The 57,671-nt window shown below is 67.2% G+C and carries 48 protein-coding genes and 1 other RNA gene (2 of these 49 only partly in view); 32 read left to right on the top strand and 17 right to left on the bottom strand.

The genetic code is table 11. From position 1 onward, the window contains the following. The 7 genes from ODI_RS22345 to recR all read left to right on the top strand — a co-directional run. Nucleotides 1-152, top strand: partial view of a hypothetical protein gene (locus ODI_RS22345; RefSeq protein ID WP_157929781.1) — the 3' portion only. Its footprint begins 22 nt before the window's first position; 152 of the gene's 174 nt are visible here — the last part of the coding sequence; the start codon falls outside the window, past its left edge; it ends in the stop codon at nt 150-152. Then, a complete protein-coding gene (locus ODI_RS16280; RefSeq protein WP_067752135.1) occupies nt 152-2,836 on the top strand; it encodes a PD-(D/E)XK nuclease family protein in 2,685 nt (894 codons plus the stop codon). Before ODI_RS22345 ends, ODI_RS16280 begins: the two co-directional genes overlap by 1 nt. Beyond that, on the top strand, nt 2,829-6,164 hold the full coding sequence (locus tag ODI_RS16275; protein ID WP_067752132.1) for a UvrD-helicase domain-containing protein: 3,336 nt from the start codon (nt 2,829-2,831) through the stop codon (nt 6,162-6,164). Before ODI_RS16280 ends, ODI_RS16275 begins: the two co-directional genes overlap by 8 nt. A gap of 66 nt (nt 6,165-6,230) precedes the next feature. Then, an RNA gene (ffs, locus tag ODI_RS16270) (signal recognition particle sRNA small type) lies at nt 6,231-6,328 on the top strand. A gap of 72 nt (nt 6,329-6,400) precedes the next feature. Continuing rightward, on the top strand, nt 6,401-8,488 hold the full coding sequence (locus ODI_RS16265; protein ID WP_067752202.1) for a DNA polymerase III subunit gamma/tau: 2,088 nt from the start codon (nt 6,401-6,403) through the stop codon (nt 8,486-8,488). A gap of 50 nt (nt 8,489-8,538) precedes the next feature. Continuing rightward, entirely contained in the window at nt 8,539-8,865 is a 327-nt protein-coding gene (locus ODI_RS16260) for a YbaB/EbfC family nucleoid-associated protein (protein WP_067752129.1), read from the top strand. Nucleotides 8,866-8,880: 15 nt separating this feature from the next. Then, entirely contained in the window at nt 8,881-9,492 is a 612-nt protein-coding gene (gene recR / locus ODI_RS16255; protein WP_067752127.1) for a recombination mediator RecR, read from the top strand. A 110-nt stretch (nt 9,493-9,602) separates the two neighbouring features. On the opposite strand, the gene ODI_RS16250 is transcribed toward recR, so the two are convergent. The 5 genes from ODI_RS16250 to ODI_RS16230 all read right to left on the bottom strand — a co-directional run bounded on the left by ODI_RS16250 (nt 9,603) and on the right by ODI_RS16230 (nt 15,487). Next, entirely contained in the window at nt 9,603-10,571 is a 969-nt protein-coding gene (locus ODI_RS16250) for an ABC transporter substrate-binding protein (protein WP_067752124.1), read from the bottom strand. A 28-nt stretch (nt 10,572-10,599) separates the two neighbouring features. After that, on the bottom strand, nt 10,600-11,517 hold the full coding sequence (locus ODI_RS16245) for an ABC transporter permease (RefSeq protein WP_231968075.1): 918 nt from the start codon (nt 11,515-11,517) through the stop codon (nt 10,600-10,602). Then, a complete protein-coding gene (locus tag ODI_RS16240; protein WP_067752118.1) occupies nt 11,514-12,314 on the bottom strand; it encodes an ABC transporter ATP-binding protein in 801 nt (266 codons plus the stop codon). Before ODI_RS16240 ends, ODI_RS16245 begins: the two co-directional genes overlap by 4 nt. A gap of 14 nt (nt 12,315-12,328) precedes the next feature. Further along, nucleotides 12,329-12,886, bottom strand: coding sequence for a carboxymuconolactone decarboxylase family protein (locus ODI_RS16235; RefSeq protein WP_067752116.1), 558 nt, complete (start codon nt 12,884-12,886; stop codon nt 12,329-12,331). A gap of 312 nt (nt 12,887-13,198) precedes the next feature. Then, entirely contained in the window at nt 13,199-15,487 is a 2,289-nt protein-coding gene (locus ODI_RS16230; protein ID WP_082985251.1) for a phosphatase PAP2 family protein, read from the bottom strand. Between the two features lie 265 nt (nt 15,488-15,752). Here ODI_RS16230 and ODI_RS16225 point away from each other — a divergent pair, with 265 nt between their 5' ends. The 5 genes from ODI_RS16225 to ODI_RS16205 all read left to right on the top strand — a co-directional run bounded on the left by ODI_RS16225 (nt 15,753) and on the right by ODI_RS16205 (nt 20,373). Next, nucleotides 15,753-16,790, top strand: coding sequence for an ABC transporter substrate-binding protein (locus tag ODI_RS16225; protein ID WP_067752113.1), 1,038 nt, complete (start codon nt 15,753-15,755; stop codon nt 16,788-16,790). Next, the gene (locus ODI_RS16220; RefSeq protein ID WP_067752110.1) at nt 16,783-17,592 is read left to right on the top strand and encodes an ABC transporter ATP-binding protein; all 810 of its coding nucleotides are present in this window, start codon (nt 16,783-16,785) and stop codon (nt 17,590-17,592) included. The genes ODI_RS16225 and ODI_RS16220 overlap by 8 nt, the downstream gene beginning before the upstream one ends. 4 nt (nt 17,593-17,596) lie before the next feature. Next, nucleotides 17,597-18,391: an ABC transporter permease gene (locus ODI_RS16215; protein ID WP_067752107.1), complete on the top strand. Its 795-nt coding sequence runs from the start codon at nt 17,597-17,599 to the stop codon at nt 18,389-18,391. 28 nt (nt 18,392-18,419) lie between these two features. Then, nucleotides 18,420-18,956, top strand: coding sequence for a carboxymuconolactone decarboxylase family protein (locus tag ODI_RS16210; protein WP_067752104.1), 537 nt, complete (start codon nt 18,420-18,422; stop codon nt 18,954-18,956). 187 nt (nt 18,957-19,143) lie between these two features. Next, the gene (locus ODI_RS16205) at nt 19,144-20,373 is read left to right on the top strand and encodes a YeeE/YedE family protein (RefSeq protein ID WP_067752102.1); all 1,230 of its coding nucleotides are present in this window, start codon (nt 19,144-19,146) and stop codon (nt 20,371-20,373) included. Nucleotides 20,374-20,432: 59 nt separating this feature from the next. Here the strand turns inward: ODI_RS16205 and ODI_RS16200 are convergent, their stop codons facing one another. The 4 genes from ODI_RS16200 to ODI_RS16185 form a co-directional block, all read right to left on the bottom strand. After that, the gene (locus ODI_RS16200; protein WP_067752099.1) at nt 20,433-22,130 is read right to left on the bottom strand and encodes an L-lactate permease; all 1,698 of its coding nucleotides are present in this window, start codon (nt 22,128-22,130) and stop codon (nt 20,433-20,435) included. Between the two features lie 319 nt (nt 22,131-22,449). Next, on the bottom strand, nt 22,450-23,409 hold the full coding sequence (gene tal, locus ODI_RS16195; protein WP_067752096.1) for a transaldolase: 960 nt from the start codon (nt 23,407-23,409) through the stop codon (nt 22,450-22,452). A gap of 98 nt (nt 23,410-23,507) precedes the next feature. After that, the gene (locus ODI_RS16190; RefSeq protein WP_067752093.1) at nt 23,508-23,915 is read right to left on the bottom strand and encodes a type II toxin-antitoxin system VapC family toxin; all 408 of its coding nucleotides are present in this window, start codon (nt 23,913-23,915) and stop codon (nt 23,508-23,510) included. After that, nucleotides 23,915-24,202, bottom strand: a complete 288-nt coding sequence (locus ODI_RS16185) for an antitoxin (protein ID WP_067752091.1) — start codon at nt 24,200-24,202, stop codon at nt 23,915-23,917. The genes ODI_RS16190 and ODI_RS16185 overlap by 1 nt, the downstream gene beginning before the upstream one ends. A gap of 167 nt (nt 24,203-24,369) precedes the next feature. Here ODI_RS16185 and carA point away from each other — a divergent pair, with 167 nt between their 5' ends. The 4 genes from carA to ODI_RS16165 all read left to right on the top strand — a co-directional run bounded on the left by carA (nt 24,370) and on the right by ODI_RS16165 (nt 30,589). Beyond that, nucleotides 24,370-25,524, top strand: a complete 1,155-nt coding sequence (carA, locus tag ODI_RS16180) for a glutamine-hydrolyzing carbamoyl-phosphate synthase small subunit (protein ID WP_067752088.1) — start codon at nt 24,370-24,372, stop codon at nt 25,522-25,524. 9 nt (nt 25,525-25,533) lie between these two features. Beyond that, the gene (carB, locus tag ODI_RS16175) at nt 25,534-28,782 is read left to right on the top strand and encodes a carbamoyl-phosphate synthase large subunit (protein ID WP_067752085.1); all 3,249 of its coding nucleotides are present in this window, start codon (nt 25,534-25,536) and stop codon (nt 28,780-28,782) included. An 89-nt stretch (nt 28,783-28,871) separates the two neighbouring features. Continuing rightward, nucleotides 28,872-29,768 (top strand): lipid A hydroxylase LpxO, encoded by an 897-nt coding sequence (gene lpxO, locus ODI_RS16170; protein ID WP_067752079.1) that lies wholly within the window; start codon nt 28,872-28,874, stop codon nt 29,766-29,768. Nucleotides 29,769-29,818: 50 nt separating this feature from the next. Further along, entirely contained in the window at nt 29,819-30,589 is a 771-nt protein-coding gene (locus ODI_RS16165) for an SDR family oxidoreductase (protein WP_067752077.1), read from the top strand. Nucleotides 30,590-31,581: 992 nt separating this feature from the next. Here ODI_RS16165 and ODI_RS16160 read toward each other — a convergent pair. Next, nucleotides 31,582-32,241, bottom strand: a complete 660-nt coding sequence (locus ODI_RS16160) for a histidine phosphatase family protein (protein WP_067752072.1) — start codon at nt 32,239-32,241, stop codon at nt 31,582-31,584. Nucleotides 32,242-32,404: 163 nt separating this feature from the next. Here ODI_RS16160 and ODI_RS16155 point away from each other — a divergent pair, with 163 nt between their 5' ends. From ODI_RS16155 to ODI_RS16145, 3 genes are all read left to right on the top strand, one after another. Next, on the top strand, nt 32,405-33,724 hold the full coding sequence (locus ODI_RS16155) for a solute carrier family 23 protein (RefSeq protein WP_067752070.1): 1,320 nt from the start codon (nt 32,405-32,407) through the stop codon (nt 33,722-33,724). 318 nt (nt 33,725-34,042) lie between these two features. Further along, a complete protein-coding gene (greA, locus tag ODI_RS16150) occupies nt 34,043-34,519 on the top strand; it encodes a transcription elongation factor GreA (protein WP_067752068.1) in 477 nt (158 codons plus the stop codon). Nucleotides 34,520-34,562: 43 nt separating this feature from the next. Next, entirely contained in the window at nt 34,563-34,991 is a 429-nt protein-coding gene (locus ODI_RS16145; protein WP_067752066.1) for a DUF4149 domain-containing protein, read from the top strand. Here ODI_RS16145 and ODI_RS16140 read toward each other — a convergent pair. Next, the gene (locus ODI_RS16140; RefSeq protein ID WP_067752064.1) at nt 34,940-35,542 is read right to left on the bottom strand and encodes a YhbY family RNA-binding protein; all 603 of its coding nucleotides are present in this window, start codon (nt 35,540-35,542) and stop codon (nt 34,940-34,942) included. The two genes, ODI_RS16145 and ODI_RS16140, sit on opposite strands and share 52 nt — an antisense overlap. Nucleotides 35,543-35,559: 17 nt before the next feature. Here ODI_RS16140 and ODI_RS16135 point away from each other — a divergent pair, with 17 nt between their 5' ends. The 5 genes from ODI_RS16135 (at nt 35,560) to ODI_RS16115 (ending at nt 41,413) form a co-directional block, all read left to right on the top strand. Next, nucleotides 35,560-36,198, top strand: a complete 639-nt coding sequence (locus ODI_RS16135; RefSeq protein WP_067752062.1) for an RlmE family RNA methyltransferase — start codon at nt 35,560-35,562, stop codon at nt 36,196-36,198. A 145-nt stretch (nt 36,199-36,343) separates the two neighbouring features. Further along, nucleotides 36,344-38,236, top strand: a complete 1,893-nt coding sequence (ftsH, locus tag ODI_RS16130) for an ATP-dependent zinc metalloprotease FtsH (RefSeq protein ID WP_067752060.1) — start codon at nt 36,344-36,346, stop codon at nt 38,234-38,236. Nucleotides 38,237-38,253: 17 nt separating this feature from the next. Beyond that, nucleotides 38,254-39,096, top strand: a complete 843-nt coding sequence (gene folP / locus ODI_RS16125; protein WP_067752058.1) for a dihydropteroate synthase — start codon at nt 38,254-38,256, stop codon at nt 39,094-39,096. Nucleotides 39,097-39,106: 10 nt separating this feature from the next. Continuing rightward, nucleotides 39,107-40,456: a phosphoglucosamine mutase gene (gene glmM, locus ODI_RS16120; RefSeq protein ID WP_067752056.1), complete on the top strand. Its 1,350-nt coding sequence runs from the start codon at nt 39,107-39,109 to the stop codon at nt 40,454-40,456. A gap of 147 nt (nt 40,457-40,603) precedes the next feature. After that, nucleotides 40,604-41,413: a GNAT family N-acetyltransferase gene (locus tag ODI_RS16115; protein ID WP_067752054.1), complete on the top strand. Its 810-nt coding sequence runs from the start codon at nt 40,604-40,606 to the stop codon at nt 41,411-41,413. 78 nt (nt 41,414-41,491) lie between these two features. Here the strand turns inward: ODI_RS16115 and ppx are convergent, their stop codons facing one another. Next, entirely contained in the window at nt 41,492-42,982 is a 1,491-nt protein-coding gene (gene ppx, locus ODI_RS16110; protein ID WP_067752051.1) for an exopolyphosphatase, read from the bottom strand. A gap of 162 nt (nt 42,983-43,144) precedes the next feature. Here ppx and ppk1 point away from each other — a divergent pair, with 162 nt between their 5' ends. The 4 genes from ppk1 (at nt 43,145) to pstB (ending at nt 48,214) form a co-directional block, all read left to right on the top strand. Beyond that, entirely contained in the window at nt 43,145-45,226 is a 2,082-nt protein-coding gene (gene ppk1, locus ODI_RS16105) for a polyphosphate kinase 1 (RefSeq protein WP_067752048.1), read from the top strand. Between the two features lie 328 nt (nt 45,227-45,554). Then, on the top strand, nt 45,555-46,502 hold the full coding sequence (gene pstC / locus ODI_RS16100; protein WP_408635949.1) for a phosphate ABC transporter permease subunit PstC: 948 nt from the start codon (nt 45,555-45,557) through the stop codon (nt 46,500-46,502). Further along, nucleotides 46,502-47,386 carry a phosphate ABC transporter permease PstA gene (gene pstA, locus ODI_RS16095; protein ID WP_098020927.1) on the top strand — a complete coding sequence of 295 codons (885 nt, stop codon included), beginning with the start codon at nt 46,502-46,504 and terminating at the stop codon, nt 47,384-47,386. Before pstC ends, pstA begins: the two co-directional genes overlap by 1 nt. Before the next feature lie 42 nt (nt 47,387-47,428). After that, the gene (gene pstB / locus ODI_RS16090; RefSeq protein WP_067752044.1) at nt 47,429-48,214 is read left to right on the top strand and encodes a phosphate ABC transporter ATP-binding protein PstB; all 786 of its coding nucleotides are present in this window, start codon (nt 47,429-47,431) and stop codon (nt 48,212-48,214) included. A 90-nt stretch (nt 48,215-48,304) separates the two neighbouring features. On the opposite strand, the gene ODI_RS16085 is transcribed toward pstB, so the two are convergent. Further along, complete coding sequence (locus ODI_RS16085) at nt 48,305-49,327, bottom strand: ABC transporter substrate-binding protein (RefSeq protein ID WP_067752042.1); 1,023 nt, start codon at nt 49,325-49,327, stop codon at nt 48,305-48,307. Nucleotides 49,328-49,490: 163 nt separating this feature from the next. Further along, nucleotides 49,491-51,191, bottom strand: a complete 1,701-nt coding sequence (locus tag ODI_RS22640) for a methyl-accepting chemotaxis protein (RefSeq protein WP_067752040.1) — start codon at nt 51,189-51,191, stop codon at nt 49,491-49,493. A 240-nt stretch (nt 51,192-51,431) separates the two neighbouring features. Here ODI_RS22640 and ODI_RS22340 point away from each other — a divergent pair, with 240 nt between their 5' ends. Both ODI_RS22340 and ODI_RS16075 read left to right on the top strand, forming a co-directional pair. After that, nucleotides 51,432-51,596: a hypothetical protein gene (locus ODI_RS22340; RefSeq protein ID WP_157929780.1), complete on the top strand. Its 165-nt coding sequence runs from the start codon at nt 51,432-51,434 to the stop codon at nt 51,594-51,596. An 80-nt stretch (nt 51,597-51,676) separates the two neighbouring features. Then, on the top strand, nt 51,677-53,068 hold the full coding sequence (locus tag ODI_RS16075) for a GntP family permease (RefSeq protein WP_162292317.1): 1,392 nt from the start codon (nt 51,677-51,679) through the stop codon (nt 53,066-53,068). A gap of 71 nt (nt 53,069-53,139) precedes the next feature. Here ODI_RS16075 and ODI_RS16070 read toward each other — a convergent pair whose 3' ends face one another. Both ODI_RS16070 and trhA read right to left on the bottom strand, forming a co-directional pair. Continuing rightward, complete coding sequence (locus tag ODI_RS16070; protein ID WP_067752037.1) at nt 53,140-53,919, bottom strand: acetoin reductase; 780 nt, start codon at nt 53,917-53,919, stop codon at nt 53,140-53,142. A gap of 99 nt (nt 53,920-54,018) precedes the next feature. Continuing rightward, nucleotides 54,019-54,648 carry a PAQR family membrane homeostasis protein TrhA gene (trhA, locus tag ODI_RS16065; RefSeq protein WP_067752034.1) on the bottom strand — a complete coding sequence of 210 codons (630 nt, stop codon included), beginning with the start codon at nt 54,646-54,648 and terminating at the stop codon, nt 54,019-54,021. A 149-nt stretch (nt 54,649-54,797) separates the two neighbouring features. On the opposite strand from trhA, the gene ODI_RS16060 reads away from it, so the two are divergent. Then, nucleotides 54,798-56,165 (top strand): trypsin-like peptidase domain-containing protein, encoded by a 1,368-nt coding sequence (locus ODI_RS16060; protein WP_067752032.1) that lies wholly within the window; start codon nt 54,798-54,800, stop codon nt 56,163-56,165. Between the two features lie 157 nt (nt 56,166-56,322). On the opposite strand, the gene ODI_RS16055 is transcribed toward ODI_RS16060, so the two are convergent. Further along, on the bottom strand, nt 56,323-56,709 hold the full coding sequence (locus ODI_RS16055) for a hypothetical protein (protein WP_067752030.1): 387 nt from the start codon (nt 56,707-56,709) through the stop codon (nt 56,323-56,325). 505 nt (nt 56,710-57,214) lie between these two features. Between ODI_RS16055 and ODI_RS16050 the strand changes: the two genes are divergently transcribed. Continuing rightward, nucleotides 57,215-57,671, top strand: the start of a protein-coding gene (locus ODI_RS16050) for a ShlB/FhaC/HecB family hemolysin secretion/activation protein (RefSeq protein WP_067752027.1). 1,163 nt of this gene lie beyond the right edge of the window; only the first 457 of its 1,620 coding nucleotides appear in the window; its start codon is at nt 57,215-57,217; the stop codon falls past the right edge of the window.

Below are 57,671 nucleotides of genomic sequence, written 5' to 3'. Positions count from 1 at the left end.
CCTCTTCGCCACGCCCCGCCGCCCGCCGGCGCTGGCTGCTCGTGGCCGGCGGGCTGGCATTGGCCGCCGTGCTGGGTATCGGGTTCTGGGGCTACATGCAGCCCGGCATGATGCTGAACTGGGAAACCGTGGCCGCGTTCTGCGGCTTCTGATGCAGCCCGACATCACCGCCTGGGACCTGCTGGGCATTTCCCGCGACGGGCTGGCCGACCTGCCGCCCGCGTGCACGCTGGTGCTCACCGTCAACAACCGCCACGCCCGGCGCCTGGTGACCGAGTGGGTGCGCCACCTGAACGCGGAAAAGCGCGTGGCCGAGCTGCCGCGCATCGTGCCGCTGTCCGCCTGGCTGGAAGAAACCGCGCATGCCCTGACCTTCCTGCCGCAGCATGAGGTGCCCGCCTATCGCCTGTCATCGTTTGCGGCCCAGGCGCTGTGGACCGACGTGATCCGCCGCGCCGAGGCCGACCAGCCGCTGCTGGACGCCACGCAGGCCGCGCGCCTGGCCATGGACGCCGACACCCTGGCGGACGAATGGGCCGTGCGCGTGCCAGAGGGCATGGCCACCGACGAATACCGCAGTTTTCTGCGCTGGCGCGCCGCCTATCGCGCGCGCCTGGGCGAACTCGATGCCGAGGATGCCAACCAGGGCTATGCGGGCGTGCTGCAGGCCCTGGAGCAACGCGCCTTGCCCGCGCCCGGGCATGTGGTGATGGCGGGCTTCGCGACGCCGTCGCCGCGCCTGCGCCGCCTGGCGCTGGCCTTCGCCGAAGGCGGCGCGCAGGTGCTGCGCCTGGACGAAGAAGAGAATGCGCAGGCCGTGCCGCGCCGCTGCCAGCCCGCGGATCGCGGCGCCGAGTGGCGCCAGGCGGCGGCCTGGGCGGCGCGCCAGTTGTCGGCGTCGCCAGAGGGGCGCTATGCCATCGTGTCGCCCAAGCTGGAGGAAGACGCGCCGTTGGCACGCCGGGTGCTGGCGCGGGCGCTGGCCGATGGCGACGAGGGCGCGTCCAGGCCTTTCAACGTGGCGGTGGCGCCGCCACTGGTGGAGTGGCCCGCGGTGCGCGCCGCCCTGGCATGGCTGTCGGCACTGGCCGACATGACGCAATACGGCGCCTGCGAGACGCGCGTGCTGGGCGCTGCCCTGCTGGCGGGGCACTGCGCGGGCGCAGGCATCGAGCAGGGCGCGCGCGCCGCGCTGGACGTGCGCTGGCGCCGCCGGGGCATCGTGCGCCTGAATGCGCACGACTGGGAAGCCGAGCTCATCGACCTGCAGGCCACGCGCCTGCAGCGGGCCTGGCGGGACGCCGTGGCCGCCTGGCAGGACGGTCCGCGCCGCGTAGGCGCAGACCTGTGGGCCCGACGCTTGCGCGCAGCCCTGGCCGCGCTGGGTTTCCCGGGCCCGTCACCGCTGGACAGCACCGGTTTCCAGGTGCTGGCGGAACTGGGCGAATCGCTGGATCGCTATGCCGCCTTGTCGCCGGCCACCGGCAGGCTCGATGGCGCGGCCGCCGTGCAGCTGCTGGCGCGCCTGGCGCGCAACTCTCCCTTCCAGCCGCAACGCGATCCCAATGCGCGGCTGGACGTGCTGGGCTTGCTGGAAGCCGAGGGCGGCCGTTGGGACGGCGTGTGGGTGCTGGGCCTGACCGACGACGTGCTGCCTGCCGCGCCGCGCCCGAATCCCCTGTTGCCCTTGCCGGCCCTGCGCCAGGCCCAGGCGCCGCGCGCCACGCCGGAGCGCGAGCGGCAGTGGGCGGAAGACATGTACGCCACCCTGCTGCGCGCCGCGCCCGACATCGTGGTGAGCTGCGCGCAGCGGGAGGGCGAGCGCGACCTGCGGCCTTCGCCGCTGATCGCCGGGCTGCCTGACGATATCGATTTGCTGGTCCAGGATGCGCAGGCCCAGGCCCTGCCCGTGGAAACCTTCCAGGACGCGCGCGGCCCCGCGCTGGCGCAAGGCGCGCAGACCACCGGCGGCCTGGACGTGCTGGACACGCAGGCGCGCAATCCCTTGTGGGCATTCGCGCGCCATCGCCTGGGCGCCCGCGCCATGCAGCCGTATGCCGAACCCGGCGCGATGAATGTGCGCGGCCAGTTCCTGCACGAGGCGCTGGAAATCCTCTGGGACGACCTGCGCGACCAGGATGGCCTGCATGCGGCGATGGCGGGCGGGACGCTGGCCGCCAGCATCGATGCCGCCGTGACGCGTGCGGCGCACCAACTGATCGGCTATGGCGAGGCCCTGCGCGCGCTGGAGTGCGCGCGGGCGCGCGTCGTGCTGGCCAACTGGCTGGCCATCGAGGCGCAGCGCCTGCCCTTTGCCGTTGCGCAGATCGAGCAGGCCTACGACTGGCAGCGCGGGCCGCTGTCCTTGTCCTTGCGGCTGGACCGCATGGACACCCTGCCCGATGGCAGCCGCGTCATCCTGGATTACAAGACCGGCGGGGCGCCCGGGCGGCCGTTGGCGGACTGGGCGCGTGCCCGGCCCGTCAACCTGCAGTTGCCCTTCTATGCCGCGGTCATCGCGCGCCAGGAGGGCGCGGACGTGGCGGGCCTGTTGCTGGCGCAGATCCACGCGCGCCAGGTCGCGGTGCAGGGCATGGCCGACACCGACCTCGGGCTGGAGGGCGTGGCCGCGCCATCGGATGCCGAGGCTTTCGGCGGCCTCGATTGGCAGGGCGTGCTGGCGCACTGGCGCGCGGCCATCGAAACGCTGGCCGATGAGTTCGCGCAAGGCGTGGCCGACAATGTCGCCTGGCGCACCGATGACCTGACGTATTGCGATGCCCAGCCCTTCCTGCGGCTGGACCTGGAGCTGGACGAGGACGGCGGCGATGACTGAAGAACGCTTGCCGCAGGATCACGCCGAGCGCCTGCGCGCGCTCGATCCCATGCAGTCCTTCCTGGTGCAGGCGCCCGCTGGCTCGGGCAAGACGGAACTGCTGACCGATCGCATCCTGGCCTTGCTGCCGACGGTGTCGCGGCCGGAGGAAATCGTCGCCATCACCTTCACCCGCAAGGCGGCGTCCGAAATGCACGCGCGCGTGCTGGAGAAGCTGGCGCGTGGTCTTGAGCCTGAACCCGAAGCGCCGCATGCCCGCCGCAGCTGGACGCTGGCACGCCGTGCGCTGGCGCATGATGCGCAGCAGGGCTGGAACCTGCTGCGTCACCCGGCCCGGTTGGGGGTGCGCACCATCGACGCCTTCTGCGCGGGTCTCTTGCGCAGCATGCCGTGGTTGTCGGGCATGGGCGGCATGCCGGGCATCGCCGACGATGCGCGCCTGCATTACGACAAGGCGGCGCAGGCCACGCTGGCCCTGGCCGAAGACGAGGCGTTCGACGCGGTGCGCCGCTTGCTGGCGCATCTGGACATGGATCTTGGCGCGGCGCGCGACGCGCTGTCCGCCATGCTGGGCCAGCGCGATCAGTGGCTGCCCCTGCTGCGCCATGGTGATGATCGCGAGGCGCTGGAAGCCGCGTTGCATGACACCGTGGCCGTCGAGTTGCGGGCCTTGGCGCGCCTCATGCCGCGCGGCTGGGCCGAATCCCTGTCCGGTCCGGCCAGGCTGGCCTGCGACAACCTGACCGCAGAAGGCCTGCCCAATCTGTTGGCGCCCCTGGCCGATTGGGATGGCGCCGCGTTTTCATCCGACCCGCACTCCCTGGCGTGCTGGCGCGCGCTGGCGCACCTGTTGCTGACCAAGGAAGGCGGGCTGCGCAGTCCGCGTGGCGTCAACAAGAACCTGGGCTTCCCGGCCAAGTGCGCGTACAAGGCGCCCTTCACCGCGTGGCTCGAAGAGCATGGCGACGTGGGCACACCGGCGTGGGTCACCCGCCTGGATGGCGTGCGCGGCCTGCCCGAGCCCGGTTTCAGCGATGCGCAGTGGGACGTGCTGGGCGCGCAGTTGATGACCTTGCGCCTGGCTGCCGCACAGTTGCAGCTGCAGTTCGCCGAGGCCGGAGAAGTCGACTTCATCGAGGTCTCGCAACGCGTGCAGGCTGCGCTGGGCCGGGCCGACGATCCAGGCGAGCTGCTGCTGCGTCTCGACGCCTCCATCCGTCATCTGCTCATCGACGAGTTCCAGGACACCAGCCAGGCGCAGATCGACCTGGTCGGCACGCTCACGTCCGGCTGGCAGGACGGCGATGGCCGCACGCTCTTCCTGGTGGGCGATCCCATGCAGTCGATCTACCGCTTCCGCAAGGCGGAAGTGGGCCTGTTCCTGCATGTGCGCGACCAGGGCCTGGGCGCCCTGCGTCCCATCTTCCTGTCCCTGACCGACAACTTCCGTTCGCAGGCGGGCGTGGTGGCGTGGGTCAACGACGTCTTCGCGCAGGTGCTGCCTCCGGCAGATGACGCCGTGACGGGCGCGATCCGCTACGCGCCGTCGGCGGCGTTCCATGCCGCCATGGACGGCCCCGCGCTGCAATTCCATGCGGTCTGGCCTGACGAGCAGGATCCCGATCCCGGCGCCGACTGCGTCGCGCGACTGGCGCGCGAGGCCTTGGCCGCGCACGCGGACAGCGCGCATCCGGTGGCGGTGCTGGTGCGCGCGCGCAGCCACCTGGGGCGCCTCACGCGCCGCCTGGCCCGCGACGGCATCCCCAGCCGCGCGGTCGAACTGGTGCCGCTGGCACGCCGTGAGTGCGTGGCCGACCTGGTCCAGCTGGTGCGCGCCCTGTCGCATCCGGGTGACCGGCTGGCCTGGCTCGCCGTGCTGCGCTCGCCCCTGTGCGGCCTGACGCTGGACAGCCTGCATGCGCTTTTCGGCGCCGATCATCGCCTGCCTGTGCCCGTGCTGATGGCGCGTGCGCTGGCGGAGGGCGAGGACGGCACGCAGCCGGCACGCGCCGTGCTGGCCGCTGATGAGCATGCGCGCCTGGCCCGCGCGGCCTCGATCCTGCTGGATGAGGGCAATGCGTCGGGCGGCGTGCCCTTCGCGGCCTGGGTCGAGCGCATCTGGCGCCTGCTCGGCGGCACCGGCCTGTACGCCGGCGCGGGCGACGTGCGCGATACGGAGAGCCTGCTGCGGCTGGTCGAGCGCCTGGCGCCCTATGGCGGCCTGGACACCGACGCCTTGGATGCCGCGGTGGCGCGCCTGTTCGCGTCCTCGGATGCCGACGGGCCCGCGGTCGAAATCATGACCATGCACAAATCCAAGGGCCTGCAGTTCGACACGGTCATCCTGTACGGCCTCGAACGCGCCCCGCGCGGCGACCAGCCGCCGCTGGTGCGTTTCGAGCAGAGCGAGGGCAGGGTGCTGCTGGGGCCGGTGAAGGCGCGCGCGGAAAAGGAACATGATCCGGTCTCGCTGTTCCTGGCGCGCCGCGAGCGCCGCCGCGCCGAATACGAGGCAGACCGCCTGCTGTACGTGGCCGCCACGCGGGCCCGCGAGCGCCTGCACCTGGTGGCGGCCTTGACGCCCGGCGAGGACGGCGGCGCGCGCGCGCCGGGCGCCACCAGCCTGCTGGCGCGCTTGTGGCCGCATCTGGCTGCGCCGCAGGCGCCGGCCCGGATGGACGGCGTTGCGGCGCTGGCTGCGGGGGCTCCCGCCTTGCGCGGGGAGCCGCTGCGGCGCGTGGCCGCACACGCCGTGCCCGCTCCCTTGTCAGCCCCCCTGGCGCCGCCTGCCGCGGCGGGCGACAGCCTGTGGGAGTCCCAGGCCGGCCACGAAGCCAGCGTCGGCACCCTGGTGCATGCCTGGCTGGCGCAGATCGGCCGCGATGGGCTGGATGCCTGGCCCGCCGAGCACCTGGCCGCCAACCTGGCGCGCATGCGCCGGCAACTGACGCGCGTGGGCGTGCCCGACGGCACGGCCGACGCAGCGGCCCAAGACGTGCTGGATGCCTTGCAGGCCTCGGTACGCCACGAACGCGGCCGCTGGCTGCTGTCGCAAGGGCACGCGCGTCGCGAGTGGCCGCTGCTGGACCTGGCGGGCAAGGTATCGGTGATCGACCTGGCACTGGATACCGACGCGGGCTGGCTGGTGGTGGACTACAAGACCTCGGTGCCGCGCCAGCACGAGTCCGGCGAGGCGTTCACCGCGCGCATGCGGCTGCGCCATGCCGAGCAATTGCGCCGCTACGTGGCGCAGGTGGCGGCGCTGGACGCCAGGCCGGTCAAGGCGGCGCTGTATTTCCCGCGCGCGGACATCTGGATCGAATTCTGAGAGGCAGGACATCACCGGCGCGCTCGCCTGAAAGAACGCAACGCGCAAGCCTGCTAGAATAGCGGTGGCGGGCCCCTTCGCATGGTTCGGCGACAAATCTGGTCAGGTCGGGAACGAAGCAGCCATAGTCGTGCGGAACCAGTGCCGAAGTCAGGCTCGCCTTTCTCATTTCTGCCCATGCCGTGACCTTGCCTGCGGCGCAAGCGTGCGGCCTGGGTATCCCCTACAATCCCGGCATGACTTATCTGGTACTTGCCCGTAAGTGGCGCCCGCGGTCTTTCGATACCCTGGTCGGGCAAGACCACGTGGTGCGTGCACTCACGCATGCGCTCACCACCCAGCGCCTGCACCATGCTTGGCTTTTCACGGGCACCCGGGGCGTGGGCAAGACCACGCTTTCGCGCATCCTCGCCAAATCCCTGAACTGCGAAACCGGCATCACGGCCACGCCTTGCGGCGTCTGTCGCGCGTGCACCGAGATAGACGCGGGCCGTTACGTGGATTACCTCGAGCTGGATGCGGCGTCCAACCGCGGCGTCGACGAGATGACGCAGTTGCTGGAACAGGCGGTCTATTCGCCGGGCGCGGGCCGCTTCAAGGTCTACATGATCGACGAAGTGCACATGCTGACCGGCCACGCCTTCAATGCCATGCTGAAGACGCTGGAAGAGCCGCCGCCCCACGTCAAGTTCATCCTGGCCACCACCGATCCGCAGAAGATCCCGGTGACGGTGCTGTCGCGCTGCCTGCAGTTCAACCTGAAGCAGATGCCGGCCGATGCCATCGTGGGCCACTTGCAGCATGTGCTGGCCGAGGAAGCCATCGGCTTCGACGTGCCCGCCTTGCGCCTCATCGGCCAGGCGGCCGGCGGGTCCATGCGCGACGCGCTGTCGCTCACCGACCAGGCCATTGCGTACAGCGCCGGCAATCTCACGGAAGAGTCCGTGCGCGGCATGCTGGGCACCATCGACCAGCGGCACCTGGTGCGCCTGCTCGACGCGCTGGCGGCGGGGCAGGGCAGCGCCGTGCTGGCCGTGGCGGACGAACTCAACACCCGCGGCCTGTCCTATGCCGGCGCGCTGGCTGACCTGGCCGTGCTGCTGTCGCGCGTGGCCGTGGAGCAGCGGGTGCCCGGCGCCGCCACGCAGGGCGACCCGCTGGCCGAGGACATCGCCCGCCTGGCGACCGTGCTGCACCCGGATACCCTGCAACTGTTCTACTCCGTCGCGGTGCACAGCCGCAGCGAGCTGGCGCTTGCGCCCGATGAATATGCCGGTTTCGTCATGGCGTGCCTGCGCATGCTGGCCCTGCTGGGCGACGACCCGCCCGCGCCGCGCCTGAGCGCGCCTGCCGCAGGCGCCGCCACGGCGCCTGCGACTGCGCCGGCTGCCGCCGCAACCGCGCAAGCGGCGTCGGCCCCGCTGGCGCCCACGCCCGCCGTGGCGCGGGTGGTGGTGCCTGCGCCGGCTGCCGCGCCCGCAGCGCCGCCCCAGGCCCAGGCTGCACCGGCAGTCGCCCCGGCTCCGGTGTCGACCCCGGCCTGGGAGGATCCCCCCGCCGCCGCCAGGCCGACCGCGCCCGTGGCCGCGCAACCCGTGCCTGCCAGCGCAGCGCCCGCTTCGGTTACGCCCCCGGTTGCCGCGCCGGCACCCGCCGCCGCGCGCGCGCGCGCGCCCGAGCCGCCCGCCCAACCCGAGCCGCCTGACGACGTGCAGTACGACGCGGGTGACGCCGGCTACGACATGCCCGATGACGGCCCGCCGCCCGACTACGACGGCGGCTATGAACCCGCCGGCTTCGACGACTACCGGCCGGTCCCTGATAGCGCGCACCCCATCAGCCGCGAGGCGGTGCTGCCTGCCGCCACCGGCAGCGTGGTGGCCGTGCCCGCTGCCTCTGCGCTCGCCGCCGCCGCGGGGGAAAGCCCCATCGAACTGAAAGGCGAGTGGCATGCCCTGGCCGCGCGCCTGCCCGTCACCGGCCTGGCCGCGGAACTGGCTCGCCAAAGCGAGTGGGCCGGCGTGCGCGGTCGCCTGATCACCTTGCGCGTGGCCGCCCGCGCCCTGGCCGACACGCCGGGCCGAGAACGCCTGCGCCAGGCGCTGGCCGAACACTTCGGCGGCCACGTGCAGCTCGAGGTGCAGTTCGGCGAAACCGGCGACGGCACCGCCCACGCGGTGGCGCAGGCCGAGATCGCGGCGCGCCAGCAGGCCGCCGAAACCATCATCCACGAAGATCCCTTCGTGCAGGCCCTCATGCGCGACTTCGGCGCGCACATCGTGCAAGGCACGATCCGGCCGGTGAACATCCCGCCCGCCGCGTAAGACGCGCGGCGCCATCTCATTCAACGCTCATTGAACGGAATCCAATCGCCATGATGAAAGGACAGATCGCCGGCCTGATGCGCCAAGCGCAGCAGATGCAGGAAAACATGAAGAAGGCCCAGGAAGCCCTGGCCGACATCCTCGTCGACGGCGCCTCGGGCGGCGGCCTGGTCACCGTGACCATGACCTGCCGTCACGACGTCAAGCGCGTGGTCATCGACCCGAGCCTGCTGGCCGAGGACAAGGACATGCTGGAAGACCTGGTCGCCGCCGCCTTCAACGACGCGCTGCGCAAGGCCGAAGCCACCTCCCAGGAGAAGATGTCCTCGGTGACGGCCGGCATGCCCATGCCGCCCGGCATGAAGTTCCCCTTCTGATCCCCCGTATCGCCCATGGACCGTCCCAGCCTGCCAGAGCCCGAGCCGCTGCTGGCGCTGATCGAGGCGCTGCGGCGCTTGCCGGGCGTGGGCGTGCGCTCGGCGCGCCGCATGGCCTATCACCTCATGCAGCACGACCGTCCCGGCGCAGGCCTGCTGGCCGACTGCCTGTCGGGCGCCATCGCGCGGCTGGGGCATTGCCAGCGCTGCAATACCTTCACGGAAGACGAGGTCTGCGCCACCTGCCTGAGCCCGCGCCGCGACCCGACGCAGCTCTGCATCGTCGAGACCCCCGCGGACCAGAACGTCATCGAGTCCAGCCACGGCTATCGTGGCCTGTACTACGTCATCATGGGCCGCCTGGCCCCGCTGGAGGGGGTCGGCCCGCGCGAACTCGACTTCGAACGCCTGATCGCGCGCGCCTGTGACGGCGTGGTCCAGGAAGTCATCCTGGCCACGAACTTCACCGCCGAAGGCGAAACCACCGCCCACTTCCTGGCCGAACTGCTGCGCAGCCGAGGCCTGTCGGTGACGCGCCTGGCAAGGGGCGTGCCGGCGGGAAGCGAACTCGAATACGTGGATGCCGGGACGATCGCCTGGGCATTGATGGAGCGCCGGGCGACGTGATACGCCCGCCTGGCATGGCCACGCTGGGTCGCGGCACGCCCGGATGCGCGACGGCCTGCCAGACCGGGGTGTGGCAGGCCGTCTGCGCCGCGCTGTAGTTCAGACACTGATCAGTAGGTCTTGCCGGCGATCTCGTTGGCCCAGGACAGATCCAGCCATTTCTCGTCTGCCGGAATACGCGCCAGGTTGCCCAGGTCCACCTGCGTCTGCAAAGCGTCGTTGAGCGCCGGCTGGCGAAGCTCGACCGAATCGGCGAACACGCCGTCGTCGATCAGGCGTACCACGGAGGCCCGCACGACTTCCTTGTCCAGGTTGGGAAACAGCTTGATGCCGCTGGCCACGGCCGCTTCGGGGTCTTTGCGGATGGCCTTGAGCGCGCGGTCGATGCCCGAGACGAACTTGCGTGCGACTTGCGGATCGATGTCCTGGCGCGTGGAAATTGCCGAAAAGGTATAGGGACCGATCTCGCGCGAGAAGGCCGACACCACCTTGTAGCCCTGTGCCTCGGCTTGTGAAGCGCCCGGCTCGTACAACACCGCGCAGTCGGCTTGGCCTGACTTGAGCGGACCGATCTCATTGCCCATGGGCACCTCGAGGATGTCGAGGTCTTTCCTGGCGTCGAGCCCGGCCTGCTTGATGAGCTTCAGGAATGCCGAGGTGCTGGTGGTCGGCATGGCGCCCGTCGAGATCGTTGCGCTAGACAGGCTCTTGAAACCCTCGAACCGGAAGTCAGACTTGCAGGTCAGCCACACGCCCAGGCGGTTGAGCGTGCCGCCCACGACCTTGACGGGTGCGCCGCGGCCAACAGAAATGGCCGTCCATTCCGGGCCGTGCAGCGAGAAGTCGGCGCTGCGCGAAATGACAGCGGCCAGGGCATTGGTCGATGAAGAGGCCACGTCGATGCGCACGTCGAGGCCCTCGTTTTTGAAGTAGCCGTGCTCTTCGGCGAAGTAGACCGGCAGGTAGAACACCGACTTGAAGGCGGCCGAGACGACGGCCTTGTCGTTGGCATGCGCGGCCAGCGACAGCGAGGAGACGGCGACGGCCAGGGCCAGGCGCAGGAAAGAACGGGTCTTCATGGGAAACGCTTCCAGAGAGGGACGGGGATCAAAGCTTGAAATGGGTGGCATAGGTCTGATCCTTCCAGCGCAGCAGGCGCGCCTCCGCGATATCCACGCCCGCGTACAGCACGAAGCCGAGCAGCATCAGCAAGAAAATGCCGCACCAGACGGTGTTCAGGTCGTAGAGCGACGAGGCGACGAAGATCACGTGGCCGATGCCGTACTTGGACGAAATGAATTCGCCCACCACGGTGCCGACCAGCGCGAAGCCGATGTTGATGCGGAAGGTGCTGATGACGTAGGGCAAGGACGACGGGATGACAACCTTGGAGAATATCTGCCACTTGCTCGCGCCCAGCGAGATCAGCATCTTCTGCAGGTCCGGATCGGCGTCCTTGGCGGCCTGGAAGGCCGCCAGCAACGCGACGATGGACGTCAGCGAGATCGACAGCGCCACCTTGGATGTCACGCCCGTGCCGAACCACAGGATCACCAGCGGTGCGAACGCGATCTTGGGCACACTGTTGATCGCCACGAGAAAGGGTTCGACGACCTTGGCGGCAAACGGCGAATACCAGAGCGCCAATCCGGGCGCCGTGCCGACGACCGTGCCGATGACGAACCCCGCGACCGAGGCCCACAGCGTGTAGTTGGCGTGCTCCCACAGTTCGCCCGATTCCATCATGCGCCAGGCCGATTCCAGCGTGCCCGACGGCGAGCCGAACAGGAATGCCGAGACCGTGCCGCTGCGCACGCCGAATTCCCAGGCGCCCAGCAGCACGGCCAGGATCATCAACTGCGTGGCCAGCACCGGCAGCCGCGTACGGGCGGCGCGCCGTCTCTCCGGTCTGCCTTCATGCCGTGCATTCCGGTCTTCGCGCTTGACGCGGCCCGGCGCGCTCACTGGACTACCTTCGTGCTTCGCACTCCGGTATTCGCCCTTGGGGCGGCCCGGCGGGCTCATGCCGCCACCTTTTCCGCCTGCCCGGTCTGGATGTCCAGTTCCTGGCAGAGCAGGTCGAAGTAGCCGGAGAAACGCGGATCGTGCCGCGCTTCCAGCGGCGAGCGGGTATCGAGCTGGATGCGGTGCTCGCTCTTCAGGCGGCCCGGCCGGGCGCTCAGTACGAAGATGCGTTCCGATAGCGCGATCGCCTCGTCGATGTCGTGCGTGACCAGGACCACGGTCTTGCCCTTGCGGCTGACGGTCTCGACCAGCATGGTCTCCAGGAACAGGCGCGTCTGGTAGTCCAGCGCCGAGAACGGTTCGTCCAGCAGCAGCACGTCGGGATCGGGCAGCAGGGTGCGTGCCAGCGCCACGCGCTGGCGCATCCCGCCGGACAGCGCCTTGGGATAGCTGTCCTGGAACTGCAGCAAGCCGAAGGTGTGCAGGTATTCGCGCGCCTGCTCTATCGACTGCCTGCGCGGCGTACCGCGTACTTCCAGGCCGACGATGACGTTGTCCAGCACCGTGCGCCAGGGCATCAGCAGGTCGCGCTGCAGCATGTAGCCCACGCGGCCGCGCAGGTCGCGCAACTGCTGGCCGTCCAGCGCGATCGTGCCCGCGTCGTGGCTCAGCAGGCCGGTCAGGATGTTGAACAGCGTGGACTTGCCGCAGCCGGACGGGCCGATGATGCTGATGAACTCGCCGCTGCGGGCATCCAGGCTGATGCCGTCCAGCACGGGGACCACGCCAGCGGGCGTCGTGAAGCTTTTGTGCAGGTCGCGGACCTGCAGCTTGGGAGCGGGAGCGTTCGCGGTCATGGGCAGCAGCGGGCTCAGGCCTTGGCGCTGTCCAGTTCGAGCGCGACGATGTCCTCGTCCGGCACCTCGAGCGCCTCGTTGAAGCGCTTGAAGAAGCTGCACAGGGCGATGCGGATCGTCAGCTCGACCACTTGCTCCTCGGTGTAGAAGTGGCGCAGCCGGGCGTGGAATTCGTCGGTGACGCGGTTGGGCGTGAGCGTGACCAGCATGGCGTAGTCGCGCACCAGCAGGTCCTGCTCGTCCAGGCCAGGCACGTCGGGCTCGAGCAGTTTGTCGATGGCCTCCTGGCCGATGCCTTGCGAAGCCAGCTTGGGCGTGTGCAGGCTCACGCAGTAGTGGCAGGCGTGCGCCTTGGACGCGGTGAGCAGGGCGATCTCCAAGTGGCGCGGCGATATCAGGCCGTCTTCCCTGGATTGCACCAGGTAGGAAAACAGGTGCTTGAGCGCCGGACCCCGACGGGCGAAGGCGTTGAGCATGTTGCTGTAGGGACCGTACTTGTCCAGCAGGTGCGCGAGTGTGGTGGCGGTATCGGGATCGAGGGTGGCCTGATCCAGGGGGGCAAGGCGGGACAAAGGAAATTCCAGGTAGCACCGGCGCGGGCGTGGCGCACCGCACGGTAAAAATGAGAGCCTCGAGGGCTCCCGCTACGCTGCGGACGCAGCAAAGGTGTCCATTTTAGGAATCCCATCTGCACCGGCCAACGAAACAAAAAAAATTAGCTCATATCTAAAATGATTAAACCTAAATTTTTTCCATGCCTCGCCGGCACGCCGGTCGGCGCCGAGCAAGCACACGCGCGCCGTGACGGGCCCCCGAAGCTGGGTCACCCAGCTTCGGGGGCGCAGTCCTGCAAAGGGCTGCTGTTCCCGCCCAAGCAGTAAAAATTACTGGATACTCAGCCCAACCCCGCCAGCGCTGTAAACCAGCGTTCCATTCACCCCATCCGGCAGTTCCACCTTGCCGAACGTCCCCTGCAGCGACGTCCCGGCAATCACCGGCACGACCTGTCCCGCCTGCGCGCCGTTCACGCCACGCACGCGCAGCACGCTGTTCGCGTCCAGCGTCACCAGGCCGGCCACTTGCAGCGCCGCGCCCTGGCCCGCGTCGAGCACGACGTCCAGTGTCGATGTGCCCGTCTGGACGTAGCTGTCACCGACGTTCACCGAGGCCTTGCCCGCGTCGAGCTTCAGCGTGCCCGCGCCGTTCAGGTACACCACGCCGGCGCCCAGGGCGCCCGGGTTCGTGGCCACCAGCGTGCCTGCGCTCACCACCGTGCCGCCGCTGAACGTGTTGCTGCCGCCCAGCGCCAGCGTGCCCGTGCCCAGCTTGGTCAGCTTGCCCTGGCCCGTGATGTCGTTGCGCCAGGCGTCCGAGGCGTGGAAGCCGCCCAGGTCCGCATCCATCGTGACCTCGACGTCGCCGTTGAACGCGCCATAGCCGTCCGCCGCGTCGAAGAAATTCAGGCGGCCGAAGCCTTCCTCGTCATCCAGCACCGGATAGCCGGAATCCAGCGCGGTGGTCTTCAGCACGATGCGGCGTTGCGCCGCGCTCAGGTAGGGCAGGCGGGTTTCAAGCAGCGTCTCGGCGCCTTCCGGCACCACGGCGGGCTGGCCTGCCTTGCTCAGGTCCTGGGGGAAACCGTAGGTCAGCACGCGGCGGTATTCCGCCTTGTTCCAGGCGTGGGTCGCGTAAGGGGTGTCGAAGGGGCCCGTGGCGTCCTTGCCCGCGTCGGACAGTGCGTAGGCCTGGAAGCCGGCATCCGTCGCGGCGGCCTCGTCGCCCGTCGTGGCCACGATGGCGGCGCGCAATGCCTGCTGTGCTTGCGCATAGGCGGCGTCACGCTCTTCCTGGGGGATGCGGTTGATCAGGTTCAGTGCCGCGATCTCGCCGTTCATGCGTCCACCCATCACGGCCAGCGCCGAGTGCATGCCAGCCACGATGCGGTTCTCGCCCAGCTCCACGCCGCGTGCCAGCATTTCCTGGAAGCGCTGCGGCACGAGATAGGCATAGGCATAGGCGCCGCGCACGCCTTCGGCGGTGTGGCCGCTGGGGAAGTCGCTGTCCTTGCGGATGTCGTTGTCGCTGGCCACGCCGGGCTGCTTGCGGGCGTTCTCCAGGCCTGGGGCCACCGTGATGGGCACCGGGCTCAGGCCGGCGTCGTTCCAGCGATAGGGGCGGGCGTATTTGTAGAAGTACTTGGTGGGGTTGGTCGAGGCCGTGCCATCGTTGGTGGCGCGCATCACGAAGTTCGTGACCAGGCCGAACGCGGCATTGCTGGCCACCGAGGCGGCCTTGTCATGGCTGGCGCCTTCGCCGACGTTGTACTTGTTGTCGTCAGGGGCGCTGCAGAACGGATAGCTGCCGACGTTGCCGTCGGGGCAGGTGCCGCCGGTGGGGACGGCGTCGATATACGACTCCTGCTTCGCCAGCGTGTGCCAGGCGGCAGCCAGGGGGCCCAAGCCGGTGCTGACGCTGTAGTTCTTGCCGCGCGCATCGTCCAGATAGGCGGCGAGCGCCTTGTCCGCATTGCGGTAGCCGCTGGCCGTCACCTTGCCCGAATACTCCAGATTGGCCTTGTGCAGCGCGGGGTTCAGGATCACGCCGTCCGTGCCGTCGCCGGGGATGCCCGACCAGATGGTCACCGGAATGGCGGGGCAGTGGAAGCTGTAGCCTTCCTTGGTCGTCACGCTGCTGGTGGGCAGCGGGCTTTGATAGGCATCCATGTAGGGCGTGACGGGTTTCCAGATCGCCAGAAAGCCTTTCAGCGGACGGATGCTGAGGTTGGTGTTTTCATCGGCATAGCACGAGTCGCCCGAGCCCGAGGGGTAGCCCGCGTTGTTCAGCGAGTAGCCGGTCACGGGGTCGATCACGTTCACGCCGCCGTTGGCCGCGCCCCGCTTGGAGCCGTCCACGAGGGCGTGGATGCGGCGCGTCGGCACGTCGGTGCGGCCGGCCGGAATGGTGGCGTCGGGCGCGTCCGCGGTGTCGAGGGTGCCCAGGCCGGCAGGCGCCTCGGGCACGACGATGGCGACAGGGTCTTGCGTCGCGTTGTCATCGTCATCGGAACTGCTGCCGCAGGCGGCGAGTGCGAGCAGCACGGCCAGCGAGACGGCGCGCAGGCCCAGTGCCGGCAGCGAGGTGGGGCGAAGGGCGGGGCAAGGCAGGGAGGGCATGAAATAGTTCGGCATAAACAGAAGGGCGCCCATTCTGCGGAACGCGCATGACTGTCGCGTGACATGCTCCTGTTCCAATGCTTAAAAAACGTTAAGCCTTCTCCCTAAGGGACTTCCCCAGCGTCCCCCGGCGCGCCGTGATCCCTGATGTATGATGACCCGGCCCCGGCCGCGCCAGCGCGTGTGCCGGGCCATGCAAGGCGCCGATTCCCAGCCGGATCGTCATAAGGCGCCTGCTCACAAGAACACCAGGAGACACGTCATCATGGCCGTCACTCGTCGTCAATTGCTCCAGGCCGCGGGCGCCGCCGGCGCCTTGGGGCTTGCTCCCTTTTCGGTCCATGCCAAGGCCGCCACCCGGAAAGTGCACATCGCCGTCGGCGGGAAGGCGCTGGTCTACTACCTGCCGCTGACCATCGCCGAGCAGCGCGGCTACTTCAAGGATGAAGGCCTGGACGTCACGATCTCGGACTTCGCGGGCGGCTCCAAGGCCCTGCAGGCCGTGGTGGGCGGCAGCGCCGACGTGGTGTCGGGCGCGTTCGAGCACACCCTGCACATGCAATCCAAGCGCCAGATGTACCGCGCCTTCGTGCTGCAGGGCCGCGCGCCCATGATCGGCTTCGGCGTGTCGAACAAGACGATGGCGAACTACAAGTCGCCCGCCGACCTGAAGGGCAAGAAGATCGGCGTGACCGCGCCCGGCTCGTCCACCAACATGCTGGTCAGCTTCTTCCTGGCGCAACACGGCCTGAAGGTGTCCGACGTCGCGATCATCGGCGTGGGCGCCGGCGCCGGCGCCGTGACCGCCATGCGCACCGGCCAGATCGATGCCATCTCGAACACCGACCCGGTGATCTCCATGCTGGAGGCGTCGGGTGAACTGCGCACCATCGCCGATACTCGCACGATGAAGGACACGCTGGCGATCTTCGGCGGCAACATGCCTGCCGGTTCGCTGTACGCGCCGCAATCGTGGCTGGACGCCAACCCCGAGTCGGCGCAGGCGCTGGCCAACGCCATCGTGCGTGCCGACAAGTGGATCCAGAAGGCGGGCGTCGACGAGGTCGCCAAGTCGGTGCCGGCCGCTTTCCTGCTGGGTGAGCCCGAGGTCTACAAGGCCGCCGTGCGCAAGAGCATGGACGGCCTGTCGCCCGACGGCCGCATCCCGCCCGATGGCGCCGCCACGGCCCTGAAGGCGCTGGCCGCCTACCTGCCCGACTTCCCGGCCGACAAGATCGACCCTGCGCTGGTGTGGACCAACCAGTTCACCGACGTGGCGAACAAGCGATACCCCGATGGTTGAAGCGGCACTTTCGCTCGAAGGCATTACCTGCACCTTCGTTTCACGCAGCACCCCGGGCCAGCGCTACACGGCCGTCCAGGACACGACGCTGGCCGTCGCCCCCGGGGAATTCGTCTCCGTCGTGGGGCCTACCGGTTGCGGCAAGTCCACCTTGCTCAACGTCGGCGCGGGCCTGCTCCCGCCGTCGTCGGGCACGGTCAAGGTCTTCGGCGAACCTCTGCGCGGCATCAATCGCCGCGCCGGCTACATGTTCCAGGGCGAAGCGCTCCTGCCCTGGCGTAGCGCGCTGGACAACGTCACGGCAGGCCTGGAGTTCGCCAACGTGCCGCGCGAGCAGGCACAGGAAGAGGGCAGGCTGTGGCTGAAGCGCGTGGGCCTGGGCGGCTTCGAGTCGCGCTATCCGCACCAGATGTCGGGCGGCATGCGCAAGCGCACCATGCTGGCGCAGACTCTGATCCGCGATCCGGACATCATCCTGATGGACGAGCCCTTCTCGGCGCTGGACATCCAGACGCGCCAGTTGATGGAGAACGAGGTCCTGGACCTGTGGATGACCAAGCGCCGCGCGGTGCTCTTCATCACGCATGACCTCGACGAGGCCATCGCGATGAGCGACCGCGTCGTGGTGCTGTCAGCCGGACCCGGCACGCATCCCATCGGCGAGTTCGCCATCGACCTGCCGCGTCCGCGCGACGTGGCGGAGGTGCGCACCGATCCTCGCTTCGTCGAGCTGCACGCGGCCATCTGGGGCGTGTTGCGCGAAGAAGTGCTCAAGGGCTACGCCCAGCAGAAACGGGCCTGACGCCATGTGGAAAAAAATCCAACCCGGCACGCCTGCCTTGCGGGCCGTTCAACTTCTCCTGCTGGCCGTCATCCTGATCGGCTGGCACGTCCTCACGCTCGATCCGGATATCGCCTTTTTCTTCGGCGAACCGCTGGTCGTGTGGTCGCGCATCTGGAACTGGTTCGTCGTCAACGGCGACATCTATCGCCACCTGGGGGTGACGCTGACCGAGACCGTCCTGGCCTTCGTCATCGGCACCGTCGCGGGCCTGGCGGTGGGCCTGTGGCTGGGCCTGTCGCGGATCGCCAGCGCCATTCTCGACCCCTACATCACCGCCGCCAATTCCATGCCGCGCGTCATCCTGGCGCCCATCTTCGGCATGTGGTTCGGCCTGGGCATCTGGTCGAAGGTCGCGCTGGCCGTGACGCTGGTGTTCTTCATCGTGTTCTTCAACGTCTACCAGGGCGTGCGTGAAGTCAGTCCCACCCTGCTCGACAACGCCCGCATGCTGGGCGCGGACCGCCGCCGCCTGCTGCGCTATGTCTACCTGCCCTCGGCCATGAGCTGGGTGTTCTCCAGCCTGCACACTTCGGTGGGCCTCGCCTTCGTGGGCGCGGTGGTGGGGGAGTACCTCGGTTCGGCCAGCGGCGTGGGCTACCTCATCCTGCAGGCCGAAGGCGCGCTGGACGTCAACACCGTTTTTGCCGGCATCCTGGTGCTGACGGTGTTCGCGCTGATCCTGGACGGCGTGGTCGGCATCGCCGAAAAACGGCTGATGCGGTGGCAGCCGAAATCGGGCGAAACCGAGAAGCTTTAGCAAGATTCACGCAAAGGAGAGATTCCGCATGGCCCGCATTGCCTACGCCAACCTGGACGACCCGCAAGCCAAGCCGCTGGTCGAGCGCATCATCGCCGAGCGCGGCAGCGTGCTGCACCTGTACCAGATGCTGCTGCACAGCCCGCCCGTCGCCTCGGGCTGGCTGAACTACCTGACCGCCATCCGCCAGCAAAGCTCGTTGCCGGGCGACCTGCGCGAGCTCGTCATCATGCGCGTGGCGGACCTGAATGGCGCGCCCTACGAGGCCGACCAGCACGCCCCCATCGCCCTGCGCGAAGGCGTGAGCCAGGCGCAACTGGACGCCCTGCAGAAATGGGAGGCGTCGGATCTGTTCGATGACCGCGCCCGCGCCGTGCTGGCCTATACCGACGCGATGACGCGCACGGTGCAGGTGCCCGCGCCCGTCTACGACGCGGTGCGCGCGCATTTCAGCGACCGCCACCTCATCGAACTGACCGCCACCATCGCGGCCTACAACATGGTGTCGCGTTTCCTGGAAGCCCTGCAGGTGCACAGCCACGACGATCCGAACGCCGGGCATTGAGCGCCGGCGGGAGGCGGGTGACGCCGGGCGCCCGCCTCCTTTCAGAATTTCCTTTGCTTTGAGATTTTCGATTTTTAATAACCAAAAGAAATAATCAAATCTCCATCCCGTCGTTCGTCCCGGGCCAGGGCGGCGTTACGCTGGCGGCTTCATTGTTCAGACTGCCCCTGGCGCGCCCATTCCCTTCATGAGTTCCACCGTCACCGCCACCCCCGCGACCGCGCAAGCGGGCTCGCCCCTTCCTCTCAACGTCAAGACGCTGTTTGTTTCGCTCGCCCTGATCGCCGTCGGCGCCTTGTACCTGGCCGACACGGTCAGCGGCCGCCAGGCAGCGCTCTGGATCGTCGGCGCCCTGCTGGGCGCGGTGCTGTACCACGCGTCTTTCGGTTTCACCCAGGCCTGGCGCGTGTTCGTGTCCGACCGCCAGGGGGCGGGCCTGCGCGCGCAGATGCTGATGCTGGCGCTGGGCGTGATGCTCTTCTTTCCCTTCCTGGCGCAGGGCACGCTGGCCGGCCAGGCCGTCAGCGGCTTCGTGTCGCCGCCGGGCGTGTCCGTGCTGCTGGGCGCCTTCATCTTCGGCATCGGCATGCAGTTGGGCGGCGGCTGCGCCTCCGGCACGCTGTTCGCGGTGGGCGGCGGCAGCACCCGCATGCTGGTCACGCTGTTCTTCTTCATCGTGGGCTCGGTGCTGGCCGCGCTGAACTTCGAATGGTGGAGCACGCTGCCCGCGCTGCAGCCTGTGTCGCTGGTGAAGGCCTGGGGCCTGTGGCCTGCCTTGCTGGCCAACCTGGCGGTGTTCGCTGCCATTGCCGGCCTGACCGTCGTGCTGGAAAAGCGTCGTCACGGCGGCCTGGTGTCGTCGGCGCGCGGCACCAAGAAGCCTGCCTCGCTGCTGCGCGGCCCGTGGCCGCTGGTCTGGGGGGCCGTGGCGCTGGTCGTGCTGAACTTCGCCACGCTGGCCCTGGCCGGCCGTCCCTGGGGCATCACCTCGGCGTTCGCGCTGTGGGGCTCCAAGGGCGCGGCGCTGCTGGGCGCGGAGCCCGCCACATGGGCCTTCTGGGCCAAGAATCCGGCGCCGCTGACCGCGCCGGTCAGCCAGGACATCACTTCGGTCATGGACATCGGCTTGATCCTGGGCGCGCTGGCCGCGACGGCCGCCGCGGGCAAGTTCGCGCCTGTCTGGCGCATTCCCGCCCGTTCGCTGGTGGCAGCCGCCGTGGGCGGCATCCTGCTCGGCTATGGCGCGCGCCTGGCTTTCGGCTGCAACATCGGCGCCTATTTCAGCGGCATCCTGTCGGGCAGCCTGCACGCCTGGCTGTGGCTGCCGGCGGCGTTCGCGGGCAGCGCCCTGGGGGTCTACCTGCGGCCGCTGTTTGGCATGGCCGTTGAAAAGACGCCCAAGCCGAGTGGCTGCTGACCACAGCCTGTTGCGGCAATCAGGAAGGCCCTCCAGCTGGAGGGCCTTCTGTTTTTCCGTTACCGCGACAACGGATCGCTCAGCCCCAGCACGAAGAAGCCTATCGTCGCAAGCAGGCCTGCCAACACGAGGTAATAGAGCGTGGGCCAGATCGTGCGGCGCAGGGTCGTGCCTTCCTGGCCCAGCATGCCCACGGTGGCGGCAGCCGCCACGACATTGTGGATGGCGATCATGTTGCCGGCCGCCGCGCCCACCGATTGCGCCGCAACCATCAGCGCTCCTGACAGGCCCAGGGTGGTGGCCACGCCGAACTGGAACTCGCTGAGCATCATGTTGCTCACGGTGTTGGACCCCGCGATGAACGCGCCCAGCGCGCCGATGACCGGCGCGATCATCGGGTAGACGCTGCCGACCAGCGAGGCCATGTATTCCGACATGGCGATGGGCATGCCGGGCAATCCCGCGCCGTTGTCCGCCGAGTTGATCAGGATGCGGACCATCGGCACGGTGAACAATAGCGTGACGCCCGCCGATACCAGCGTGGTGCTCGACTCCTTCACCGCGCGGCCCAACTGCTGCCCTCTCATGCCGTGCAGGAAATACGTGGCAATCACGACGATGGTCAGGATGCCGCCCGGCAGGAATAGCGGTTGGAAGTCCGCGGAAATGCCGGCTTCCCCCAGGATGTTGGTGAACGTCAGGGCGACCGATTTGAGCGCGGCGCCCAGCGGCGCAATCATGCGGGAGGCAACCAGCAGGACGCCCAGCAGCACGTAGGGCAGCCAGGCGCGCAACAGGCTGATCGGCTGGGTGGCGGCGGTTTCATCGAGCTTGATTGCGATGTTGCCCATCCAGCCTGCGGGCCAATCCTTGGGGTCGGCGAAATCCCAGGTGTTGCGTGGCGTCAGGAAGCGCTTGTGGGCGGCGATGGTGACGATGGCCAAGCCGGTCAGGCCACCCAGCAGGGAGGGAAACTCGGGGCCCAGGAAAACGCCGGCCAGCATGGAGGGCACGGCGAAGGCAACGCCCGTGAACAGCGCGAAAGGCAGGATCTCCAGCGCGGGCTTCCAGCTTTTTTCCTTGCCGAACAGGCGCGTCAGCATCACCATCAGCACGAAAGGCATGGTCAGGCCGATGAGGCCGTGGATGATGACGACCTCGCTGGTGATCAGTTGCAGCATGGCTGGCCACGAAGAGCCCGCCGCTTCCAGTTGCGGGCGCAGCTCGGCCACGTTCAGCCCGCTACTGACGCCGACCAGGATCGGTGTGCCGACCGCGCCGAAGGACACCGGGGTGCTCTGCACCAGCAACCCCAGCATGACGGCGGCCAGGGCGGGAAAGCCCAGCAGCACCAGCAGTGGCGCCACCACGGCGGCAGGCGTGCCGAAGCCCGAGGCGCCTTCGATGAAGCAGCCGAAAGTCCAGGCGATGATCAGCGCCTGCACGCGCCGGTCAGGGCTGAGCGTCGTGAAGCCTTTGCGGATGGCGGCCACGCCGCCCGAATGCTTCAGCGTATTGAGCAGCAGGATGGCGCCGAAGATGATCCACAACAGGCCGACCGTCGTGATCAGGCCCTGCAGGGTGGAGGCCAGCACCCGGTTGAAGCTCATGTCCCAGACCAGCAGCGCCACGGCTGCGGCCAGCAGGTAGACGGCTGGCATGGCGTGCTTGGCCGATATTCGGAAGCCGATCAGCAGGATCGCCGCAAGCAGGATGGGGGAAAAAGCAAATAGGGCGAGCAGTCCGGGGCCGAACATGGGGATGTTTCCTCCTGTCTTGTCTGCGGGATCGCGGGTTTTCTGCGCAGAGTCTAGGTAAGGAGGGCGGGCATCCGTGATTGGGTTAACCCTAGGCGCGCCAGGCCGTCAGGCTTTCAGGGGCGAGCCTTGTTTCAATGTGCCTTAATGCCGGCGTGGCTTTCAGCAAAATGTAAGTGGCTGGACGCGGTTGTGTTTTTTTGGGTAACGAAGCCCCGCATTTCCGGTGTCCAGGCCTTGTTGGCGGCAGGCAGGCGGGCATGCCGGCCGCCCGTGCGGCGCCGCCAGGCGGTGGCTGCACGGGGTTGTCGTCGCGGCTTCAGCCGCGCGCCGCCTGCTCGATCAGTGCATCCAGCTTCACGGCATCCGCCGAGAACAGGCGGATGCCTTCCGCCAGTTTCTCGGTTGCCATCGCGTCGTCGTTCAGGCGGGTGCGGAAGCTGATCTCGTCGGCCGGCACGCGTTCGGCGCCGCTGGCCTTGGCTTTCTCGACCGTCAGTGCCGGCGCCAGCTCGCCGTCGGTCTCGCTCAGCCTGGCCAGCAGGTCGGGGCTGATGGTGAGCAGGTCGCAGCCCGCCAGGGCCTGGATCTGTCCGACGTTGCGGAAGCTCGCGCCCATGATCTCGGTGGCGATGCCGAATTTCTTGTAGTACTCGTAGATGGCCGTGACCGAGCGCACGCCGGGGTCTTGGGCGCCCGACTGCGCGGCCTCGTCCCACTGGGCGCCGGCCGATTTCTTGTGCCAGTCGTAGATGCGGCCCACGAAGGGCGAGATCAACTGCACGCCGGCGTCGGCGCAGGCCACGGCCTGCGGCAACGAGAACAGCAGCGTCATGTTGCAACGGATGCCTTCGGCCTGCAGCACGCGCGCGGCCTGGATCCCCTCCCAGGTCGAGGCGATCTTGATCAGCACGCGCTCGCGCGCGATGCCGGCTTCGGCGTACAGCGCGATCAGGCGACGGGCCCGTTCAACGCTGGCGCGCGTGTCGAAGGAGAGGCGGGCATCGACCTCGGTGGAGACCCGGCCGGGCACCAGCTTCAGGATTTCGGTGCCGAAGGCCACCAGCAGGTGGTCCAGCAGTTCGGCGGTGGGCGCGCCGGCGTGGTCGCGCGCCACGCGGTCCAGCAAGGGCCGGTAGGCGGGCTGTTGCACGGCCTTCAGGATCAGGCTGGGATTGGTCGTGGCGTCCGTGGGACGGTGCAGCGCGATGGCCTCCAGGTCGCCGGTGTCGGCAACGACGGTCGTGGCGCTACGCAGGGCGTCAAGCAATCGGGTCATGGCGGAAGAGGGTCCTGTTGTGAGAGGAAAATCTAGCCATCACGCCCGCGATCACAGGTGGGCGTGACAGGGAAATGTCGGTTCGATCCCTTGTCAGGTCATTGGACCCAATTCTGCAAGGGTAAACCAGGCACGCGTGAAAATTCGCGCGTATTGTTGGTGACGAGTACACACCCCTCTGCCAACGCATGAGCGGCAATCCACAGGTCGTTGGCGCCGATCGGCTTTCCCTGTGACTTGAACATGGCGCCCAGCCTCGCATGGTGCAGGCACATGTCGTGGCTGGTTTCGTAGAGTACCGGTATGTGCTGCGCCAATTTATGGAGTTGCTTGCGCACTGTGTCCGCGCGCGTGCTGCGTTCTGCGCCTTTCAGCAGTTCGGCCCAACTGACGAACGACATATGGAGCGCGTCATCCAGCGCCAGTTGGGCAATGCGTTCCGCGACGGAGGGAGGCCTGTGCTTGATCAGGTAGATCAGGATGTTGGTGTCCAGCAGATAGCGCATCAAAAGGCTTCCCGCTCCTGGTCCGGCTCGGGTTGCGCGCGATTGCCTTCCAGTTCGGCGATGAATGCGCGCTGCGTGGCGTCATCGAGTTCGCCGAAGCCCTGCAGCGCCGCCTGGATGGCGGCAGCGCGATCAGCGGGCGCATCGGGGAGTGGATGCAGCAGCAGGTCGCCGTTTTCCTTGCGTGTGATGCTCACGCGTTGGGCATCCAATCTGAAGGCAAGAGGGATGCGGACAGCCTGGCTGTTGCCGTTGTTGAAGATGCGGCTTGTGAGCGTGGTGGGCATGGGAAATCCTGTGTGTACAATTCGGTGTGTATTTTAGTGTTGCGCACCGTGTCGGACAAGGGCCAGTGTGATGCTTTCAGCCGCGCCAAGCCGACATTTCAGGCCGCGACATCCGGGCAGGGTATAATTCCAAGGTTTGCTTACTGATACTGAAACCGGGGTTTACTGTGCTGCCGTCACTTTTTCCCGAGGGAGCCAGCCGGCTTCCTCCTGCAATCCTAGCTCTGGCGGACGGTACCATTTTCCGGGGCGTGTCGATCGGCGCGGCGGGTCATACCGTCGCGGAAGTGGTGTTCAACACCTCCATGACCGGCTACCAGGAAATTCTTACTGACCCTAGCTATAGCGGTCAGATCGTCACGCTCACCTATCCCCACATCGGCAATACCGGCATCAACGACGAAGACGTCGAAGCGCGCCGCGTGTTCGCCTCCGGCCTGGTCGTGCGCGACTGTCCGGCCCGCCTGTCCAACTTCCGCTCCACCCAGTCGCTGCCCGATTACCTGGCCGCGCAGGGCGTGGTGGCCATTTCCGGCATCGACACCCGCAAGCTCACCCGCATCCTGCGTGACAAGGGCGCCCAGGGCGCGTGCATCCTGGTGGGCGAGGACGTCGAGCGCGCCGTGGAACTGGCGCGCGGCTTCCCCGGCATGGCCGGCCAGGACCTGGCCCGCACCGTGTCGGTCACCGAGCAGGGCGAATGGAACCAGGGCACCTGGCAACTGGGCAAGGGCTACACCTCGCCCACGCAGTCGCGTTTCCACGTGGTCGCCTATGACTTCGGCGTGAAGAGCAACATCCTGCGCCTCCTGGCCGACCGTGGCTGCCGCATCACGCTGGTGCCGGCGCAGACGTCCGCCGAAGAGGTCTACAAACTGAATCCGGACGGCGTCTTCCTGGCCAACGGCCCTGGCGACCCCGAGCCTTGCGACTACGCCGTGGCCGCCGCCCGCAACTTCCTCGAGCGCAGGCTGCCTCTCTTCGGCATCTGCCTGGGTCACCAGATCCTGGGCCTGGCCGTCGGCGGCAAGACCGTCAAGATGAAGACCGGCCACCATGGCGCGAACCATCCGGTGCAAGACGTGCAGTCGCGCCGCGTGTTCATCACGAGCCAGAACCACGGCTTCGCGGTGGACGCCGCCAGCCTGCCGGCGCATGCCCGCGTCACCCACGTTTCACTGTTCGACGGCACCCTGCAGGGCTTCGAGCTGACCGACCGCCCGGCCTTCTGCTTCCAGGGCCACCCGGAAGCCAGCCCCGGTCCGCACGACATCATCGAGCTGTTCGACAAGTTCATCAGCCTGATGAATGAAAAGAAATAAAGAGTCCCCATGCCCAAGCGTACAGACCTAAAAAGCATCCTCATCATCGGCGCAGGCCCCATCATCATCGGGCAGGCGTGTGAATTCGACTACTCCGGCGCGCAGGCCTGCAAGGCCCTGAAGGCCGAGGGCTACCGCACCATCCTGGTCAACAGCAATCCGGCCACGATCATGACCGATCCGGAGACGGCCGATGTCACGTACATCGAGCCGATCACCTGGCAGGCGGTGGAGCGCATCATCGAGCGCGAGAAGCCCGATGCGCTGCTGCCCACCATGGGCGGCCAGACCGCGCTGAACTGCGCGCTGGACCTGGCCCGCCACGGCGTGCTGGACAAGCACGGCGTCGAGCTCATCGGCGCCAACGAGCACGCCATCGAGAAGGCGGAAGACCGCCAGAAGTTCAAGCAGGCCATGACCGCCATCGGCCTGGAGTCCGCCAAGTCGGGCGTGGCCCACAGCATGGACGAGGCCTGGGACGTCCAGAAGCGCATCGCCGCCGAAACCGGCACCTCGGGCTTCCCCGCGGTCATCCGCCCCAGCTTCACGATGGGCGGTTCGGGCGGCGGCATCGCCTACAACGCCGAAGAGTTCGAAACCATCTGCCGCCGCGGCCTGGAAGCCTCGCCCACCAACGAGCTGCTGATCGAAGAGTCGCTGCTGGGCTGGAAAGAGTTCGAGATGGAAGTCGTGCGCGACCGCGCCGACAACTGCATCATCGTCTGCTCGATCGAGAACCTCGACCCCATGGGCGTGCACACCGGTGACTCCATCACGGTCGCGCCGGCGCAGACGCTGACGGACAAGGAATACCAGATCATGCGCAACGCATCCATTGCGGTGCTGCGCGAGATCGGCGTGGATACGGGCGGCTCCAACGTGCAGTTCGCCGTGAACCCGCACAACGGCCGCATGATCGTCATCGAGATGAACCCGCGCGTGTCGCGTTCGTCGGCGCTGGCCTCCAAGGCCACCGGCTTCCCCATCGCCAAGGTTGCCGCGCGCCTGGCCGTGGGCTACACGCTGGATGAACTGCAGAACGAGATCACGGGCGGTGCGACGCCTGCCTCGTTCGAGCCTTCCATCGACTACGTGGTCACCAAGGTGCCGCGTTTCGCCTTCGAGAAATTCCCCACCGCCGACGCGCGCCTGACCACCCAGATGAAGTCCGTGGGCGAGGTCATGGCCATCGGCCGCACCTTCCAGGAGTCCTTCCAGAAGGCCCTGCGCGGCCTGGAAGTGGGCGTGGACGGCCTGAACCAGAAGACCACCGACCGCGAAAAGCTGCAGGTCGAGCTGGGCGAACCCGGCCCCGAGCGCATCTGGTATGTGGGCGACGCCTTCGCCCAGGGCTTCTCGCTGGACGAGGTGCACGCCCTCACCCGCATAGACCCCTGGTTCCTGTCGCAGATCAAGGAGATCGTCGACATCGAGCTGGCGCTGGAACAGAAGACGCTGGCCGACCTCGACCGCGACACCCTGTGGCACCTGAAGCGCCGCGGCTTCTCCGATCGCCGCCTGGCCTTCCTGCTGGACACGGCCGAAAGCGAAGTCCGCAAGCTGCGTCACCAGTTCAACGTGCGTCCGGTCTACAAGCGCGTCGACACCTGCGCCGCCGAGTTCGCCACGCGCACCGCCTACATGTACTCGACCTACGAGGAAGAGTGCGAGGCCGCGCCCACCGACCGCAAGAAGATCGTGGTGCTGGGCGGCGGACCGAACCGCATCGGCCAGGGCATCGAGTTCGACTACTGCTGCGTGCACGCGGCCCTCGCCCTGCGCGAGGACGGGTACGAGACCATCATGGTCAACTGCAACCCGGAAACCGTCTCGACCGACTACGACACGTCCGACCGCCTGTACTTCGAGCCGCTCACGCTGGAAGACGTGCTGGAGATCGTGCACAAGGAAAACCCCGTCGGCATGATCGTGCAGTACGGCGGCCAGACGCCGCTCAAGCTCGCGCGCGCCCTGGAGGCCAACGGCGTGCCCATCATCGGCACGAGCCCCGAGTCGATCGACGTGGCCGAAGACCGCGAGCGCTTCCAGAAGCTGCTGAACAAGCTGGGCCTGCGCCAGCCGCCCAACCGCACCGCCCGCACCGAGGCAGACGCCCTGGCGCACGCCGCGGACATCGGCTATCCCCTGGTCGTGCGTCCCAGCTACGTGCTGGGCGGCCGGGCCATGGAGATCGTCCACGAGCAGCAGGATCTCGAGCGCTACATGCGCGAAGCCGTGAAGGTCAGCAATGACTCGCCCGTGCTGCTGGACCGCTTCCTGAACGATGCCACTGAAGTGGACGTCGACTGCCTGGCCGACGGCGAGACCGTCTTCGTCGGCGGCGTCATGGAGCACATCGAGCAGGCCGGCGTGCACTCGGGCGACTCCGCCTGCAGCCTGCCGCCTTACTCGCTGTCGGCCGAGATCATCGCCGAGATCAAGCGCCAGACCGCCATGATGGCGCGTGCATTGAACGTCACCGGCCTGATGAACGTGCAGTTCGCCATCCAGAACAACGACGTCTATGTGCTGGAAGTGAACCCGCGCGCCTCGCGCACGGTGCCCTACGTGTCCAAGGCCACCGGCCTGCAGCTGGCAAAGATCGCTGCGCGCGCCATGGCCGGCAAGACCCTGGCCGCGCAGGGTGTCACGACCGAGGTCGTGCCGCCTTACTTCTCGGTCAAGGAAGCGGTGTTCCCCTTCGTCAAGTTCCCGGGCGTGGACACCATCCTTGGCCCGGAAATGAAGTCGACCGGCGAAGTGATGGGCGTGGGCATGAGCTTCGGCGAAGCCTTCGTGAAGTCGCAGCTGGCTGCCAGCGTGCGCCTGCCCGAGTCCGGCACTGCCTTCATCAGCGTGAAGAACCAGGACAAGCCGCGCGCCGTGGAAGTCGCGCGTGGCCTGCACACCCTGGGCTTCAAGCTGGTCGCCACGCGTGGCACGGCCGCCGAGATCGAGGCCGCCGGCATTCCGGTGCAGGTGGTCAACAAGGTGACCGAAGGCCGTCCGCACATCGTCGACATGGTCAAGAACGGCGAGATCTCGCTGGTGATCAACACGGTCGAAGAGCGCCGCAACGCCATCGTCGATTCGCGCACGATCCGCACGCAGGCGCTGGCCAACCGCGTCACGTTCTTCACGACCATCGCCGGCGCGCGCGCTGCCGTCGAAGGCATGCAGTACCTGCGTCAGGGGCTGGGTCTCCAGGTCTACCCCCTGCAGGAGTTGCACGCATCGCTGGCCAAGCAGGACGCCTGACGCAGGCAGGTAGTAGCATGAAGCATTGAGCGGACCAGGCCGCCGCGCACCGCGGCGGCCTCCCGTGACGACCCGGGCAGGGGGCGAGCATGAAATGGTTTGTCCTGGCTTTATTCATCGTCTGTGCCACCGTGGTGCACTATCGTGGCCGGGTGCGCCATCGCTTCATGCGGCAGGCGCTGGACCATTCCACCTTCACCGCTCCCATCAACTGTTTCATGTACGCGTTCTCGCGCGTCCCGAACCAGCCCTACGTCGATCTCAATCAGTTTCCGCAACTGGCCGTGCTGCACCAGCACTGGCACGAGATCCGCGCCGAGGCCGAGCAGTTGTTCGGCGAAGGCCACATCAAGGCAGCCGGCGCCTATAACGACGCGGGGTTCAATTCCTTCTTCAAGAGCGGCTGGAAGCGTTTCTACCTGAAGTGGTATGACACCGACCACCCGTCGGCGCGCGCGCGCTGTCCGGTCACCACGTCGCTGCTGGCTGGCATCCCCAGTATCAAGGGCGCCATGTTCGCGGCGCTGCCGCCAGGCAGCAAGCTGCCCCGGCATCGCGATCCTTACGCGGGCTCCTTGCGTTTCCACATGGGGCTCATCACGCCCAACAGCCCCGACTGCTACATCGAGGTCGATGGCCAGCGCTACCACTGGCGCGACGGCGAGGCGGTCGTCTTCGACGAGACCTTCATCCACTACGCCGAAAACCGCACGGACCAGAACCGGATCATCCTGTTCGCCGACATCGAGCGGCCCTTGCGCTACCGCTGGGCCGATGCGGTGAATCGCTTCTTCGCCTACGTCCTGCTGCGCTCGGCCACCTCGCCGAACCAGGCAGGCGACCGCACCGGCGGCATCAACCGGATATTCGGCACCGTCTATGCCGTGCGGCGCTTCGGCAAGCGCATCAAGGCCTACAGCAAGCCGCTGTACTACGTGCTCAAATGGGCACTGGTGCTGGGCATCTTTGCGCTGATTTTCTTCTAGACCCCGTCCCGCCGGTTGGCCCTTCCGGCGAGCCTGTTGCGTATCTTTCCATGAGTCTGAATGTCTTCATCACGGGCGCCAGCAGCGGCCTGGGCGAGGCGCTGGCGCGCCGCTACGCCGCGCAGGGCGCCACCCTGGGCCTTGTCGCGCGGCGCGGCGAGGTCTTGCGCACGCTGGCTGACAGCCTGCCCGGCACGCATGCCTGCTACGCGCTGGATGTGCGCGACCGCGCCGCGCTGCACGGCGCGGCCGCCGATTTCCTGGCGCGTTGCGCGGGCAGGGTGGACGTGGTGGTCGCCAGCGCGGGCATCAGCGCCGGCACCCTGTCCGAGCACACCGAAGACTTCGCGGTGTTCCAGGCCATCCTGAACACCAACCTGATGGCGACCGTCGCCACCTTCGAACCTTTCGTGGCGCCCATGCGCGCGCGCGGCCAGGGCAGGCTGGTGGGCATCGGCAGCGTGGCCGGCGTGCGAGGCCTGCCGGGCGCAGGCGCCTACAGCGCGTCCAAGGCGGCGGTTGCCACATACTGCGAGAGCCTGCGCGTGGAGCTGGCGCCGGCAGGCGTGAAGGTGGTGACCATCGCCCCGGGCTACATCCGCACGCCGATGACGGCGGCGAATCCGTACCGCATGCCTTTCCTGATGGACGCAGCTGCCTTCGCCGAGCGCGGAGAGGCAGCCATTGCGCGGGGCGTGCGCTATACGGTGATTCCCTGGCAGATGGGGATGGTTGCCCGGCTGATGAGGGTGTTGCCGGATTGGGTGTATGACCGGGCCGCAAAGGACGCACCGAGGAAGCCGCGGAAGGGGGGAGGTTGAGGGGCGCTGCCGCTGGGTTGACGGCTTGTGCACCGCTAGGTTTTGACGGCTATGCACCGCTAGGTTGACGGCCGCCGAGGGTGGTCGTGCCGTCGGTCGCCTGCCGCGTGGTGGGGCGCCCACAGCGCCCCGCCCCCCGCAGAAGGCGCCCGCCGTCCCGCCCACCCTCGACGTCCTGCGCTTAGGGGTTCTGGATCGGAGTCAGCAACCCGAGTCCTGCTCGCATTCTTGCCTTGCGCTCGCTGCCTGTCCGAAGATCTCGGCTTGCCGCTCAGCAATGGGCGCCCACAGCGCCCATTGCTGAGCATTCGGAAAAGCAAAAGGGGCAGCTTTTGAGAGAGGGGGGAAGGGGAGTGGAGGTGGGGGGCATCGCGCTTCGGGCTGGGGGCCCCCGTCAGGCTGCGTTGTCTGCTTGGAGGCGTTGCTCCATTGTTGGAGCTGAATGGCGGGTGTCTTGCGCGGGCAGAGGCGTCGAGACTTATTGACGAGCCGGGCGGCTTCGGCAAATTGGTGGCGGTGGTGGAGCAGCCTTGCCAAGCAGGCAACACGGCCAAGCGGCGCCCGTAGCCCGAAGCGCGTTGCTTCCTCCCTCCAACCCTCGCCCCCACTCTCCCAACAGCTGCCCTATTGCTTTTTCGAATGCTGACCGGTGGGCGCTGTGGGCGCCCTCCGGTCAGCGGCAAGCTGAGATCTTCGGGCGGGCAGCGAGCGGCAGGCAAGAATGCGAGCAGGACCAAGGTGGCTGCCCAAGGTCCAGAACACAACATTGCAGGACGTCGAGGGTGGGCGGGACGGCGGGCGCCTTCTGCGGGGGGCGGGGCGCTGTGGGCGCCCCACCACGCGGCAGGCGCCCGACGGCACGACCACACTCGGCGGCCGTCAACCTAGCGGTGCACAAGCCGTCAACCCAGCGGTCTACACAGAGACAACCAACCTCAGTCAACCCTCAACCCAGCGGTCCGCAGCAACCGCTCAGCCACCCCCCAAAAAAATCAGCGACCCAAGACCGAAGCATCATCCCGAGCAGCCACCTCGGCCTCGGTATGCGCCACATCCCCCCAGCCAGCAATCCGCCACCCATCCGCAGCCACCACCACCCGGTTGATGCCAACGTTGCGCAGTTCGACTTCCCGCGGCGCCTCCAGCGGCAGTCCGCTGGCATGCCGCCAGACGATGTCCAGCACGCCGCCGTGCGTGAACAGCAGCACGCGTTCGCCGTGATGGCGGTTGGCCACGTCCTCGACCGCGCTGATCACGCGGTTGCGGAACTGGCCCAGGCTCTCGCCGCCCTCCAGCGGACGTTGCGGGTCGCGGCTTTTCCAGGCGGCCGCGGCTTCGGGTTGCAGGGCGTCGATCTTTTCCAGGTCGATGCCTTCCAGCACGCCGAAGCTGCGCTCGCGCACGCCGGGTTCGATGCGCAGGCGCAGGGCCAGTTGCTCGGAGACGGCCTGGGCCGTGTCGCGGGCACGGGCCAGGTCGCTGCTGTAGAGCGCGTCGAAGGGCGTCGTCGCGGCATCGCGGGCCAGGCGCGCGGCCAGCAGGCCGGCCTGGACGCGGCCCGTGTCGTTCAGGTCGATGTCCTGCCAGCCTTGCATGCGGCGGGCCACGTTCCAGTCGGTTTCGCCGTGGCGGATGAACCAGATCTCAGTCATGCGGGTAGACGTCTCGGTGGGCGGCGCACCAGCGCGGTGCACCGTGGTGAATCATGGCAGGCATCATAGCCGCAAGCCACGGGGCGCGTGCTTGCGGCCTCCGGCCCCCGGCCCTACACTTGCGCGCCAATAACAACGCCAAATCCTTGCCGGGGGTCCTGCCGTGTCCGATACCGAAACCTTTCTCACCCGCTGGCGCCGCGTCGATGGCGCCGATGGCACCGTCATCGCGCCCGATGAGTGCCTGTCGCCTGCACGCAACGTCGCCATGGGGGCCCAGCACGTGGTCGCCATGTTCGGCTCCACCGTGCTCGCCCCCTTGCTGATGGGCTTCGACCCCAATGTCGCGATCCTGATGTCGGGCATCGGCACGCTGATCTTCTTCCTGTTCGTGCGCGGCCGCGTGCCCAGCTACCTCGGTTCCAGCTTTGCCTTCATCGGGGGCGTCATCGCGGTCACCGGCTATGCCGGCAGTGGTCCCAACGCCAATATCGGGGTGGCGCTGGGCGCCATCATCGCCTGCGGCCTGGCCTACACCGTCATCGGCCTCATCGTCTGGGCGGCGAATGCCCGCGCGGGCGGGGCGGCGGCCTGGATCGACCGCTACATGCCGCCGGTCGTCACCGGCGCCGTGGTGGCCGTCATCGGCCTGCACCTGGCCCCCATCGCGGCCAAGGGCGCCATGGGCGGTTCCACCTTCGACGCGCTGATGGCCCTCATGACCATCCTCTGCGTGGGCGGCGTGGCGGTCTGGACGCGCGGCATGGTGCAGCGCCTGCTGATCCTGGTGGGCCTCATCGTGGCCTGCATCCTCTACGGCATCCTGGCCAACGGCTTCGGACTGGGCAAGCCCATCGACTTCACCGGCCTGTCGCAGGCCGCCTGGTTCGGCCTGCCCACCTTCTCGGCGCCCACCTTCCACCTGCCCGCCATGGGGCTCATCGTCCCGGTGGCCATCATCCTGGTGGCGGAGAACCTGGGCCACATCAAGGCCGTCAGCGCCATGACGGGCCGCGACATGGACCGCTATCTCGGCCGCGCCTTCGTGGGCGACGGTGTCGCCACCATGGTGTCGGGCAGCGTCGGCGGCACGGGCGTGACCACCTATGCCGAGAACATCGGCGTCATGGCCGTCACCCGCATCTATTCCACGCTGGTCTTCGTCATCGCGGCGCTGATCGCCATCGTGCTGGGCTTCTCGCCCAAATTCGGCGCCCTGATCCTGACGATTCCCGGGCCGGTGCTGGGCGGCATGTCCATCGTCGTCTTCGGCCTGATCGCCATCGCCGGCGCCCGCATCTGGGTGGTGAACAAGGTCGACTTCAGCGACAACCGCAATCTCATCGTGGCGGCCGTCACCCTGGTCATGGGCGCAGGCGACTTCACCTTGACCCTGGGCAACTTCCAGCTCAATGGCATCGGCACCGCCACCTTCGGCGCGATCATCCTCTACGCCCTGTTGAACCTGCGCAAGCGTACGTAAGACACGGCAGGCGGGCTCCGTGTGCCAGCCAGGGCGCGGCGGAGCCGGCTTCGCCGGTCCGCCAGCGCCTCGGGGGTGGGCCGTCCTTTCCGCTATTTGCATTCCGCAGCGACTTTGCCGACAATGTGGCTTCCAGCCCCGGTTTTCACGGACCGGGGTTTTGTTTTGCCGCCGTCGCCGTCAGGCGCCGTGCCCGCGGTCCTGCCGCCACCCGCCGCCAGTTCGCGCCCGCGGGGGCAGGGCCAGCGCCTTGCATACCTTGTTGTCGCCGAAACGCTCCACTCGGGGCGTTTCGCACTTTTTTAGCCAGGAAGAGACATGTCCGCCATTCCTATCACCGTGCGTGGGGCCGAGCGCCTGCAGCAAGAACTGCATCGTCTCAAGACGGTCGAGCGTCCCGATGTCATCAATGCGATCGCCGAAGCGCGCGCGCAGGGTGACCTGTCCGAAAACGCCGAATACGATGCCGCCAAGGAACGCCAGGGCTTCATCGAAGGCCGCATCAGCGAGCTCGAAGGCAGCCTGTCCAACGCGCAGGTCCTGGATCCCACCGAACTGAACGCGGAAGGCCGCGTGGTCTTCGGCGCGACCGTCGACATCGAGGACCTCGAGTCCGGCGACCGCCTGGTCTACCAGATCGTCGGCGACATCGAGGCCGACATCCGCAACAACCTGATCTCGGTGTCCAGCCCCGTGGCGCGTGCCCTGATCGGCAAGAGTGCCGGCGACGTCGTCGAGGTCAACGCCCCGTCGGGCCCGCGCGAATACGAGATCATCGAGGTCAAGTACCTCTAATCCCGGCACGCGCCCGCGAGGCGCCGCCGGCGGGAACGCCATCATGTCCAAAGTGCTGGTTCGCGTGCTTGCCGCCCTGTGGGTGGGGGCCTTGTGGTGCGTGGGCGTCCTGGTGGCGCCGACGCTGTTCGCGACGCTGTCTCCCGCCGATGCGGGGATGATGGTCGGCAAGCTGTTCTTCGGGTTGGCAAGTTTCGGCCTGGTGGCCGCGGTGCTCATGCTGCTGCTGGACCGCCTGGGCGGCGGCGAGCTGCTCGGGCGCGCCGGCCGCCTGGCCGCCATGCTGATGGCGGTGGGCGTGGGGGTCGGCTATTTCGGGCTCAAGCCCCTGATGGACCACGGCCGCGTCCTGCTCGCGGCCGGGATCACGCCGCCGCCCTGGGCCGATTTCGGCCTGCTGCACGGCGTGTCGTCACTGATCTACTTCTTGGTGGCCCTGCTGGGGCTGCGCCTGGTCGCCGTGCTGCGTTGAGCCGTCTTGCGCGCGCCGGCGCGCAGGGACAGCGCGCTGCCGCCGCGGCGCGCGGCGCCCGTGCCCGCCGGCTTGGGCTGGACGCGGGTGCTGGGACGGGCAGGGCGATCGGTGTCGTAAGGGTCGCGGCGTGCCGGCGCTTCCACCTTGGGTTCGTTGCGAGCGACACGCTTGGGCCTGGTGTGGCCTTCGGCTGCCTGCTTCTTGGGCACGTGCGGGTCGCTGGGCTTGCGGCGCAGGGCGCGTGTCTGCGGCTTGGCGGCTTCCACCGCCTCGGGCGTGGGCCGATACAGGATCAGCATCTTGCCCAGGTGGTGCACGGGCGCGCAAGATAGGCCCTCGCAGATAGACGCGATCAACTGCTCGCGCGTCTCGCGGTCATCGCCACCGGCGCGCACCTTGATGAGACCGTGCGAGGTCAGTGCCCTGTCGATTTCCTTCAGGACGGCGTCGGTGAGCCCGTTGTCGCCGATCAGCACGACCGGGCGCAGGGGGTGGGCGGCGGCGCGCAGTTCGCTGCGCTCGCGGGGAGTAATTTCAAGTTTCGGCATGTCCGGATTGTACGAGAATGGCCAAGAAGAAATTTTCTAAAGAGTGGGTCCAGCAGCACATCAACGATCCCTACGTCAAGATGGCAAAGCAGAAGGGCTATCGGGCAAGGGCTGCGTTCAAGCTGATCGAGATCGTCGATGCCGAGAAACTGATGCGCCGCGGCGACATCGTGGTGGATCTGGGCTCCGCGCCAGGCAGCTGGTGCCAGGTGGCACGCGAGCGCATGGTCGGCGCCGGCGGCGTGGTGGACGGCCGCATCATCGCCCTGGACATCCTTCCCATGGAGCCTATCGCAGGTGTCGAGTTTTTCCAGGGTGATTTCCGCGAAGATGCGGTTTTGCAACAATTGTCCGATTTGCTGCAGGGCAGCAAGGTGGACCTTGTGATTTCCGACATGGCCCCCAATCTATCCGGGGTGAGTTCGGCCGACTCGGCGCGTATCCAGCACGTGTGCGACCTGGCGCTCGAATTCTCGCAGGCCCACCTGCGTCCGGAGGGCACGCTCATCGTCAAGGCTTTCCACGGTAGCGGTTTCTCGCAGATCGTGGAAGCGTTCAAGCACCAGTTCAAGCGGGTCGTGGAGCGCAAGCCCAAGGCGTCGCGAGACAAGTCCTCGGAAACTTTTCTGGTGGGCCGGGGCCTGAAACACCCCTGACGCGGGGGCGTGTAAGCTCTGGCAACAGGCATCTGAAAACGCCCCCCGCCCGAAAGGGTAGAATCAGGCATTAACCCACCCATAATAGGGCGTCCCGCCGCGGCGAGACGCCGATCCGGTCGGAATCGAGAGCAGGAGATCGACCTTGAACAATTCGTTTTCGAAAGTCGCGGTCTGGATGGTGATCGCACTGGTGCTGTTCACGGTATTCAAGCAATTTGATGGCCGTCCGCAGTCCCAGGAAGGCGTGAGCTACACCCAGTTCATGGAGGACGCGAAGTCCGGCCGTGTGCGCAAGGTCGATGTCCAGGGCGACGTGCTGTACGTCACGCCTGACGCGGGCCGTCCCTACAGCCTGACGTCGCCGGGCGACCTGTGGATGGTCTCCGACCTCATGAAGGCTGGCGTCCAGGTCTCGGGCAAGGCCCGCGAAGAGCCGTCGCTGCTGATGAGCATCTTCGTGTCGTGGTTCCCCATGCTGCTCCTGATCGGCGTGTGGATCTTTTTCATGCGCCAGATGCAGGGTGGCGGCCGCGGCGGCGCCTTCAGCTTCGGCAAGTCGCGCGCCCGCATGCTCGACGAGAACACCAACCACATCACCTTCGCCGACGTCGCGGGTTGCGACGAAGCCAAGGAAGACGTGCAGGAACTGGTCGACTTCCTCCGCGACCCCAGCAAGTTCCAGAAGCTGGGTGGCCGCATTCCCCGTGGCGTGCTGATGGTGGGTTCGCCCGGCACCGGCAAGACGCTGCTGGCCAAGGCCATCGCCGGCGAAGCCAAGGTGCCGTTCTTCAGCATCTCGGGTTCCGACTTCGTTGAAATGTTCGTCGGCGTGGGCGCTGCCCGCGTGCGCGACATGTTCGAAAACGCCAAGAAGCAGGCCCCCTGCATCATCTTCATCGACGAAATCGACGCGGTCGGCCGCCAGCGTGGCGCCGGCCTGGGCGGCGGCAACGATGAACGCGAGCAGACGCTGAACCAGATGCTGGTGGAAATGGACGGCTTCGAGTCCGGCCAGGGCGTGATCGTCATCGCCGCCACCAACCGTCCCGACGTGCTGGATCCCGCGCTGCTGCGTCCGGGCCGCTTCGACCGCCAGGTCGTGGTGCCGCTGCCCGACATCCGTGGTCGCGAGCAGATCATCAAGGTCCACATGCGCAAGGTGCCGGTGGCCCAGAACGTCGATGCCCAGGTGCTGGCGCGCGGCACGCCCGGTTTCTCGGGCGCCGACCTCGCCAACCTGGTCAACGAGGCCGCGCTGTTCGCCGCGCGCCGCAATGGCCGCACCGTCGACATGTCCGACTTCGAGAAGGCCAAGGACAAGATCATCATGGGCGCGGAACGCCGCTCTATCGTCATGCCCGAGGAAGAGCGCCGCAATACCGCGTACCACGAGTCCGGCCATGCCGTCGTGGCGCGTTGCCTGCCCAAGACCGATCCGGTGCACAAGGTCACCATCATCCCGCGCGGCCGCGCGCTGGGCGTGACCATGCAGTTGCCCGAGTCCGATCGCTACAGCATGGACAAGGAGCGCCTGCTGAACATGATCGCGATGCTGTTCGGTGGCCGTATCGCCGAAGAGATCTTCATGAACCAGATGACCACGGGCGCCTCGAACGACTTCGAGCGCGCCACGGCCATCGCCCGCGACATCGTCACGCGCTACGGCATGACCGACTCGCTCGGCCCCATGGTGTATGCCGAGAACGAAGGCGAGGTCTTCCTGGGCCGCAGCGTCACCAAGACCAACAACGTCTCGGAAGCGACGATGCAGAAGGTCGACGCCGAGATCCGCAGCATCATCGACACGCAGTACATGGTGGCGCGCAAGATCCTGGAAGACAACCGCGAACGTGTGGAAGTGATGACGAAGGCGCTGCTCGAATGGGAAACCATCGACTCCGACCAGATCGACGACATCATGAACGACAAGCCGCCGCGTCCGCCCAAGACCCCCCAGGGTCCTTCGGACAGCACCGACACCCCGCCCGCCGGCGGCCTGGCGTCGGGTTCGGGTAACGCCACGGCCACCGCCTAAGGCTCTCCCGCAACCGCATGGCGAATACCTTCCTGTGCGGGCGCTACGAGTTCGATCTCGAGCGCCCGCTGGTCATGGGCATAGTCAACATCACGCCGGATTCCTTCTCGGACGGCGGACAGACATTCGATACGCAGGCAGCCATCGACCGGGCGCTCAGGCAGGTCGAGGAAGGCGCCCAGATCCTGGATCTGGGGGGCGAATCCACCCGCCCCGGCGCCGAGCCCGTGCCTGCCAGCGAGGAACTGGACCGGCTCCTGCCCGTCATCGAGGGCCTGCTCGATTGCGGCGTCCCGCTCTCGATCGATACCTTCAAGCCTGAAGTGATGCGTGCCGTGCTGGCTGCCGGCGCGGACATGATCAATGACATCGCCGGCTTTCGCGAGCCGGGCGCCATCGAAGCGGTGGCAGGCTCGCGCTGCGGGCTGTGCATCATGCACATGAAGGGCGAACCGCGCACCATGCAGGACGCGCCCGAATATTCCGACCTGCTGGGCGAAATCGGCCTGTTCCTGGGGGCACGGGCGCAGCGCCTGCGCGGCGCCTGGGTCGACCCGCGCCGCATCGTGCTGGATCCGGGCTTCGGTTTCGGCAAGACGGCCGACCAGAATTATCAACTGCTGCGCAGGCTCTCCAGCCTGCGCGTTTCCAGCTATCCCCTGCTTGTGGGGGTCTCCCGCAAATCCATGATCGGCCATGCCACCGGCAAGCCCGTCGCCGAGCGCATGCCCGGCAGCGTGGCCGCCGCGCTTGCCTGCGTGGCGCGTGGAGCGTCCATCGTGCGCGTGCACGACGTGGCCGCGACCGTCGACGCGCTCAAGGTCTGGCAGGCAGCCGAGCAGGGGGCAATTCCTCAATGAGGTTCATGCAATGAGTCAACGCAAGTATTTCGGTACCGACGGTGTGCGCGGTGAAGTGGGCGGTCCGGTCATCAATGCCGAGTTCGCCCTGCGCCTGGGCTATGCCGCCGGCAACGTCCTGGCGCGCCAGTCCGCTTCCCGTGGCGGCAGCCGCCCCCGCGTGCTGATCGGCAAGGACACCCGCATTTCGGGCTACATGCTCGAGTCGGCGCTGGAGGCGGGGCTGTCCGCCGCCGGCATCGACACCCTGCTGGCCGGGCCCGTGCCCACGCCGGCCGTCGCCTACCTCACGCGCGCGCTGCGCCTGGCCTCGGGCATCGTGATCAGTGCCTCGCACAATCCTTACCAGGACAACGGCATCAAGTTCTTCTCGGCCCAGGGCATGAAACTGGCCGACGAGACCGAAGCGGCCATCGAGGCCGCGCTGGATGAACCCCTGGGCTGCGTCGCTTCGGACAAGCTGGGTCGCGCCCGCCGCGTCGAAGATGCCGCCGGCCGCTACATCGAATTCTGCAAGAGCACCTTCCCGAACGAGCTCGACCTGAATGGCATGAAGATCGTGGTCGATGCGGCGCATGGCGCGGCCTACCACATCGCCCCGCACGTCTTCCGCGAGCTTGGGGCCGAGGTCTTTGCCATCGGCTGCCAGCCTGACGGCTTCAACATCAACGAAGGCGTGGGTGCGCTGCATCCCGAGTCGCTGGCTGCCGAGGTCAAGGCCCGCGGCGCGCACATCGGCATCGCGCTGGACGGCGATGCCGACCGCGTGCAGATGGTCGATGGCGAGGGCCGCATCTATAACGGCGACGAGCTGCTCTTTGCCGTGGTGCGCGAGCGCATGGACCATGGCAAGGTCGAAGGCGTGGTCGGCACGCTGATGACCAACTTCGGTTTCGAGCGCCAGCTGCAATTGCTGGGCGTGCCGTTCGAGCGCGCCCAGGTGGGTGACCGCTACGTGCTGGAACAGCTGCAAAAGCGTGGCTGGCTCTATGGCGGCGAAAGCTCGGGCCATCTGCTGTGCCTGGACCGTCACTCCACGGGCGATGGCATCATTGCCGCCCTGCAGGTGCTGACGGCGCTGCGCCGCCACGACACCACCCTGGCCAAGTGGCTGGGTGAGCTGCGCATGTATCCCCAGAAGATGATCAACGTGCCGCTGGCGCCTGGCCTGGACTGGAAAAACCACGCGGGGCTGAAGAAGGCGCAGGCAGAGGTCGAGCAGAAACTCGACGGCAAGGGCCGCGTGCTGATCCGTGCCTCGGGCACGGAGCCCAAGCTGCGCCTGATGGTCGAAGCCGAAGATGCGGCCCTGGCACAGCAAAGCGCCGAGCATTTGGCCACGGTGAATCTCAAGGATTAGAGGGAGCGCGGGGCGAGCTGCGTCGAGCGGATAGCGGTTTTGACGGTTTGTTGCGAGCGCGCAATATTCATGCTAGCGTCACATGACCGTCAATGACGTGAAACATAAAATGTCCACACTGCCTGGATTGCCAAGGAGTGTCGTGCCATGCTCGAATTAGCTCGTAGCCCTGCTGAAAACAATGCCACCACTGATTGGAGGCAGCCTGCCGTGGGCGGTCTGACCGTCGGCCTGGCGCGCACGGCCGAGGAACTGCGCCAAATCCAGCGTCTGCGCTACAAGGTTTTCACCGGCGAACTCGGCGCGGTCTTCGATGATTCGGGCTCGGGCCTGGATCAGGACCGCTACGACCAATGGTGCGAGCACCTGATGGTCCGCGAGGAAGCCACGCAACGCATCGTCGGCACCTATCGCGTGCTGACGCCCGAAAAAGCCCGCCTCGCGGGCAGCTACTATTCCGAATCCGAGTTCGATCTCAGCGGCCTGGGCGCCATGCGCAGCGAGCTGGTCGAGTTCGGCCGTTCCTGCACGCACCACGACTACCGCAACGGCTCGGTCATCATGCTGCTGTGGTCCGGCCTGGCGGAAGTCCTGCGCCGTGGCGGCTACCGCTACGTGTTGGGCTGCGCCAGCGTCAGCCTGCGCGATGACGGCGTGACCGCGGCCGAAGTCTGGCGCATGGTGGCGCCGCAACTGCGTGACCCTTCCCGGCACCTGGTCCGCCCACTGCACCGCTATCCGGTGGAAAAGCTGGACAGCACGCTGCCGGCGCGCGTGCCGCCGCTCATCAAGGGTTATCTGAAGCTGGGCGCCACGGTGTGCGGCGAGCCGGCCTGGGATCCTGATTTCAACACTGCTGACTTCCCGATGCTGTTGTCGGTGGACGCCATGGATGAGCGTTACCGCAAGCACTTCGGGCTGGAAGCCCCCCAGGAAATGCTGCCGGTCCAGGGGTAAGCCATGCGCCGCCTCCACCGCCGCACACTGCGCCGCGCGCGCATCCGATTGGTGCGCTGGATGACGCGGCGCTTGCGTTTAGAACTCAAGCAACTCGAACGCAAACCCTATCTTGCGCCATTCTGATTCCTCGTTGACCAACGTAAAGTCGGTCAACGGGTGATTCTTGCGCCATTCCCGGGATACGCGCAGCACGATCGAGTCGTTGCGCACCGAGATCGTCACCGGCAGTTCCTCGATGTCCTCGCGGCGTCGCAGCAATAGCGACGCCAGCCGCAGGCAGAGAATCGCCAGCCACTGCTCGCGATTCGCCACCAGGGGTTCGACCTTCGCCAGCTTGCCTTGATGGCCCAGCGCCAGCAGGGCGAGCAGGGCCTGGTCGGCTTTCGAGAAGCCGGGCATGTCGGCGTTCTCGAGTACATAGGCCGAGTGCCGGTGGTAGCCGTTGTGGGCGATGGACAGGCCGACTTCGTGCAGGTCGGCGGCCCAGCCCAGGGCCTGCTTCAATTCCGTCTTCGCGGCGCCGTCGGGCAGCAGGGGGTCGAACAGCTCCAGCGCGGTGCGGCGCACGCGATTCGCCTGGCGGACGTCCACGTGATAGCGCTTGATGAACTGCCGCACCGATTCGTCGCGCTTGTCGTGCTGGTCGTCGCGGCCGAGCAGGTCATAGAGCACGCCCAGGCGCAGGGCGCCGTCGCCGGTGTTCATCTGCTTGATGCCCAGCTCGTCGAAGATGGCGCTCATGATGGCCAGGCCGCCGGGCAGGACGTCGGCGCGCTCGACCTTGATGCCGGGCAGTTGGGCGGGCACCACGCGGCCGGCGCGGATGATGTGGTCCTTGAGCTTGTTCAGGCCCTCGCGCGTGATGCCGTTGGACGAGAAACCGCATTCGGTCAGGATGGCATACAGCGCCTTTGCAGTGCCGGAGGAGCCGAAGGCTTCCTTCCAGCCCGTCTTGCCGTATTCCTTGGCGATGACTTCGATCTCGCGGCGCGCGGCCAGTTCGGCCTGGCGCATGCTGTGCGCGTCGACCTCGCCGTCGGGGAAGAACTGGCGGCTGTAGCTGACGCAACCCATGTACAGCGAAGACATCAGCACGGGCTCGAAGCCCTTGCCGATGATGACTTCGGTGGAGCCGCCGCCGATATCCACGACCAGGCGCTTGGTGGTGGAGGGGGGCAGGCTGTGCGCCACGCCGGAGAAGATCAGGCGCGCTTCCTCGCGGCCGGCGATCACCTCGATGGGAAAGCCCAGGGCCTCGGAAGCGCGCGGCAGGAATTCGGGGGTGTTGCGGGCGACGCGGAAGGTGTTGGTGGCGACCGCGCGCACGCGGTTGGGGTGGAAGCTGCGCAGCCGTTCGCCAAAGCGTTCGAGCACGGCGATGGCGCGCGCGATGGCGTCATCGGACAGGCGCTTGGAGGCGTCCAGGCCGGCGGCCAGGCGGACAGTCTCCTTCAACCTGTCGATCTGGTAGATCTGCGCGATGCCTGCCTCCTGTTGGACGACACGTCCGATGGACAGTCGAAAACTGTTGGAGCCAAGGTCTACTGCAGCCAGGAGGTGTTCCATGCGGGGCGATTTCATTGCGGGAAATAAGGGGGCCATTATAAAGACCCGCGCGGGCCTGCGTGGCGGAAACCCTGAATTTGCGGCGAGTCAAGCGGGTAACAATACTGTCATCGATATGTAGTAAAAAGCCTCCGGCCCCCTTGTTTCTCTCTGGAATCCGGCATGTCTGTGCGACCCGCAGTAGAACCCCTCTTGCTGAATCGCGAATTGTCCCTGCTCAAGTTCAACGAGCGCGTACTGGCCATGGCGGAGCACCCCGATACCCCGCTGCTCGAACGCCTGCGCTACGTGTGTATCGTGAGCTCGAACCTCGACGAATTCTTTGAAATCCGCATCTCCAGCCTCAAGGAGCAGTTGCGCGTCGCACCCGCCCAGGTGGGGGATGATGGCCTGTCCCCCGCCGAGGCCTTCGAGGACGTGCAGCAGGCCGTGCACGAACTGGTCACCCGCCAGTACGGCATGCTGAACGAGGAAATCCTGCCGCGCCTGCGCACCAAGGGCATCGCGCTGCATTCGGCCACCGATTGGGACGACGCACAGCAGGCCTGGGCGCTGGCGTGCTTTCATCGCGAAGTGATGCCGCTGCTCACGCCCATCGGGCTCGATCCCGCGCATCCTTTCCCCCGCGTCTACAACAAGAGCCTGAACTTCATCGTGCCGCTGTCCGGCATCGATGCCTTCGGGCGCAAGGCCTCCATCGCCATCGTGCAGGCGCCACGCGCGCTGCCGCGCCTGCTCAAGATGCCCGAGGCCATCTCCGGCTACCGCCATGGCTATGTGCTGCTGACTGCGCTCATCCGCGCCTTCGTCGGCGAGCTGTTCCCCGGCCTGGAAGTGCAGGGCTGCTATCAGTGGCGCGTGACCCGCAACAGCGACCTGTTCGTCGACGAGGAAGAGGTCACGAACCTGCGCCACGCCCTGCAGGGCGAGCTGACGCAGCGAAACTTCGGCGCCGCCGTGCGCCTGGAAATCGACCGCAGCACGCCGCCCGCGCTGGAAGCCTTCCTGCAGCGCGAGTTCCAGCTGAGCGGCGCGGACACCTACCGCTGCAATGGTCCGGTCAACCTGTCCCGCCTGATGCAGCTTTGCAGCGTGGACGACTGCGCCGATCTGCTGTTCCCCGGGCACCAGGCCAGCGTGCCCGAGCCTTTTGCCCAGGTGGGCAACAAGCCGGCCGAGTTGTTCGCCGCCATCGCCGCCAGCGACCGCCTGCTGCACCACCCCTACCAATCCTTCCAGCCCGTCATCGACTTCCTGACGGCCGCCGCCGTGGATCCGGACGTGGTCGCCATCAAGCAGACCATCTATCGCACGGGTGAGGACTCCGAGCTGATGCGCCTGCTCATGGCCGCCGCGCGTGCAGGCAAGGAGGTGACGGTCGTCGTGGAGCTGATGGCGCGCTTCGACGAACAGACCAACATCAACTGGGCAGCCCGGCTGGAAGAAGTGGGCGCGCACGTGGTCTATGGCGTCGTCGGCCACAAGACCCACGCCAAGATGGCGCTGGTGCTGCGCCGCGAGAAAGGCCGCATCCGCCGCTATGGCCACCTGGGCACCGGCAACTACCACCCCCGCACCGCGCGCCTCTACACCGATTTCGGCCTGCTGACCGCCGATCCGCGCCTGTGCGAGGACATGGACAAGGTCTTCTCGCAGCTGACCGGCCTGGGGGCGCGCCGTGCGCTGAAGTCGCTGCTGCAGTCGCCGTTCACGCTGCACGACGGCGTCGTCAGCATGATCCGCGCCGAGGCGAAGGCCGCGCGCGCCGGCAAGAAGGCCCGCATCATGGCCAAGATGAACTCGCTGCTCGAGCCCATCGTGATCCAGGAGCTGTACAAGGCCAGCCAGGACGGGGTGAAGATCGACCTGATCATCCGCGGCGTGTGCGCCCTGCGGTCAGGCGTGCCCGGCCTGTCCGAGAACATCAAGGTGCGCTCCATCGTGGGCCGCTTCCTCGAGCACTCGCGGGTCTTCTATTTCTTCGACGAGGGCAAGGAGTCGGTGTACCTGTCCTCGGCCGACTGGATGGACCGCAACTTCTTCCGCCGGGTCGAGCTGGCATTCCCGATCTATGACAAGGCGCTGAAGAAGCGCGTGATCCACGAGGCCTTCCTGGTGGCGTTGCGCGACAACCAGCTGGCCTGGCAGCAACGTCCCGACGGCAGCTATGCCCCGGTGCGCAGCCGCGCACAGCCCGTCAACCTGCATCGGGTGCTGGATGACGCGCTGCGCCGGACCGGATAAGGACTTGTCATGGAGTGAAATAAAACTGTCCTTTTCGAGGGCTGTTTTAAGTCATTGTTTTGAAAGGATTTATTGGGTGGGTTCTCAGAGGGGGTAAATATGACTGTCACATATGTGTCATGTTCCCGCTCTAACATCCCTACCCATGAAAGGGTGGTCGTGACGGGCAGGCGCTGCCTGCCTTCCGACGCACTGGCGGTTTCTCCGGCCGCCAGTTCAGCCCTTCAGGCAGTTCCCCGTTTTCACCTTCCTGGATAGCCCCTCCATGAGTGCCGTAATGGACCAAAATGCATCGGCCGTGACCCGGCCGGTCGTCGAGACGGGCTCGATGCCCCCCGCCCCCAAGAACAGCAATTCGATGATGGATGCGCTGTTCAAGAACCTGACGCGCACGTTCGCATTCTTCGTGTTCAGCCTGCTGGCTGCGATCATGGCGTCGCTGGTCTGGGGCAGCAAGGAAACGCTGGCCGAATACGGCATCGCGTTCCTGTGGACCAACGAGTGGGATCCCGTCAACAACGTCTATGGCGCCATGGTGCCCATCGTCGGCACCCTGATGACCTCGCTCATCGCGCTGACCATCGCCGTGCCGGTCTCCTTCGGGATCGCGATGTTCCTGACCGAACTGTCGCCCACCTGGCTGCGTCGCCCCCTGGGCACGGCCATCGAGATGCTGGCGGCCATCCCCTCCATCATCTACGGGATGTGGGGTCTGTTCGTGTTCGTGCCGGTCTTCCAGAAGTACATCCAGCCGGGCATGATCTCCACGCTCGGCAGCCTGCCGCTGATCGGCGGCTTCTTCTCCGGCCCGCCCTTCGGCATCGGTATCTTCACCGCCGGCCTGATCCTGTCGATCATGATCATCCCGTTCATCGCCGCGGTGATGCGCGACGTGTTCGAGCTGGTGCCTGCGCTGCTGAAGGAATCGGCCTACGGCCTGGGCAGCAGCACCTGGGAAGTGATGTGGAAGGTCGTGCTGCCTTTCACCAAGTCTGGCGTCATCGGCGGCATCATGCTGGGCCTGGGCCGCGCACTGGGCGAGACCATGGCGGTGACCTTCGTGATCGGCAACGCCTTCCGCCTGCCCGACTCGATCTTCGCCCCGGCCAACTCGATCGCCTCGGCGCTGGCCAACGAGTTCAACGAAGCCGGCGGCATGCAGAAGTCCGCGCTCATCGAGCTGGGCCTGATTCTCTTCCTGATCACCACCGTGGTGCTGGCTCTGTCGAAGGTCCTGCTGCTGCGCCTGTCCAAAACTGAAGGGACCAAATCGTAATGGCCTCGCAACAACCCACCAAGTCGGCGCCGGCCTCGGTGCTGACGATGGCTAACCCCATCTACCGCACTCGCCGCGTCATCAACGCGATCATGCTGGCGCTGTCGTTGACCACGCTGCTGTTCGGCCTGTTCTGGCTGTTCTGGATCATCGCGACCCTGATCATCAAGGGCGGCGCGGCGATGTCGCTGACGCTGTTCACCGAGATCACGCCTCCCCCGGGCCAGGCCGGCGGCCTGCTCAACGCCATCCTGGGCAGCGTCGTGATGGCCGGCGTCGGCACGATCATCGGCACGCCCATCGGCATCCTGGCCGGCACCTATCTGGCCGAGTACGGCCAGCGCGGCTGGCTGGCGCCCGCCACGCGCTTCCTGAACGACGTGCTGCTGTCGGCGCCCTCGATCGTCATCGGCCTTTTCATCTATGCCGTGTATGTGTATCAGGTCGGCCACTACTCGGGCTGGGCCGGCGCCATCGCGCTGTCCATCCTGGTGATCCCGGTCGTGGTGCGCACCACCGACAACATGCTGCTGCTGGTCCCCAACAGCCTGCGTGAAGCCTGCGCCGCGCTGGGCTGCCCCAAGTACCGCATGATCCTGCTGGTCTGTTACCGCGCCGCGCGCTCGGGCATGATCACCGGCGTCCTGCTGGCGGTGGCGCGTATTTCCGGTGAAACCGCGCCGTTGCTGTTCACGGCCCTGTCGAACCAGTTCATGTCCTTCAACATGAACGGCCCCATGGCCAACCTGCCGGTCGTCATCTACCAATACGCCGCCAGCCCCTTCAAGGACTGGAACACGCTGGCTTGGGCTGGCGCCGCTTTGATCACCCTGCTGGTGCTTGGTATCAACATCCTTGCACGCAGCCTGTTCCGCAAGCAGTAATCGCCCCCGGACAGAGACCTCACAATACGCTCAGGACCCGCAATGGAAAATACTGCTCGTGCCGTCGATCAGGCCGCCAACAAGATCGAAGTCAAGAACCTGAACTTCTACTACGGCAAGTTTCACGCCATCCGCAACGTGAACATGTCGATCCGCGAAAACCGTGTCACGGCCTTCATCGGCCCGTCGGGTTGCGGCAAGTCGACGCTGCTGCGTACGTTCAACCGCATGTTCGAACTCTATCCCGGCCAGCGCGCCGAGGGCGAAATCCTGCTGGACGGCGAGAACCTGCTGACCACCAAGACCGATATTTCGCTGATCCGCGCCAAGGTCGGCATGGTGTTCCAGAAGCCCACGCCGTTCCCCATGAGCATCTATGACAACATCGCCTTCGGCGTGCGTCTGTTCGAGAAGCTCAGCAAGGGTGAAATGGATGAGCGCGTCGAATGGGCGCTCACCAAGGCCGCGCTGTGGAACGAAGTGAAGGACAAGTTGCACCAAAGCGGCAACAGCCTGTCGGGCGGCCAGCAACAGCGTCTGTGCATCGCGCGCGGGGTGGCCATCAAGCCGCAAGTGCTGCTGCTGGACGAGCCCTGCTCGGCGCTGGATCCGATCTCGACCGCCAAGATCGAGGAATTGATCGCCGAACTGAAGAGCGACTACACCGTGGTCATCGTGACCCACAACATGCAACAGGCCGCGCGTTGCTCGGACTACACCGCCTACATGTACCTGGGCGAGCTGATGGAGTTCGGTGAAACCGACCAGATCTTCGTGAAGCCTGCCCGCAAGGAAACCGAGGACTACATCACGGGCCGTTTCGGCTGATACGCCGCCGCAACCCGGGATCAACGAGCCGGCCGGTGCAGGAATGCACCGGCCGGCTTGTTTTTGCCTGCCGCGCTTGCGTCGCGCCGTTCAGCTGCCGGGCAGGGCGTGCGCGGCGTCGAAGAAATACTCCTTCCAGGATGCCGCCTGGTGTTTCAGCACGCCCAGCTTGTGCAGCTCGGTGGCGTACACCAGGGTCTGTTGCGGCACGATCGTGAAATCGTTCTCGGGGTCTTCGATGATCTGGCGTACCAGTTCCGGCGACAGCCTGGATTTCTGCTGGCGGATGAAAACCTCGGCGGCTTGCGCCTTGTTCTGGCGGATCCAGGCAGCCGCCTCGTGCAGCGCGTCGTAGAAGGCCTTGTAGGTCTTCGGATTGCCATCGTGGAAGGCCTGGGTGCTGTAGAGCACGTTGAACGTCGCGGGGCCGCCCAGGATGTCGTAGGAGCTCAGCACCTTGTGCACCGCGGGATTGCCGGCAAGCGCCTGGTAATAGAACGGCGCGCTGGAGAAGTGCGCGTTGACCTCCAGGCCACCCGAGATCAGCGCCGCGGTGGCGTCGGGGTGGGGCAGGCTGACCGAGATCGCGTCGAACCTGTTGAAGTTCTCCTTGCCGTAGCGGCGTGCGGTTTCGATCTGCAGGGTGCGCGACTGGAAGCCGACGCCTGCCGCCGGCACGGCAATGCGGTCCTTGTCGCTGAAGTCTTCCAGCGTCTTCACCGCGGGGTTGTTGCTGAGCAGGTAATTGGGCAGCGAGCCCAGGGCCGCCACGGCCTTCACGTTCTGGCGCCCGCGGGTGCGGTCCCACAGCACCAGCGCGGGCGGCACGCCCGCCGACACCACGTCCAGGTTGTTCGCCAGCAGCGCTTCGTTCATGGCGGTGGCGCCGGAGATCTGCCGCCACTCCACGTCGATGTCCAGGCCGGCGGCCTTGCCATGTTTCTCGATCAGCTGGTGGTCCTTGACCACGTCCAGGATCAGGTAGGCGATGCCGAATTGCTGGGCCAGCCGGATGCGGCCTTCGGCTTGGGCGACGGGAGCGATGGCCGTGAGTGTCACGGCGGCCAGGAGCGCGGCGGTAGCGCGTGAAAGCAGGGGGGAGGGTCGGGTCATGGTGGTGGACGAAGGGCGGTATTGGCGCTCCGTTCACCCGCCTGTGCCAGGGTAGGGGAAGTTGGACCGGAGCGGACGAGCCATCGAGTATGGGCTGCGCCGCTGCCGGTCCTAACGATCTTTTCCTTCTGTGCAAATTCCCGACCAAGCAGGCTTGCCGGCGTCAGACCAGTTGCGGCAGCGGACGGCGGGCCAGCGGGTTGGGATCGCCGCGCGAGGCGCTCTCGTTGCGGCTGGCGCCGGGCAGGGCGCCGGCAGGCGCTTGCGGCGCGTCGATGACGTCCCGTTGGCCGATGCGGAAGACGGCCACCGCGTGCTGCAGCTGCTCGGCCTGGGTCTCCAGCGAGGCCGCGGCGGCCGAGGCCTGTTCGACCAGCGCGGCGTTCTGCTGCGTGACCGAGTCCATCTGCGTGACCGCGCCGCTGACCTGGTCGATGCCGGCCGACTGCTCGCCGGAGGCGGTGGCGATCTCGCCGATGATGGCGGTGACGCGGCCCACCGAGGCGACCAGTTCCTCCATGGTGCGGCCGGCTTCCTCGACCTGGCGGGCGCCCGCGCTGACGGTCTCCAGCGAACTGCCGATCAGGTCCTTGATCTCGCGGGCGGCGCCGGCGCTGCGCTGGGCCAGCGAACGGACTTCCGACGCCACGACGGCGAACCCCTTGCCTTGTTCGCCGGCGCGGGCAGCCTCGACAGCGGCGTTCAGCGCCAGGATGTTGGTCTGGAAGGCGATGCTGTCGATCACCCCGACGATTTCGCCGATACGGTGCGAGCCGGTGGAGATGTCGTGCATGGTGGCCACCGCCTGCTCCATGGCGCCACCGCCGCGGCGGGCCACGTCGGAAGCCGTGTCGGCCAGCGCGCTGGCCTGGCGGGCGTTGTCGGCATTCTGCTTCACCGTGGCCGCCAGCTCTTCCATGCTGGCGGCGGTCTGCTCCAGCGAGGCGGCCTGCTGCTCGGTGCGCGACGACAGGTCGTTGTTGCCGTCGGCGATTTCGCGGGCGCTGGTGTGGATTTCGTCCACGCCCTGGCGCACGATGCCAACCGTGCGGGCCAGGCTGGCCTGCATGTCCCGCAGATAGGGCAGCAGTTGGCCGACGCAGTTGCGGCCGAAGAGATCGATGCGGGTGGTGAGGTCACCGCCGGCGATGCGCTGGAAGTGGGCGCGCACGGTCTCCAGCGGCGTGCGGATGTATTGCACGACATAGCGGTCGGCCATGACGAGGAAGATCAGGCACAGCGCCAGCATGACGAAGCCGGCCTGGATGGTGTTGTCGCGGATGCGCGAGGCTTCCGCGCTCAGTTGCACGGCATAGACGTCGGCATACGCGTCATAGGCATTGACCGAGGCGGACAGTGCCGCGCCCAGTTCCACCACCGGGCCCATGTTGTGCTGGTGATAGCCGGCCAGGTCACGCGCGGCGAGCCGCGCGCGCAGCGGCGCCACGCCCTGGTTCAGCATGGCCTGGAAGGCCCGGTCGAGCTCGGCGGCCACGGGGCCGGCGTCGTGCGAACTGGAAAGTGCCTTGAAGACGGTGAAGTATTCCTGCGCGAGCGCGAAGGCCATCTCGACCTGCCCCGCCTCTTCGTCGGCGCGTGCGGTGTCCGAGGCTGCCAGGAATTCCTGCTGGCTGTTCAGGTGCAGGCGTGCGCGCGTGATGTGGTCGTTGGCCTTGCTGAGCGTGGCCGACTCATAGCGCAGCGACTGGCTGGCATCGAAGGCGATGCTGGCCCGTTGCTGGGCGTAGTAGTTCAGCGTGGAGAGGCCGGCCGTGAGCAAGCTGATGGCGATCATCGCCATCAGGGTCATGCGGCGGATCGAGACGTTGCGGAAGAAGGCGAGCGGGGGGGTCTTGGCGGCCATGGTCTCTGGTGCTGGGACGTTCTTGTGGTGATGGCCTTGATTCTTCAGGAGGGGCCCGGGCCTGTCCATGCGGGCGGGGGCGGGCGCGCGTACACTTCTTGCGCTAGGTCAGATGAGCGCTTGATTCCGATCAAGAGAGAGGCCGGCGCGGACTCGTATCCTGGCATTCCGGACACGCACCTCAGAGATGCCGCGCGGCGTGACGGGCCACTATCGGCGCGGCGTGCAAGGAACATCGCCATGGAACACCAGACCCTCTACTTCATCGTCGGCGCCATCAGCTTGCTGGTGCTCATGGCTGGTTACAGTGCGCGTGCGCGCAACTGGGGTATATATCTCATGGTCGTGGGCGTGGTTTCCACCTTCGCGACGATCGGCTATGGCATACACATGGCCTTCCTGTGACCTGATCTGTCGCGGGACGGCTGGCCGTCCTTCGGGGGCTCGCGTGCAGGCGGGCTGCAACACCGGAGGAGAGAGCATTGTTGGATTTATTGATCGTCACTGGCGCGCTGGCCTTCCTGATGATTGCCGCGTATCGCGGCTACAGCGTGATCCTGTGCGCGCCGCTGGCCGCCATGGGCGCGGTGCTGCTGACCAGTCCCGCCGCCTTGGCCCCCGTCTTTTCAGACGTCTTCATGGACCGCATGGTGGGCTTCGCCAAGCTCTACCTGCCGGTCTTCATGCTGGGCGCGGTGTTCGGCAAACTCATCGAACTGTCGGGATTTTCCCGCACCATCGTGCAATCGGTGCTGCGCCGCATCGGCGCGGAGCGCGCCATCCTGGCCATCGTGCTGGTCTGCGCGCTGCTGACCTATGGCGGCGTGTCGCTGTTCGTGGTGGTGTTCGCGGTCTATCCCTTCGCGGCGGAAATGTTCCGCCAGGGCAACATCCCGAAGCGGCTGATGCCCGGCGCCATCGCGCTGGGCGCCTTCACGTTCACGATGACGGCCTTGCCCGGCACGCCGCAGATCCAGAACATCATCCCCACCAGCTTCTTCGACACCACGACCTGGGCGGCGCCGTGGCTGGGCCTGATCGGCGCGGCGATGACGCTGACCGGCGGCCTGGCCTACCTGGAGTGGCGCCGCATGCGCGCCGCGCGCGCGGGCGAAGGGTACGGCACCGAGCTGCTCAATGAACCGGCACCGCCCGCGGGCGAGCAGGGCCACCATCCCCTGATCGCGCTGTTGCCCCTCCTCGTGGTGGGCGTGTCCAACTTCGCGTTCACGCGCCTGATCCCGGGCTGGTATCCGGTGGGCACCGAGATCGTGCTCCCCGGCCTGTCCGAGCCCGTGGTCGCGCGCACCGAACAACTGCTGGCCATCTGGGCCGTGATGGCCGCGCTGATCTCGGGCATCGTGGTGATCCTGCTGTTTGCCTGGCGCAACGTGGTGTCCAAGCTGGCCGAAGGCAGCCGCGACGCGGTCTCTGGCGCCTTGCTGGCGTCGATGAACACGGCGGCGGAATATGGCTTTGGCGGCGTGATCGCGGCCTTGCCCGGCTTCCTGGTGGTGGCCAGCGCCTTGAAGGCGATTCCCGATCCGCTGGTGGGGGAGGCCGTGGCGGTGACGGCGCTCGCCGGCATCACGGGCTCGGCATCGGGCGGCATGAGCATCGCGCTGGCGGCGATGGCCGACACCTTCATCGCTTCCGCGCAGGCGGCGGGCATTCCGATGGAAGTGCTGCACCGCGTGGCCGCGATGGCCAGCGGCGGCATGGACACCTTGCCGCACAATGGCGCGGTGATCACCTTGCTGGCGGTGACGGGCCTGTCGCATCGCCAATCCTATGGCGACATCTTCGCCATTACCTTGATCGCCACCGCGGCCGTCTTCGGCGTGATCGGGGTCCATTACATGACCGGCATCGTCTAGCGCCGGTTGCGTCAGCAGGCCTGGCGGCGGCGCGTCCGGCATGGACGCGCCGCCGTTTTCATTCGGCGGGCCTAGCGGTAGACCAGCCCGCCGTCGATGAGCGGGGCCTGGCCGGTCATGTAGGCTGCGTCGGGGCCTGCCAGGAACGCGACCAGGCCGGCCACGTCCTCGGGCGTCTCGGCCCGCCCCAGGGCGATGCCCTCCACATACTTCTTGTAGGTGGCGCCGACAGGCGCGCCGGTGACCTCGGCCATGCGCTTGTCGATTTCTACCCACATGTCGGTGCCCACCACGCCGGGGCAATAGGCATTCACGGTGATGCCGTCGGCCGCGAGTTCCTTCGCGGCAGCCTGCGTCAGCGCGCGCACCGCGAACTTGGTCGACGAATAGACGCCCAGCAGCGCGAAGCCGTCATGGCCGGCGATGGACGAGGCATTGATGATGCGTCCGGGCGTGCCGCGCGCCTTGAACTTGCGGGCGGCGGCCTGGATGCCCCAGAGCACGCCCTGCACGTTGATGCGGTAGATGCGTTCGACTTCTTCCGGGGTGACGTCCAGCAAGGGCTGCACCTGCGAGATGCCGGCGTTGTTGACGATGATGTCGAAGCCGCCCAGCGTGCGTTCGGCGTGGTCGACGGCGGCGTAGACCTGTTCGCGGTCGCTCACGTCGGCAATGAACGTGGTGGCCTGGCGGCCGAGCGCTTCGATCTCGCGCGCGACGGCGTCGAGCTTGGCCTGGTCCAGGTCGACCAGCGCGAGGTCGGCGCCATCGCGTGCGAGACGCAGTGCGATGCCGCGGCCGATGCCTTGGCCCGCGCCGGTGACGAGGGCGATCTTTCCGGTAATGCTCATGTGCAGCTCCTTGAATCATCGGGGCGCCGGCTCGAGGAACGGCCAGCCCACCGCGATTTCATTATGCCGACGCGAAGTTCGGCGCAGCCTTGATGTGCGTCAATGGGCGCTGGATGCCATGAAGTGCCACACCATGATGACGTGGCAGAGGCTGCCCGCGAGCACGAACAGGTGCCAGATGCCGTGGGCATGCCGCCAGCGCGTGTCGTTCACGAAGAAGACCGTGCCGACGGTATAGAGCAGCGCGCCCCCCAGCAGCCAGGCAATGGCGACGGTCTCCAGGTTCTGCCGGATGGGCAGCGCAGCCAGGGCGCCCAGCCAGCCCATGCAGAGGTACAGCGGCAGTGCGGGGGTGTCCAGTTTCGAGCCCGCCAGTTCCCGTCCGATGCCCAGGATGGCCAGCGCCCAGATGCCGCAGAGCAGCGGCAGGCCCCAATCGTCGCGCAAGGGGATGAGGCAGAGCGGCGTGTAGGTGCCCGCGATCAGCAGGTAGATGGCGCAGTGGTCCGCGCGTTGCCACAGGCGCTTGCGCAGGCCGCGGGTGGAGTGGTAGAGCGTGGAACTGGCGTAGACGCACAGCATGGACGCCGCGAAGATGGCGCAGCTGGCGATGGCCCAGGCGTCGGCGCTGAAGCGCACCGCGCGCGCGATCAGCACCGCGGCGCTGGCAGGCGCCAGGATCATGCCCATCAGGTGGGTCCAACTGTTGAAGCGTTCGCCTTCGTACATGCCGGATGTCCTTGTCGCGGAGGTCGCCAGGAAAAACATGCTTATTGTGACCTATTCTCGTTTACTTTCTGTGTCATTGCCTGGATGACGCGGTTTTCCCTCAGGGAACTGTCAACAAGCCGACGCGCGGCCTCGCTACACTGCGCGCCATGATTCCGCTTCCCGCCCGTGTCCTGGCGGCGCGCCGCGCTTGCCTTCCTGCGGCCCGCGCCGCGCTTTTCACCATGCTCGCGGCCATGGGGCCCGCGCATGCGGCCTTGCCGGCAGCCGTCGACGGCGCGCCGATGCCATCGCTGGCGCCCATGCTCGAGCGCGTGACGCCATCGGTCGTCAACATTTCGGCCCTGGGCGAGAACCGCGAGGCCGTGGGCTATGCGACGCGCGGCCAGGGCGGGCGCCAGCAAAGCTCCGGTTCCGGCGTGATCGTCGACGCGGCCCAGGGCTACGTCCTGACCAATCACCATGTGGTGCGCGGGGCGCAATCCATCAAGGTGTCGCTGCAGGATGGCCGCAGTCTGGCGGCCACGGTGCTGGGCAGCGACCCCGATACCGATATCGCGGTGCTGCGCATCCAGGCAGGGGGCCTGCAGGCCTTGCCGCTGTCCGATTCCAGCGACCTGCGCGTGGGCGACTTCGTGGTCGCCATCGGCGATCCTTTCGGCCTGGGGCAGTCGGCCACGTCCGGCATCGTGTCGGCGCTGGATCGTTCCAGCCTGCGCGCGGCGGGCTACCAGAACTTCATCCAGACGGACGCGTCCATCAATCCCGGCAACTCGGGCGGGGCGCTGGTGAACCTGAGGGGCGAACTCGTCGGCATCAACACCATGATCTACACGCCCTCGGGCGGGAACGTGGGCATCGGCTTCGCCATTCCCTCGAACCTGGTGGGCGAGGTAATGGGACAGCTGCTGCGCCATGGACGCGTGACGCGCGGGTCGCTGGGCCTGGACGTGCTGGACATCTCGCCGCGCGTGGTCAGGCAACTGGGCTATGCGCCCGGCACCACCGGCGTGGCCGTCGCGCGCGTGGTGGATGGCACGCCGGCGCAGCGGGCGGGCGTGCAGGCGCGCGACATCATCGTGGCGATGGACGGCAAGCCGATCCAGAGCACGCAGCAGTTGCGCAACGCGGAGGGCCTGCTGCCGGTGGGCAAGGAGGTACGCCTGACCGTGCAGCGCGCCGGCAAGCGGCAGGACGTGGCCTTGCGCATCGAACGCGAACGGGATGAAAAACTGCACGGCGGGTCGCTGGACCCGCGCCTGAACGGCGTCGAGTTTTCCGAGATGCCGCGCGCGCAACGCCTGCAGGGCAATGACGGGGTGTTCGTCAGCGCCACCTTCCCGGGCCGCGGACCTGCCGCGGCGCACCTGCGGCGTGGCGACATCGTCGTGGGCCTGAACCAGCGGCCGGTCGGCCGCCTGGACGGCTTGCGCGCGCTGCTGTCGGAGTTGGAGGGCCAGCCGCTGTCGCTGACGGTGTTGCGCGGGCGCACGATGATGGGCTTGCAGTTGCGCTGAGATCCGGGGCGAAGCCATGCCGCCTGGCCGTAACACTGGATCAGCTACGCGCAACTGGCCAGCGGCCAGTTCCATAGCTGGCTGAGCGATCCCGAGAATGCTGCCGTGGTGCGCCTGCGCCGGAAGCTGGACTTCGCCGTCTGAGCGGGCGCGTGCGTCAGCGCGCGGGGGCCGTGGGCACCGGCGGCGGCGTGCGCACACCCGCAGGCATGCCGCCCTGCATGGCGGGCGGGCGCTGCGGAAACGCCGAGTTGCCGAAGTTGCCGCCCATGCGGTTGGCCGTGGTGGCCGGCGTGACCAAGCCTGCCTGATTGGGCGGCCGGCGCGTCACGTCCTGCGAGGACAAAGCGGGATTGGGGCGGTTGGGGGGCGTGTCGGGGGACATCTGTTGTCCCAGGCAGTCATAGGACATCGAGCGATAGCCGTTGACCTCCGCGCCGATGCAGGACGGGACGGGCTGGGTTTTTTTCTGTTCCGCGGCGTGGCTGAACGGAGCGGCCAGCAGCAGGCTGGCCAGCAGCGGAATGGATAAGCGTGCGCGCATCGACGCCTCCTGGGATGTTGCGGGACGAGGCCAGTGTAGCGGGCGCTTTGCGCTTATTTCGCGACCGTTATATGTCAATTGCTTGGCCGGCATGTGTCTGCCAAGAGTGGGTGGCTACTCCAGCCTGCACTGCCTTGCCGTCACCGCCTTTTCTGTGGCACTTGCCTTCCGCGCCGTGACGCGCGCAGGCTCGCTGGACCTATTCCTGCCTGCGCTGGCCGAGCACTTCCGCGGGCCAGCTCGATGCGGCGCAGCGGCAACGCCTGCTGCAGGAGTGATGCCCGGACCCGGCTTTGTCATGCGCGCCCGATAGCCTGATTCCCTCCGCGCATGCGACGGTGGCCGTCCCCTTTCCGGGGACGGCCGTCTCGCTTTCCAATGCCGCCCGACGCTGTTTCATGAAATTTTTATGACATTGCGCACTCGGCCGCTTCCCCAAACGTCTAGTAACAAGCAGATGCGAACAACGCATCGGATTCCCATCTTGAGGACTGAGTGCATCCCTATGCAGCATTTCGATAAAGCGGGCCTGCGGGCCTGTGCAAGCGCGGCAGCTGTGGCGGTATTGGCCTTGGGCCTGCCCGGTGGCGCGCTGGCGCAGGGCGCGGCCCAGGAAGCGCCGGCAGCGGATGCGCGCCGGGTCAACGTCAACGAGTACATCGTTCGTGGCAACACCGTGCTGGACGCCGTCGCCATTGAAAAAGCCGTCTATCCCTTCCTGGGGCCCGATCGCAGCCTGACCGACATCGAGGGCGCGCGCGATGCCCTGCAGGCCGCCTATCACGAGCGTGGCTACCAGTCGGTTTACGTCGACCTGCCAGAACAGCAGGTCAACGCCGGCGTGGTCATCCTGCAGGTGGCCGAGACCAAGGTCGGCCGCGTGCGCGTGGTGGGCGCCCAGCACTATTCGCCGCTGGCCATCCGTGACGAAGTTCCCGCGTTGCAGGAGGGCAAGGTGCCCG

The organism is Orrella dioscoreae (assembly GCF_900089455.2).
Classification (GTDB): Bacteria; Pseudomonadota; Gammaproteobacteria; order Burkholderiales; family Burkholderiaceae_B; genus Orrella; species Orrella dioscoreae.
This window is presented reverse-complemented; position numbering and strand designations above follow the sequence as displayed.

Coding starts and splice junctions, on each gene's coding strand:
- ODI_RS16205 (WP_067752102.1), top strand. CDS start 19,144: ATGAGTTCCACCGTCACCGCCACCCCCGCGACCGCGCAAGCGGGCTCG.
- ODI_RS16190 (WP_067752093.1), bottom strand. CDS start 23,915: ATGCGCTATCTGCTGGACACCAACATCCTGATCTACCTGATCAAGCAC.
- pstB (WP_067752044.1), top strand. CDS start 47,429: ATGGAAAATACTGCTCGTGCCGTCGATCAGGCCGCCAACAAGATCGAA.
- ODI_RS16210 (WP_067752104.1), top strand. CDS start 18,420: ATGGCCCGCATTGCCTACGCCAACCTGGACGACCCGCAAGCCAAGCCG.
- folP (WP_067752058.1), top strand. CDS start 38,254: ATGGCGAATACCTTCCTGTGCGGGCGCTACGAGTTCGATCTCGAGCGC.
- pstC (WP_408635949.1), top strand. CDS start 45,555: ATGCCCCCCGCCCCCAAGAACAGCAATTCGATGATGGATGCGCTGTTC.
- ODI_RS16265 (WP_067752202.1), top strand. CDS start 6,401: ATGACTTATCTGGTACTTGCCCGTAAGTGGCGCCCGCGGTCTTTCGAT.
- ODI_RS16215 (WP_067752107.1), top strand. CDS start 17,597: ATGTGGAAAAAAATCCAACCCGGCACGCCTGCCTTGCGGGCCGTTCAA.
- ODI_RS16160 (WP_067752072.1), bottom strand. CDS start 32,241: ATGACTGAGATCTGGTTCATCCGCCACGGCGAAACCGACTGGAACGTG.
- ODI_RS16275 (WP_067752132.1), top strand. CDS start 2,829: ATGACTGAAGAACGCTTGCCGCAGGATCACGCCGAGCGCCTGCGCGCG.
- ODI_RS16145 (WP_067752066.1), top strand. CDS start 34,563: ATGTCCAAAGTGCTGGTTCGCGTGCTTGCCGCCCTGTGGGTGGGGGCC.
- ODI_RS16245 (WP_231968075.1), bottom strand. CDS start 11,517: ATGAGCCCGCCGGGCCGCCCCAAGGGCGAATACCGGAGTGCGAAGCAC.
- ODI_RS22640 (WP_067752040.1), bottom strand. CDS start 51,191: ATGGCCGCCAAGACCCCCCCGCTCGCCTTCTTCCGCAACGTCTCGATC.
- ODI_RS16135 (WP_067752062.1), top strand. CDS start 35,560: ATGGCCAAGAAGAAATTTTCTAAAGAGTGGGTCCAGCAGCACATCAAC.
- pstA (WP_098020927.1), top strand. CDS start 46,502: ATGGCCTCGCAACAACCCACCAAGTCGGCGCCGGCCTCGGTGCTGACG.
- ODI_RS16260 (WP_067752129.1), top strand. CDS start 8,539: ATGATGAAAGGACAGATCGCCGGCCTGATGCGCCAAGCGCAGCAGATG.
- recR (WP_067752127.1), top strand. CDS start 8,881: ATGGACCGTCCCAGCCTGCCAGAGCCCGAGCCGCTGCTGGCGCTGATC.
- ODI_RS16220 (WP_067752110.1), top strand. CDS start 16,783: ATGGTTGAAGCGGCACTTTCGCTCGAAGGCATTACCTGCACCTTCGTT.
- ODI_RS16165 (WP_067752077.1), top strand. CDS start 29,819: ATGAGTCTGAATGTCTTCATCACGGGCGCCAGCAGCGGCCTGGGCGAG.
- ODI_RS16115 (WP_067752054.1), top strand. CDS start 40,604: ATGCTCGAATTAGCTCGTAGCCCTGCTGAAAACAATGCCACCACTGAT.
- ODI_RS16250 (WP_067752124.1), bottom strand. CDS start 10,571: ATGAAGACCCGTTCTTTCCTGCGCCTGGCCCTGGCCGTCGCCGTCTCC.
- ODI_RS16225 (WP_067752113.1), top strand. CDS start 15,753: ATGGCCGTCACTCGTCGTCAATTGCTCCAGGCCGCGGGCGCCGCCGGC.
- tal (WP_067752096.1), bottom strand. CDS start 23,409: ATGACCCGATTGCTTGACGCCCTGCGTAGCGCCACGACCGTCGTTGCC.
- ODI_RS16230 (WP_082985251.1), bottom strand. CDS start 15,487: ATGCCCTCCCTGCCTTGCCCCGCCCTTCGCCCCACCTCGCTGCCGGCA.
- ODI_RS16200 (WP_067752099.1), bottom strand. CDS start 22,130: ATGTTCGGCCCCGGACTGCTCGCCCTATTTGCTTTTTCCCCCATCCTG.
- ODI_RS16280 (WP_067752135.1), top strand. CDS start 152: ATGCAGCCCGACATCACCGCCTGGGACCTGCTGGGCATTTCCCGCGAC.
- ppx (WP_067752051.1), bottom strand. CDS start 42,982: ATGGAACACCTCCTGGCTGCAGTAGACCTTGGCTCCAACAGTTTTCGA.
- ODI_RS16070 (WP_067752037.1), bottom strand. CDS start 53,919: ATGAGCATTACCGGAAAGATCGCCCTCGTCACCGGCGCGGGCCAAGGC.
- ODI_RS16140 (WP_067752064.1), bottom strand. CDS start 35,542: ATGCCGAAACTTGAAATTACTCCCCGCGAGCGCAGCGAACTGCGCGCC.
- glmM (WP_067752056.1), top strand. CDS start 39,107: ATGAGTCAACGCAAGTATTTCGGTACCGACGGTGTGCGCGGTGAAGTG.
- ppk1 (WP_067752048.1), top strand. CDS start 43,145: ATGTCTGTGCGACCCGCAGTAGAACCCCTCTTGCTGAATCGCGAATTG.
- ODI_RS16055 (WP_067752030.1), bottom strand. CDS start 56,709: ATGCGCGCACGCTTATCCATTCCGCTGCTGGCCAGCCTGCTGCTGGCC.
- carB (WP_067752085.1), top strand. CDS start 25,534: ATGCCCAAGCGTACAGACCTAAAAAGCATCCTCATCATCGGCGCAGGC.
- ODI_RS16185 (WP_067752091.1), bottom strand. CDS start 24,202: ATGCCCACCACGCTCACAAGCCGCATCTTCAACAACGGCAACAGCCAG.
- trhA (WP_067752034.1), bottom strand. CDS start 54,648: ATGTACGAAGGCGAACGCTTCAACAGTTGGACCCACCTGATGGGCATG.
- lpxO (WP_067752079.1), top strand. CDS start 28,872: ATGAAATGGTTTGTCCTGGCTTTATTCATCGTCTGTGCCACCGTGGTG.
- ODI_RS16240 (WP_067752118.1), bottom strand. CDS start 12,314: ATGACCGCGAACGCTCCCGCTCCCAAGCTGCAGGTCCGCGACCTGCAC.
- ODI_RS22340 (WP_157929780.1), top strand. CDS start 51,432: ATGGAACACCAGACCCTCTACTTCATCGTCGGCGCCATCAGCTTGCTG.
- ODI_RS16060 (WP_067752032.1), top strand. CDS start 54,798: ATGATTCCGCTTCCCGCCCGTGTCCTGGCGGCGCGCCGCGCTTGCCTT.
- greA (WP_067752068.1), top strand. CDS start 34,043: ATGTCCGCCATTCCTATCACCGTGCGTGGGGCCGAGCGCCTGCAGCAA.
- ODI_RS16085 (WP_067752042.1), bottom strand. CDS start 49,327: ATGACCCGACCCTCCCCCCTGCTTTCACGCGCTACCGCCGCGCTCCTG.